Here is a 57,671-nt window from a genome sequence, read left to right as displayed (position 1 = left end):
GCGATTCGCCGCGCATTTTTGCAGCTGTCACAAAGACTTGTAAATTTTCTACAACTTTACTCTGTCCACGAAAACTCTGGAAGGTGAGAGGGCGCAACGCATTCTCAAACTCCTTCTCATTTTCATTTATATTCTCCCTGTGTATATTAAATGTTCCTTCCATAATGTATGGTTGCAAATTTACATCAATATATTCAATTTACAGACAGATACCGATTGATTTGCAATTACTAAAAATATAAAAGATTTAAATATTCTTCATTTTAATCGTAAAATAATATTTCTTTGTGGTTCATTTTCAAGATATACGCCAATGCTTCGCAAAATTATAGAATGGGATAAAGAACTCTTTTTGTATCTGAACAGTAAACATATCGGTTGGCTCGACCCTGTTATGTTATTTTTCAGTTCGTACCATTTCTGGGTGATTATGTGTATTCTGATGGCTGTATTTATCTATTACAGATTAGAGATTTGGAAGAAAACGAGCGTTGTCTTTTTCTTGCTTTCTATCGGTGCAAGTGCATTATTAACCAACATTATTAAGATGATGGTAGAACGTCCACGTCCGATACATAATCAAGATTGGACAGGTGTTATACATGCAATAGAAAGGTACAGTTCGAGTACAAGCTTCTTCTCGTCCCATTCTGCAACAACGTTTACGATGGCTACTTTTTTCCTTTTATTATTCCGTAAGACCGGCTCTAAGTATTACGGTTATCTGGCAATAATTTGGGCTACAGTTGTCGCATATAGCCGCATCTATCTTGCCAAGCATTATCCTATCGATGTTGCTTGCGGTATATTATTTGGAATCACAATTGGTATTATAGGATATAAGCTCCTTGAATATTATAAAAACAAGAAGAAAGGATTAAACCCTTAAAATATCTCTACCGATGGTTGATAAAAATGAATGCGAATGTAACTAAAGAAGAAGCTATCACAACAAACAAAAATGATAAAACCATACTGACTAACGTCTTACATACAGTCTTGATAGGTGAATTCTTCCCAAACAATTGTATATATACCCAGAATTGATATAAATAGCAAAATAAGAAAGTCAGTAATACGCCCCATATGGAGAGGGTGAAATAATAAATAGGATAAGTCAAAATAAGAATTAGGATCTGCATTCCTACTATATATGAGTTTATAACCAGAAACTCCACGAAATTGTAACCTGACTTCTTAAATACTATATAGGATGCTAATGCATAAAATGGAATAAAAGCCAGCATAACAAAAGAATAATGCCCATACATCCAATCGAAAACCAATTGACTGTAATTATTGGCTGCAGCATCTGTCTGGAGATAGGCAAATGAGTTTTCAGGATATACTTTTAGGTAAAAACATATAAATCCGTATATAGTTCCTAAAATAAGAATAAATGAAAACGGTTTGAAATGGGTGATTCTTTTACCCGATAAATATTCGCGAATAGACTCACCAGGTCTCGTAATGAGTTCTTTTATCGTATACAAAATTCCTCTATCTACATGAAAAACACTATGCTGTATTTCGTGTAGAATATAATGAAAATTAATACGCTCAGTAGCTGTTGATTGCCCACAGGCTGAGCAATATTTTCCGGAGACAGGAGTACTACAATTTTTACATATATCTGACATATTATTATTTACTCTATTAGATTTAAATTCTGTAATTACAACCATTTCCCAACCTTCCGCTTTTCCAACCCGGAATATATTTTCAGGAAAAGAGGGAAAGCTCTTCCAATAGGAAAAAAGAAACGAAACAACAAGGATGGGTAAACATTCTCCTTCCCTTTTTCGATCCCTCTGATAATTTTTTTTGCTACAGTTTGCGAGTTTTGTGTAGGAAATGGCAAAGGCGTACTATCTTCTCCGGTTGCTTTATCAAAAAATGCAGTGCGGGTGGCAACAGGGTAAACTGCTGTTATTTGTAAGTTTTCAGACTGCTCGTACCTATAGGTTTGCACAAAATGATGCAATGTGGCTTTTGTAGAACAATACAATGAGTAAGCAGGCAAAGAAACCAAGCCTGCTCCCGATATAGTACAAGCAAATGCAACTCTTTTATTGTTACTGTCAGCTACTAGCTTCTCGAGTGAATAGATCGGGGAAAATACGTTCAGATTGAAAATATTCTCTATATGCTGCCAATCGGGGTTATTTATTTTTTCGAGGTAAGCAAAACCGGCATTAGCGATAAAGACATCAACTCCCCCGTCAAATATTTCTTGAGCATAATTGAATACATTATCAACTCCATCTTTACTGCTTACATCAGCAGCATAAGGGTATACAATTCCTTCTTTTTGAGGGATACGGTCAGCATGACGGGCAACAGCTACAATTCTGACATTCGGATATAAGGCTAAAATATCGAGCATATCTCTCCCTATTCCTGAAGAGGCGCCTGTGAGAATGATATTTTTACCTTTTAAATCCATGATTTTATGTCCTTATCTTATCAAAGCCTTCTCCATAAACACCCCGAACAGTACTTTGTGAGATAAATGCCTTCTCATCAATACTTTTAATCAGGCGGAATATCTCCAGAGCTTCGTTGCGCTTAGCTAAGACAATCAGAACCTTTGTTGGCTTCTTCGTATACCATCCCATACCATCCAAAACAGTACAGCCCCGGTGCAATTCATGGTTTATGGCAGTGGCTATAATTTCATATTTTTCGGAGAAAACAAGTATCTGAACCGACTGACGGAATCCGTTGATAACCATATCTATACTATATGTCATCACACCCATCACAATGAGCCCGTATATAATGGTCTGATAATTCTGGAATACAAAATACGAACAACTTATTATCACAAAGTCGCACAAAAGCATTCCTCGCCCAAAAGCTATATTTTTATACTTATTGATAAGTGCTACAACGATATCCGTACCTCCCGTACTACCATTCGAACTGAATACCAACCCTATCCCAACTCCGCACATCATCCCTCCGATAACACCTGAAAGAAGCGGCTCATTTTTTACGATGGGCTCAGTTATCATAGACTGACAAATAGTAAGCAGAAAAGTGAGTACAACAACTCCATAGATGGTCTTTATCATAAACTTAAGACCGAGAACTTTAAGAGCCACAAACAACAATCCACAGTTTACAAGAAAATACGTATACTGCAAAGGAATCTTCGCATTTGTAGCGTATTCCACAAGCAGGGCTATCCCTGTTAACCCTCCGGTAACGATACCTCCGGGTTTTATAAATCCAATAAGCCCTACGGCATAAAGAGCCAGTCCAACAAATATAGTTGCGTAATCCTTCCAGTAAAACTCCTTTAAATATCTTTTAGGCATGGATTGTTATTGATTACAATACGACATTTATCATTTTCTTGGGAACAAAGACGACCTTCTTCGGAGTTTTTCCGTCAAGCCATTTCTGAGCCAGCTCATGACTTAACACCGCTTTCTCAACATCAGCTTGTACAGCATCTGCCGAAAACTCAAGTTCGAAACGAACCTTACCGTTAAAAGCGACTCCATATTTGAATGAATCTTCTGCAAGATATTCTTCATTAAAAGCAGGCCATTTTGCATCACAAACAGATATTGTATTACCCAATGCAGACCAAAGCTCTTCGGAAACGAATGGAGCAAAAGGAGCAAGCAAGGTAACCAACTCTTGTAAAATCGCTTTTTTACTGCATCTTAAAGAAGTTAATTCATTCACACAAATCATAAACGCTGAAACAGATGTATTGAATGAGAACGACTCGATATCAGCAGACACCTTTTTTATAAGCTTATGCAATGATTTTAGCTCTTCTTTTGTCGGTTCTTCATCGGTAACAACAAACTCTTCACCTTTATAGAACAGACTCCACACTTTACGTAAGAAGCGGTGAACACCATCGATACCATTCATATCCCAAGGTTTGGACTGCTCCAATGGCCCAAGGAACATTTCGTACATACGCAGTGTGTCTGCTCCGTACTTTTCGGCTACATCGTCAGGATTTACGACATTGTGATATCGTTTACCCATTTTTTCGATATTCCATCCGCAAACATACTTACCACCTTCAAGTATAAATTCGGCAGTCTCGTATTCAGGTCTCCATGCTTTGAATCTATCTATATCAAGCACATCATTATGCACAATATTTACATCCACATGGATTTCTGAAGTTTCATATTCATCTTTCAGGTTATAAGATACAAATGTATTTGTTCCATTGATACGATATACTAAGCTGCTTCGCCCTTGTATCATACCCTGATTAATCAGTTTCTTGAATGGCTCATCTTCACACGAAACGCCTATGTCGAATAAAAATTTATCCCAGAAACGGCTGTATATCAAGTGACCGGTAGCATGCTCTGTACCACCGATGTACAAATCAACATTGCGCCAATATTCATTTTTCTCTTTCGAAACCAGTTCCTTATCATTGTACGGATCCATATAATGCAGATAGTACGCCGATGAACCGGCAAATCCCGGCATTGTATTCAGCTCGAGAGGGAATATTGTCTTGTGGTCTACCTTAGCAGTATCTACAACTTTTTCATTGGCTTCATCCCATGCCCATTTAGTAGCACGTCCTAATGGCGGTTCTCCCGATTCAGTAGGCAAGTATTTATCTACTTCGGGCAACTCAAGAGGTAGTTTATCTAATGGCAACATATAAGGAAGACCCTCTTTGTAATACACAGGGAATGGCTCTCCCCAGTAACGTTGGCGGGAGAAGATAGCATCACGAAGACGGTAATTTACTTTTACACGTCCTAGCTTGTTTTCTCTTACATATTCTTTTGTTTTCTCAATCGCTTCCTTAACAGTCATTCCATCTAGGAATCCTGAATTCATCATGATTCCTTCTTTTGCGTCAAAACTTTCTTCCGAAACATCACATCCTTCAATCAAAGGTATAATCGGCAAGTTGAAATGTTTAGCAAAAGCATAGTCACGGCTATCGTGTGCAGGAACAGCCATAATTGCACCTGTACCATAACCGGCAAGCACATAATCAGAAACCCAGATCGGTATTTCTTTGCCGTTAAGAGGATTTATAGCATACGAGCCGGTGAATACTCCTGATATTTTTTTATCCATCAGGCGGTCACGCTCAGTGCGACGTTTTGTAGCATCCAGATATTTTTCTATTTCGGCTTTTTGCTCGGCAGTTGTCACCTGAGGAACGTATTCACTTTCGGGAGCAAGTACCATAAATGTAACACCAAAGATGGTATCGGCACGGGTAGTAAAGATTTCGAATTCAACATCCGAATCTTTTACTTTGAATTTCATTTCTGCACCTTCGCTACGTCCAATCCAGTTGCGTTGTGTTTCTTTGATAGAATCACTCCAGTCTATTTTATCCAGACCTTCGAGCAAACGCTGTGCATACGCCGACACACGCAAGCTCCACTGGCGCATCAAGCGTTGTTCTACAGGATAGCCTCCACGCTCCGACAAGCCATTTATAACCTCATCATTAGCCAACACAGTACCTAAAGCCTGACACCAGTTTACAGTTGTTTCGCTGCGGTAGGCTATACGGTAGTTGAGCAATATTTCTTGCTTTTGTTTTTCGGAATATGACTTCCAGTCGGCAGCACTAAATTGCAATTCTTCGCTGCAAGCTATATTCAGACCTTCTGTGCCAACTTGTTCGAAAGCAGCGATCAGTTCGGTAATCGGACGTGCCTGGTTCTCATCATAGCAATAGTAGCTGTTGAACATTTGAATAAATGCCCATTGCGTCCATTTATAATATCTGGGGTCGCAGGTCTGTATTTCACGACTCCAATCGTATGAGAAGCCAATCTTATCCAACTGCTCACGGTAGCGGTTTATATTCTGCGCTGTAGTAATGGCAGGATGCTGCCCTGTCTGTATAGCATATTGTTCGGCAGGAAGTCCGTAAGCATCATAACCCATTGGATGGAGAACATTGAAACCTTTCAGCCTCTTGTAGCGAGAATATATATCGGATGCGATATATCCGAGCGGATGCCCTACATGCAGCCCTGCTCCTGATGGATAAGGGAACATATCAAGGACATAATATTTAGGTTTGCTTTTATCCTCTTTTACTTTGTAAGTTTTATTATCAATCCAATATTGATGCCAACGTTTTTCTATTTCTTTAAAGTTGTATTCCATAGCCGAATATCTTGCAATTTTTTATTGGCGCAAATATAGTTATTTCTTCAGATTTAAACGAATTAATAACGATGCTTTCAGAGCATAATTTACATGTTCTGTTTTTATATATAAAAGAAATTGAGGGATTTTAGTATAAATTTGAGGATATAGTATAAAAAAAGAGCAGCAGGGAAAACAATGTCTCCTCTGCTGCTCTCTTTCTATAATTTTTAGTTTTCGGGCTCTACCCAATCACCATTCTCTTTTATAAGCTGAACAAGACGCTCTACAGCTTCCGCTGAAGAAATATTTTTCTCTATAAGGTTCTTCTTTTTGTAAAGAGAAATTTTGCCTTTCTCTGCGCCTACATAGCCATAGTCGGCATCAGCCATTTCTCCGGGACCATTGACAATACATCCCATCACACCTATTTTAAGATGTTTGAGGTGCGAAGTTGCCCCTTTCACCAATGCAACAGTTGTCTGTAGATCAAATAAGGTACGTCCACAGCTCGGACAAGAAATATATTCGGTTTTGCTTGTACGCACACGTGATGCCTGCAAAATACCAAACATATATGCATCGATATTTTTTAGAGGAATTACTCCTTCGTTCTGCAACATAATACCATTCCCAAATCCATCGAGATACAATGTCCCGAAGTCTGCTGCGGCTTTTATCTGAATGTCTTCCGACTCATTTTCTGTATAGCGACGATTGAGAACAACAGGCGTATCACAATCGTTATTCATCAATGTGTGAATAAAAGCACGCTGTTCGCCTACTCCGTTGATATGATCGGTAGAAAGAATAACAACGATAGACTTATCATTCTTCAACAACGCTAAAATATCTTTATCCAACTCAGGATAAGACAAGCGGAGGAATTTTATAGCCGAATTTGTTTCGCTGATTTTATTCCAATTCGATTTATCAAACAACGGATAAGTATTTTCCTCACCTTTCCAGCCCTCAAGGTCTATAATAGAAGGAATTGCCCTAGGTGCAGCAATAGGAAGCTCCTTGCCTACATATAAATAGTCGGGCAAGAAATGACTATTTAGCTCAAAATTACCTTGCGAACGATCTGAAATGACAACAGGAACACTATCACCTCCAATATTTCCTACTACATACGTCTCACGTCTGTCGGTAGAAAAAGGCGAGAACTTATCACTTGCTGTGGCTACTATTTCAGGATGATTTTCTTTTTGCTTAATATATGCTATCAGCTTACGGGCAACCGGTACTTCATACTCAGGATCTTCGCTCAACGACACACGAATCGTGTCTCCGATTCCATCCGACAGGAGCGAGCCTATACCAACCGCCGACTTGATGCGCCCATCTTCACCGTCTCCGGCTTCGGTTACACCTAAATGCAAAGGAAAATTAAGACCTTCTTTTTCCATACGAGCAATCAGCAGGCGTACAGCCTTTGACATGACCACCGTGTTTGATGTCTTCATCGAAATGGCAATATCCTTAAATCCTTCTTCGAGGCAGATATGTAAAAATTCCATACAGGATTCTACCATTCCTTCAGGTGTATCACCATAGCGGCTCATAATACGATCGGAGAGAGAACCGTGATTTACCCCGATACGGATAGCCGTCTTATGTTCTTTACAGATATCGAGTAAAGGAACTAGTTTAGCTCGTATTTTTTCTATTTCCTGAGCATATTCTTCGTCAGTATATTCGAAAGTTTCGAAAGTTTTTACCCTATCTACAAAGTTTCCCGGATTGATACGTACTTTTTCTACAACCTTAGCTGCGGCCTCGGCTGCACGAGGGTTGAAGTGTATATCGGCAATGAGCGGAGTATTATATCCTCGCCCACGCACCACTTCTTTTATATTTTTCAGATTATCGGCTTCGCGAACCCCCTGTGCTGTAAGGCGCACATAGTCGGCTCCGGCTTCTACTATTCTTATTACCTGTTCGGCACTTGCTTCTGTATCGTTCGTATTGGTGTTTGTCATCGACTGCACCCTGATAGGGTTATTTCCGCCCAGTGGAGTATTCCCTATTCTGGTTTCGGATGACAGACGTCTTTTATAATTAAAGTAATTCATATGAATTTTATGTTGTTTTTTAGTTGGGATCCGAATATTATAACAAAGATAAACTTTTTTTGTTTCACTGATAAGGAATCCCTGTGAGCGTTAATTAGGCAAGAGAAAAATACTTGTTTCTCATTTGCTTTAAAAATAAATTTTTAATGTTTATTTTTACAGAAAAGATTTAATACCATGACAAAAAGAACATTACTCTTACCCTTTTTCTGCCTTTTGTGCTTTGCTTCAGCACTTCACGCAGAAGTAAAACTAGCTAACATCTTCTCCAACAACATGGTTCTTCAGCGTGACAAACCTATCAAAATATGGGGTTGGGCTGACAAGAATGAAGCTGTTGAAGTACACTTTCTGAATCAAATAAAAAAAGTAAAGGCCGATAAGAATGGCGCTTGGGTTGCAACACTCAATCCTGTATCGTATGGCGGTCCTTACACAATGGAAGTAAAAGGAAAAAAGAATAGCATCACATTGAATGATATCCTTATCGGTGAAGTATGGCTATGTTCGGGACAATCGAACATGGAAATGGCTGTACACGGATGGGGATCAGTCTATAACTATGAGCAGGAAATAAAGGATGCCAATTATCCTCAGATACGTGCATTCAACGTAGTGAAAGATATCAGCATGAAACCCAAAGACAATCTAGGCGGAACATGGCAGGTATGTTCTCCTCAAACCGTATCGGAGTTCTCTGCCGTTGCATACTTTTTTGCTCGCAAATTAAATAAAGAATTGAACATCCCTGTAGGCATTATCAACTCCTCGTGGGGAGGGACAGATATAGAAACATGGACAAGTAGCGATGCTTTTAACAGCCTTCCCGAGAAATTCAGAGAAAGATACAAAGACTTTAAGGTTGACAACTTTGATGAGTTTGCCAAAACCAATGAAGAAAACAAAGCTAAATACCTAAATGCACTGAATAATGATCCGGGCATCAGTGAAAAATGGTACGAACCTTCATTCAACACCTCAGCGTGGAACAAGATGCAATTGCCACAGATGTGGGAAAATGTAATTGGCAATATTGATGGTATCGTATGGTTCAAATATAACATTTCGCTACCAAAAGAAAGTGAAGGAAAAGCTGCGACAATAGATTTAAGCGTAATAGACGATAATGACATTGTATGGATAAACGGTATAAAAATTGGAGAAACAGAAGGTTATGCGGTTAAGAGGAGCTACAAGATACCGGAAAATGTACTGAAAAGTGGAAACAATACCATTGTTGTAAAAATCACCGATAACGGTGGCGGTGGGGGTATATATGGAAAAACAGAACAAATGTATCTGCAAGTGCAAGGGAAGCAATACCCTTTGGCCGGAGAATGGCAATACAAAGAAGCCGTAACCAACAAAATGTATCAGTTTATCGATATTTCTCCTAATATGTATTATTCGCTGCTATACAACGGTATGATAAACCCTATAACCGGATTAGCCATCAAAGGAGCTATCTGGTATCAGGGAGAAAATAATGCATCGCAGGCGTACAACTATCGTACCCTATTCCCTACAATGATAAACAACTGGCGTACAAAATGGGGCTACGAATTCCCATTCTACTGGGTACAGCTGGCTAGTTATACGGCAAAGGACGACAAGCCGGTGAATAGCGAATGGGCAGAATTGCGTGAAGCCCAAACAATGACACTATCTCTTCCTCAAACAGGTGAAGCTGTGATTACAGATATAGGCGATGCAGATGACATTCACCCTCGCAACAAACAGGATGTTGGCCTTCGCCTTGCTCTTATCGCACTCAATAAAGATTATGGCAAGAAGGATATCGTATATTCAGGCCCTACCTTTAAAGAAATGAATATTGAAGGCAATAAAGCAGTCATTTCGTACAACAACACAGGTAAAGGGCTATGCGTAAAGAACAAGTACGGATACGTTGAAGGTTTTACCATTGCAGGAGCAGATCAGAAGTTTGAATGGGCGAAGGCTTATATCGACGGAGATAAAGTAGTGGTTTACTCAGAGAAGATAGCTAACCCTGTGGCTGTACGCTATTCTTGGGCAAATAATCCGGATGTGAATCTGTTTAATCAAGAAGGATTGCCTGCCGCACCTTTCAGAACTGATAATTGGAAAGGAATTACACAGCACGATTAAAAGAATAGAAAGAATAAAACAGGCTGTCCTAAAAGTAGAAATTACGTTTAGGGCAGCCTGTTTTATATAAGTCACTATCGTCTATTACGTGGGTGATGTTCTATGATTTCCTGACGCAGATACTCCCTGTCCATATGCGTGTAGATCTCGGTAGTGGTGATCTTTTCATGTCCGAGCATCAATTGAATAGCTCTGATATTTGCACCACCTTCAAGCAAGTGTGTCGCAAACGAATGGCGGAAGGTATGTGGACTGATCGTTTTCTTTATACCAGCCTGTATAGCGTATTCTTTAATAAAATGAAAGACCATAATACGGGATATCGCAGTGCCTCTGTTACTTAGAAAGAGGGCATCCTCCGAACCTTTCTTTACATTTATTTCCTTGCGGTATATCAAATATTTTTCTATTTCCTTGATTGCCGTGTGCGATATAGGGACAAGACGCTGCTTACTCCCCTTACCTTGTACCTTGATAAAACCTTCATCAAAAAACAGATCGGAGAATTTGAGTGTAGTAAGTTCTGAGATACGCAAGCCACAACTATAAAGGGTTTCTAAGATTGCACGATTGCGTTGCCCTTCTTTCGTTGACAGATCGATCACCGACATTAATTTTTCTATTTCGTCAAGAGCAAGTACGGTTGGTAACTTCAATCCGATCTTCGGACTATCGAGTAATTCGGTCGGGTCGTTTTGCATATAGCCATCCAACACTAAGAAATCATAAAACGACTTTATCCCTGAGATGATCCTTGCTACAGAACGTGCATTTATCCCTATATCATACAATTGGGCTACAAACTGTTGCAGATTATCGAGCGTAACATCTTCTACTTTCAGATTCTCATTTTGCAGAAACCCCGATAGTTTAGCCAAATCAGTCATATATGCATCAATGGAGTTGGGCGATAATGATTTCTCCAACAATAGATAATTCCTGTATTTTCTGACTATATTATCTTCTTTTGCCATCCTGCTATATTGATAAGCCGATATCCATAAAGAATATCTTTTAACCTTATTTCATTTATTTATAACTACAAATATATATCTTTGTAGACGGAGTATAGTACATCCGGATTATCTTAATTGTTTTTAGTTTTTATGAAGATTTTCAAATCTATATTCAACTATCTTATTACCAGATATACAAAAGTACAGTTACTTATTATATTGGTAATCATATTTTTTGCATTCTTCATCAGCGATAGCAATATATTTGCCCGCTTTGGATATGATGCAAAAATAATGGAGTTGAATAGCCAGATAGATTATTACCGTGAGAAAACGGAACAAGATAAGGAAAAATTGAAGTTGCTGGAATCTGATAAAGACCAGATCGAAAAATTTGCACGCGAAAACTACCTGCTTAAAAAAGACGATGAAGATGTCTTTGTGGTAGAATAACATATCTAATTTTGTAATGAAGCAAAACCCTAAGCTTAAAAACATTCTGTTTCAAATATCAGCTATACTAATTCTTTTAGCTGCAATCATTTATTATTTCCAGCCCGAAATAGCCAAATATATACTGATAGCCGGAGCTGTGGGGTATACAGCCATTACCTTTACGACGCCTTATCCGGGAAAGAGCTTCCGAGGAAAGCGACTCTTCAATATAATGGTGTTTGCAGCATTGCTGATGTGTGTATCAGCCTATCTGATGTTTGTAAATATTACAGGATGGGTAGTCACCATACTTATTGCCGCTATACTTACTTTATATGGTACCATTGCCATGTCGATGGAGTATAAAAAAGAGCAAAAAGACGAGGAGTAAAAAATGAAAGGGACTACTATATTTCTATAATGTAATCCCTTTCCCAATCTCTATTTACAATAAATGCTTAATCACTAAGCGAGGAGATTATATTTTCAGACCCAACATCAGGGCTTCATACCCAATGCGGAAATGTATCCTGCGTTCTTCTTGCAATGTTTAAATTTCATATTTTCCAGTAAATCAGTCATCGCTTTTTTCACGACCTCTTGATTTGATCTTGCTGCTCGTATTTTTGCAAAATTTCCCCTGTCTTGCTTGGTATACTCAACTATCAAATCCCAATTTTCGGGTTTAGGTATCGTTACCATACAGCTATTAGGAACCATTTTCTTATACGGCCAGTAATGCCATCCTATATTGTTGCGCTCCATCAGGCGTGTCCATCCGGCAATCCACTGGTCTGTATTTTCGCCCGTTTCGCCCATATAAATTGGTAAATTCACACTATCTCTAAACTGTACAAAATCCTGAATATTAGACTGCAATGTGTCGCACCAATAGCGATGGCAGGTATACATCAGTTTATCATCAAATTTAGAGTCTTTAAACATCTTGAAGTTTCCATTCCACTGTGCTCCGCCAAGCAACACAATATGATTCTTATCTACCATGCGGATCGTGTCTACACATCTTTTGTATAGCGGCTCTAACGAATCATTCAAGTGAGCATACTCTTTGAGAAAATAATGCGCTATGGGCTCATTCAGAAGATCATAACCCAGTACAATTGTGTCATTCGCATAATGCTCCGCTACTTTTTTCCATATATCACAAAACAATTCTTTGCTCGGCTCACTTTCCATCAGCCAAGGATATCCGTAGCTATCATCAATATTATCACCTGTTTGTCCCCCCGGAGCATCATGCATATCCAGTATAACATACAAACCCTCTTGGCGACACCACTCTACGACCTGATCTATCATCCCAAAACCGTTATGATCGGAAGCCTGTCCCATATAATCTTCATTCGTAAAGAGTTTATAATGAAACGGTATCCTCACTGAATTCATTCCGGTTTGTTTGATATATTTTATATCTTCTTCTGTTATATAATTCTTTTTAAACTCATTCCAAAACCAGTTTGTGAAATCAGGCCCAACCATTTCACAAAAAGCCTCATTGATCAGGCGATACGAACTTGCATCCTGAAAGAGAAACATATATCCTTCGGGATTGAGCCAGTTACCCAAATTGATTCCTTGAATAAGAAATTTTTTACCATCGGGCTTTATCAAATTAGGTCCCTCTACACGGATAAAGCGATCGGAAGATTGTTTCTCTTCCTTCTTCGATTGACAGGATAGAAAGATTATAAGCAAGGGCAATAAGTAAAATAATTTTCTCATAGTTTTTATATTATAATTGCGTTTTGACATAAGAAGAGGCTGTCTTAAAAATCAGTAACTATTCTTATATAAGACAGCCTCTTGTTGTACTTTATTCTGTCACAGAGAAAGTACCCTTTAGGGTAGCGTTGCTATGACCGCCTACCCAAACATTAAAATCACCTTTTTCAGCCTTCTTTACTAAATCTCGACCGTAGAATGCTAAATCATCTGTTGTAAGTTTAAATTCAATTGTCTTTGCTTCTCCTGCTTTCAGTGCTACTCGTTGAAAGCCTTTCAATTCTTTCACAGGGCGTACAACCGAGCCTACAACATCCTGTACATAGAGCTGAGCAACTTCTGTTCCATCTACACTTCCTGTATTTTTAAGAGTTGCTTTTACCGTCAGTGTACCATTCATAGGAACAGTTGAAGCGGAGAGCGTTATATTTGAATATTCGAATGTCGTATAAGAAAGTCCATATCCGAAAGGAAATAGCGGATCTTTACCCGAATCTAAGTAAAAGGATGTATTACCAAGAGAGGTCTGCCCTGCTTCGAGTGCAATATCATCGAGTGCCATCACCTTCTCAGGAGCCGGACGCCCCGTATTATTATGGTTGTAATACATCGGTATCTGCCCCACCTCACGTACAAACGTAGCTGGAAGCTTTCCACTTGGATTGGCTTTTCCGAATAATAGATCGAGAATAGCAACCCCCCCCATCGTTCCGGGATGGAAGTTAAATAATACCGCATCAGCATACGGAAGATCCCGCTCTATTGTTAGCGGACGACCTGCCATAATAACTAATACTACAGGTTTACCTGCACTTTTTACCGCCTTCAGCAAGTCTGATTGTAATCCTATCAGATTGATATTGGATAAAGAGTGAGCTTCTCCTGAAAGGATGGCTTCTTCTCCCAAGAAAACTACAGCCACATCAGCCGAGGCTGCAGCTTGTTTGGCCTTTTCAAAATTAGCAGTACTCTTATCACGGGAATATGCTAAGCCTTGCTCGTATACATAATTAACATCTTTATATTCTCCTTTGAGCGCAGCAATAGGAGTTACCGTGTAATTCTTATCGCCGTCAAAAACCCATGTTCCCATCTGATCGTGTGGCGCATCTGCCATCGGCCCTATAATAGCCACCTTTTTGCCTCGTGACAATGGTAATGTATTATTATCATTCTTCAACAAAATAGCAGACTCTATAGCAGCCTGTCTTGCAGCTTTTAGATGTGCATCAGCATATAAGACAGATTCCTTCTTGGTATCTACATAAGGATTTTCGAATAGTCCCATCCGGAATTTGATACGAAGTATATTACGTACCGCATTATCTATTGTTTCTACCGAAACTTTTCCTTCTTTTACCAATTGCGGCAAATACTGAACATATGATCCACTAACCATTTCCATATCCAGACCCGCATTGGCTGATATTTCAGCTACTTGTTTACTATCCTTAGCAAATCCGTGAGCGATCATCTCGGTCATTGAAGCCCAGTCGGAAACCACAAATCCATCAAATTTCCATTCGTCACGCAAAATCTTTTTCAGTATATAACTATTCCCCGAAGCAGGAATACCATCATTATCGTTGAATGAAGTCATAAGTGTTGCAGCACCTGCTTTAATTGCCTGTTGGAATGGAGACAGATATACATTGTGCAATAAAATGGGAGGTATATTTGTACTGTTATAGTCACGTCCGCCTTCGGCTGCGCCATATCCCACAAAATGCTTTACACATGCAGCAATAGAATTAGGATCATTGAGATTTCCATTTCCTTGAAAACCCTTTACCATAGCAGCACCTAGTATACCCGCCAGATATGGGTCTTCACCCAAACTTTCGGCTATACGCCCCCAACGTGCATCACGAGATATATCAAGCATCGGAGCAAATGTCCATGTGACACCTGTAGAACGAGCTTCTACGGCAGCAATACGCGCTCCTTCTTCCACTACTTGTGGGCTGAAAGAAGCTGCTTGTCCTAATGGAATAGGGAATATTGTTTTAAATCCGTGAATTACGTCACGTCCTATAATCAGAGGAATACCCAGCCGGCTGTTTTCCATCGCTTCTTTCTGAAGCTTGTTAACCATTTCCGGATCGGTAACATTCAGCAAAGAACCTATACCACCCGCCTTAACTGGCTGAATGATGCTATTATCTAACATCTGTGCCGAAGCTTGCCGGATGAGAGCAACCTTTTCAGCCTTGGTCATTTGCGAAGGCTTTTTCTGCCCCTGACCACCGGCAATGCCCATCCTTTCGAGGAAGGTATTCATATCATCTTCGCTATATTGAGCGATAGCCTTATCGTCTACAGCGAAGAAGCTAACCTGATTCATTTGCCCTATTTTTTCTTCAAGGGTCATTTTTGAAATGAGGTTTTCAATACGCTTCTCCACATCGTCTTGAGCCAAACATGTTGAATACAAACCAAACAATACGGATATACCTAACAATCCTAATTTTCTAATTATCATATATTTTATTCTTTTTGATATACTCTTACATAATCAATCTCATAAGTAGCCGGCAAAGCTGATTCGTCAACACCCTGAGCTCCTCCCCAGTTGCCTCCCCATGCAAGGTTTAGCTTGAGGTAAAACGGAGCATTAAACGGCCAGGTATCTTTGTTTCCTTTTTTATCATTTTCAAAAGTAAAAACAACTTTACCATCTATATATGTCGTTATTTTATCTGCCGTCCATTCAAGGGCATATACGTGAAACTCAGTCTCAAGATCCGCAACCGCTTTTTCTGCCTCTTTTTGAGTATTTATACTATGATTGTAAGATTTAGTATGAATCGCAGAGTGCGTCACATCTTTTTGATAACCTACATATTCCATAATATCAATTTCGCCATCATCGGGCCAAGCCGTGAAATTTTTTGGCATCATCCAGAAAGCAGGCCAAGTGCCTTTTCCTCCGGGAAGCTTCAGCCGTGCTTCAAAATAGCCGTACTGCCAGCTTTTATTTGTATTCACACGAGCAGATAATATCTCTTTTCCAATCTTTTTAGCAATTATTTTCAGTGAACCATCGTATATCATGGCACAGGTATCTGTTCCTCTATGACCTGCAATATAAGTTTGCAACTCATTGTTTACCCAACCCGGAGCAGCCGTTTCATAAAACCATTCGGTTGAATTGGGTAATACTGCTTTTCCTTCATTTGTTCTTGGGTCATTAAATTCATCTTGCCAAACAAGGGTGTATCCCGAAGGAACATAGTTGACCTCTTTTCCTGCCTCTTGCTTGATGATGTATTCTTTTTTGTCAGCACCTCTACTAAAGGTTAAGGTAGCTGTACGTTCTAATGTCGTGTTATTGGTCGTTACATTTACTTTTATAGTTGTAGTTTCATCGGCATAGCCTACCGTAGGTGTGATTGTACACCACGATTGGTTCGACGAAATTGTATAGTACCTGTTTGATTTTATTATTATTTCTTTCTCTCCAACATCGCTTGTAAAAGTCAATTGAGTCGGCTCAAATGTTATATCAAACACAGTAACTGGTGCGGGATCTTTCTCTGAATCTCCACAAGCAAAAAGAAATATGGGTATTATTGCTAGTAGTGTAATATAATATCTTATCATTATTATTCGCTTTTTCTAAAAAAATAGGAGGATCTTAGAGTTAGAATATATAAAGAATAAGAAGCCTGCTTTCAAGCTATACCCGAAAACAGGCTTCTATCAACTTATTCTCATTCCATTCTTATCTTAAAAGTCTGAGACTTACTTCTTCTCTTGTGGTTTAAATGCCCATATCCAGCCAGTTCCTCCCAAAGCATGTGGTACCCATAATACCAATCTGGTACTAGTTAGCTCGAGGATTTGGAACTCTTTATTATTACGTGAGTTAGTATGATCTGATCCCAAAATATTAGTTTCTCCTTTGATATAAAGTTTCGTAAAATCGGCATTGAAAGTATACGAACCTTTCTTCGGGCTTACGTCGCTTGGTGATAAATAAGTCGTAAAATTCAACCCTCCAGTAACATCAAATGTCATATGTCCTGTATACCCCTCAGGAGTAGCTTGATTTATGCCCCCTGCATTCCACCAGATATCTCCTGAATTTTCAGGATTTGTCATTGCCCACCACACTTTATTATCTCCCAAAGTTCCGTCAAAAACCCATGATTTACCGCTCAGATCTTCTCCAACCAAAGCATAATAGGCTTCAGGAAGAGGAGTATCAAGCTGTGTGATCTTAATATTTATGGTCTTTTTGATATACTCCGGATTATCAATACCTGACGATATATAAGGCGTAGTTACATAATAAGATAGGGTATGTTCTCCAGTAAATGGGAATATAATATCCTTAATCTCATCTGTATACTTTTGATTAAGTATGTAATCCCAATATCCGGTAACTCCCTTGGTTGCCATTTTTATAGAAACTTTGTTGCCTCCGGGAGTAGATTGAGTTGCCTCCAGAACAATATTGTCCGCAGAGAAACTATTACTTAATTCGTCCCTATCTTCAATAGGAGAACAAGCATATATGAAAATCAACAAAAAAAGTATAGAAGCTGATTTTATTCCTTTAAAAATATTTATATTCATATTTTTCTCTTTTTTATTGTATTAAAAATCACCATCCCGGATTTTGTGTATAAACTCCGTTTGACAGACGTACTTCAGATTCAGGTATAGTAACAAGGCCTTTAGTTTCAGTACGGTAAGTTACTTTATATTTCCCTGTACTTCCCGAGTTATTCACATCAATCTCTGTACCGTAATAATTTTTGTCTGCTTTCGCTACATCTCCCCAACGAACGAGGTCGAACCAGCGAAGCCCTTCGAATGCGAACTCATATTTACGTTCATTTTTAAGTGCATCTAGAGAATAAGCAACAGGAGGTAAACTCACGCGAGCACGTACCTTGTTTATACCATCAGCTGTTTCAGTAAGCTCAGAGTGCATTAAATAAATGTCTGAAAATCTTAGATAATAGAAGTCCTGTGCTGCCCACAACTGCATTGGATCTCCATTCACCATATTGTATAAATAGTAGAACATCCCTTTGATACTTTCTTCATCTTTACCTCGCTTTCCATTATGCTGGAGAGTAGTATATTTTCTGTTTACAAGACCTGTTTCTTGATCTCCTTTACTGCTCTGCCAATTTGCTGCTCCATCATCCGAGCTTTTCTTAGACAGGTTTATTACAGAAGCCTCTTTGCGTAAGTCTCCGTCTGCCCATGAATTATAGAAAGCAGTATGAATGGTTCCCCATCCCCATCCTTCACCGAATGGCACCATAGAGTTTCCGCGAATACCGAAGAATAAAGGAATACGGTTGTTGTATTTTTGACCAATACTCCAATTTGCCAAACCATAACGCAAAGCAAACATTACCTCTTTGTTCCCTGTACCTATTGTTGATTTTGGTCCATCTTGTCCAACCCATTTCAGTCCAAGTTTATCAGCCCAAGGTAATGGAGGGTTTTGGGAATCAAATTTTGGATCAAAATTCTTTGCATTTTCATTTACATAAGCATACGGCCATAAGTTTCTAAAATCAGGAGTTAATTCATAGCCACTATTATCTCTTACATCTTCAAGTTCTTTTACCACTTTATCTTTTGTCAGACTTCCTTCGGCAAGAGGGATGTCGTTGGTTGCAGTACCTTCTATATTAGTCATGTAACCTGTATAAAAAAGATATGTGCGTGCCAGATAAGCTTTTGCTACCCAAAGATTAGCATGTCCGTAGTCTTCCAACGGAAGATCAGTGCCTTTAATCCGAGGCAAATGCTCTATAGCTTTAAGAAAATCTTCTGCAATAAACGAGAATGTCTCTTGAAAAGATGCACGAGGTACTTTACGGTCAGCTTTTGTTGTAGGAATTAGAGGCATTCCTCCAAAGAATCTGGCAGCTCTGTACATCAAGAACCCTCTCATGAAATAAGCTTCGCCTAAAGTATTGTTTAAAAATTCGTCTGTCTCTTCTTTAGTCTTAAAATAAGAAGAGAAATCTTTGGATTGAACTGCTTCAATAATGGCATTCGCTCTATAGACTCCATTGTATGTTTCTACCCAAAGTGATTTGTAGGTATCTTCAACCGGATCTTTGAAATCATCAACATTCTTAGCATTTACGTCGTCAGGGCCTCCTCCACCCAACATACAGTCATCTAATAAGTTTGCAGCACAATGCTCTTCACTGAAAACACCATCAACATAAAGTGCACTGTAAACTCCGTTCATTGCCTCATCTATATCTTTAGGTGAACTGTAAAAACTGTCCAAGTCTTTTTGATAGAGATTTTTTGTATCTAGCTGATCTTCGCAGCTAATAAAAAAAGGCAATAAAGCATATATTATATATACTATTTTTTTCATATTCAATAATTATAAAGTTATATTAACACCAAACATTACTGTACGAGGAAGAGGGAATAATCCTAAATCTACGCCTCCAGCCCATCCATAATTATAATATATACCATTATCTTTTGCATCATTTCCAGACCAACCTCTTTCAGGATCCATACCATCATATTTAGTAAAGGTGTATAAGTTGTTAATAGAAACATATACGGAAGCCCTCTTAATAAAATTGGTTTTCTTCAACAGTTTGTCGAAATGATATCCAAGGGTTAGATTACTTACTCTCAAATAGTCCGCATCATGCATATATATATCTGATATTAACATATTATTTGCACTGGTAGTATAAGTCAATCGTGGTATCCTGTTAGAAGTTCCTTCACCATGCCAACGGTCAAAAATTTGAGTTGTATAGTTTTGCCATGGACTATCAGCAAACGAACGATAAGACTGCATTACCTGCATACCAAATTTTCCTACTAATGTAGAGTTTACATAAAAACCTTTATATTCTGCATTCAATTGTATACCTAATTCAAAATCAGGCTGATACTTCCCCAACATCACCTTATCTTTTTCGTCAATTATTCCATCATCATTCTGATCAACAAAACGAACGTCTCCCGGCTTACGAGCAACACTTTCTTCATCTCCACCTATCTTAATTGGTACTCCTTTTGAAGTTACATACGCATCTACTTCTTGTTGGTTTTGGAAGATCCCTGTAGTTTTATAGCCATAGAAAAATCCCATCGGATGACCAACTTCTATACGCGAGATATACGAAGTCCCTTGTGAAAGAACATCAACAGGCCCGGTAATAATTCCTTCTGCATTAGCTATACGAATAACTTCATTTTTATTATGAGCTCCACTTAGAGTAACTCCATATTTGAAGTCATTGTAAGAGTCGTTCCAGTTTAAAGCAATCTCATATCCAGAGTTACGGACATCACCACCATTTACAAATGGAGCATCTGCTCCATTTGTACCTAAAATCGGAGGTTGAACGAGCCAGTCCTTAGTAGTTTTAACATAGTAGTCGAAAGTTAATCCAAGCCTAGAGGCCAAGAATCTAGTATCTAAACCGACATTAACCTGTTCTGAGGTTTCCCACTTAATATCAGGATTAGGAACATTTGCAGGAAGTGCTCCTGCAGATGGCACCTCTTTGTTTGAACCAAAATAATAACCATTATCTACATATCTGATATTCGAAGAATAAACAAAGTTTGGTATACTTTCATTACCATTCTGTCCCCAGCTAGCTCTTAATTTACCGTAATTCAACCATGATGAAGTTGATTGCATAAATTCTTCTTCCGTAAAATTCCATCCTGCCGAAACAGACGGGAAGTATCCCCAGCGATTACCGCGAGCAAAATTGGAAGAACCATCAGCACGGAATGTAAAGTCAACCATGTATCGTTCTTTGAAATTGTAGCTTAAACGGCCAATGTAAGAGAATAGTCCACCTCCTTGAGCCCACCAGTCTGCACCTGTTGTTGATATTTGAGAAACAGTCGTCGGAACTTCCGCATTATTTAAATATGCATGATCGAATGAGCCCGGATATTTTGAATTAGACTTATGACCATTAAGTTCTGTATTGGTCATATTTTTGACCCATTCTGTACCTAATAATCCACTGATTTTATGATCATTTATTTTTGTTTCATAAGATATAGTGTTGGTCCATGTTGTTGCTGCTCCCATATTCATACCTTGGTCAATACCATCCGTTGTATTCTCTTGAAATTTACCTAGCATATAAATTGGAGCGTACGACCTGCTTTTACCAAACCATGAATTAACACCAAATGAAGACCTGAACTTTAATCCATCCATTGGCTCAAATACTGCGAAAACGTTTCCTACAATTGTGTTACCACTTCCTGCATTGTATTGGTGACGGAAATACATTCTTGCTAAAGGATTTATAAGATTAGCAGAAATACCCTCAAGAGCAGGTCCATAACCCCAAGTCTTTGGCAATATATTCTCATTCTCTGTCCAATATGCCGGTATTAATGGTGTAGAAACTAAAGCGTCATGCAAGTCGTTCCAATAGATATTACCATTGGCTACAGATCTGTTTATAGTATTTGTGTAAGTTACATTTTCACCTACTGTCAACATTGGTTTAGTACCTCTTTTCAATAAAGTAAATTCGGTATTCATCCTTCCGGTAATACGCCTATAGCCGGCATCCGTCACATTTCCTCCAACAATACTTTTCTGGTCATAATATGAAAATCCAAGAGCATAAACAACATCTGTACCCGATCCGGTAATATTGATTGTATGGCTCTGAACAGGTGCATCTTTTTGAGTGATTTCATCCACCCAGTCTGTCCCTTTCCATCCCGATTGGAGTCTGTCCCAAATATACTGGCCATACTGCTTACCTACATTTCCGGCAAAAACATTAGTATTGTCCAAATATGTATTATCATTTATCATCTTATTCTTCCAATCGAAAAGAGGAAGCCCTTCATTAGAACGCGCTTCATCAATAATATACATATATTCCTGAGCATTCAGAGCGGGTAATTTTTTATAAATATTTTGGACGCCGAAATACCCATCATAGGTTATTGTTGGAGAAGAGTTCTTCTCCCCTCTTTTTGTAGTTACTAGAATTACACCATTCGCCGCACGCGAACCATAAATAGCTGTAGAAGCTCCATCCTTCAATACATCAATAGACTGAATATCAGACGGGCTAAGATAATCTATCCCCCCTACGGCTACACCATCTACGATGTAAAGAGGATCGGAATTACCAATGGTACCCATACCACGAATCGTAACTTTTGTTCCCGATCCAGGTGCTCCACTATTACGTGTAATGCTAAGTCCCGGTGCTACACCTTGGAGAGCTTCCATAGCTGTAGTCGGCTTGACTTCTGTTATCTTATCTCCTTTTATATTCGTATTAGCTCCCGTTAACAGAGCTTTTTTCTGTACACCATATCCAACAACAACAACTTCATCAAGTTCTTTTGCTGATTCTATCAGAACAACATTTATTTGTTTCTGATTTCCTACTTTTATTTCCTGACGGATATACCCTACATAGGAAAATACAAGTACATCGTTGCTATTGTCAACTTTGATTGAATATTTTCCGTCAATATCGGTCAATGACCCAACCGCTTTACCCTTAAGGGCAACAGTGGCTCCGATGATCGGTTCTCCTGTATTGTCAGAAACTACTCCTGTAATCTCTTGTGAAAACAATTGAATGTAACAGGATAATGTTAATAATAATAACAAAATTTTTCTCATGCTTAATTAATTTTGCTGAATTCAATTTGCTGATTAATGCTACTAAATTCTGTTTTGTTTATAAATTCTTTGACTGAAGTGAGATGATTCGTATTTTTCTAGAGTCTTGTATATAGACTTATGCTATCGGTAAATAAGTTCTCTAGTAAAATGAGGTAAATTGTATTTATCTTATGATATAATGAAATAAGTTTGTTTGTTTTTCTCACTCTTATGCAATCGGTTAATGTTTTTCATACTAGATTTTCGTTAGCCATGTCTATAAGGTTTTTGGTTTAGTTACAATAAGTTAAATATAAAAGAACCATAAACTCTTTATTCTTTCAGTAACAGGGCGGCTTCTTTTCCCTTGAAGACCAAAAGGTTTAAATATTTACGATTCTGTATCATTTGATTATGAAAATTTTAAATTATTTGAAAACGATTCAGGAGAAAACATTCTTCATATTTGCTAGGTCTCTATAAAGTTTTACATATAAAAATATGTATTCTGGGAATTGGTATTTATAAATAAGGTAATTAGATTAATTCGAAAACGGTATAAAGGACAATCTTCTTCTCTCCTTTTACCACATAGATATTCTTAAATTATTCTACCATGATCAGATTTAGGATTAAGTTAACATGTAAGAGAAATAGGTAACTCTTGTTTTTATTCGTTAACACAAAAATAGGGTTGATGTTTTTGTTTTTACATATTTTCACTACAACAAAAACTCAAAAAAGAACTAAATTAAACACTACATCAATACTACACATAAAATTTAATTATCTATATATAAGATATATATAAAATTTAATAAGATTTGTATAATTTCCACATAGATCAAAAAAGTATATCTAAGTCGTCCGAAAATAATATAAAGAATAACTCCTTGCCCAATTTTAAAAATCTAAAATAGTAGTAGTATCAAAATTATATTGGTTATTTTTCCTAATCGATTTAAGCTAAATACATAGCACTTTCACTACTACAAACAGAAGATATATCATCTGTATATCAAACTATTAAAACAAAAACAAACTTTACACCCATTTTTTATAATTATATTTGTATATTTGATACCAATAGGAATATAAATGTAGAGATCCAGAACAAAACATTAACTTCATATGATATCAACTGCCCATTTGAAATTTCGATAGTTAACCATATTTTATAAAAAAATATAACAATAAAAATTAAATTCAAATATATAAGAGGATTTATCCAGTAGTAGCGCAACTCGATGGATCATATGATAAACACATCGTTGGGAAGATGAATAAACACATACTATGTTTTATATTTTCAGTAATAATTGGAATATCACTAGTTGTTCCTGCACATTCCACGTCTATCTGGCAACGTAAAATCACGAATTATGAACGAAGCCAATACAAAGCCGGATTTCAGAACTGGATGATAACACAATCTGACAAAGGATGGATATATTCGGCAAACTCAAATGGCTTGTTAGAGTTCGATGGAGTAAACTGGACATCATATCCAATAAGAAATAATGTGATACGAATTATTAAAATTATTGATAACAATATATATATTGGCGGGAGTTCCGAATTTGGTCTTTTTAAACCAAATGCAATCGGTCAGCTAACATACCGCTCCCTATCAGACAAATCAAAAAATTGGGGAGGAGAAGTTTGGAATATAGAGGATGGGGGAGATGTGATCTACTTTATAAGTGAACGTTATATCCATATATACCACAAGAAGGTAGGAAATGTCAGCATGATAGATTCCGATACAAAAATAGACTGTTCTCTTTTACATGAAGGAACATTGTATCTGGCAACACCGAATGGAATCTTTTATCTAAACTCGAATAACAAACTAACATTTCTGGAAGCATCCGAACCATTGAGTGGGCATAAAATTGTAAGCCTATTATCATACAATAAAGATATATTAGTAACATCGGCGAAGAAAGGTTTATATCTGTTAAATAAAAGCAACATACAACAAGTTAACTCCATAGCTGATAGCTTCATACAGAAGAATCAATTATTTAGCACAGCCATATCAGGATCAAAAATCGCTATTGGATCAGTCCAAAACGGCGTCATCATATTCGACCTAAAAGATCCGTTCTACAAAGAAGAGTTTAATATTAATAGTGGCTTAAAGAATAATACAGTTTTAGGGTGTTTTTTTGATAGTAATCAAAACTTATGGCTCGGACTTGATAAAGGAATAAGCTATATAAGCCTCAATTCTCCAATTAGTCCATTATTTGCAACAGTATCACCGATCGGCACAGGATACAGTAGCGCGATGTACAATAATGAACTATATTTTGGGACTAACCAGGCTCTTTATAAGCTGGATAAAGATAATCGGTATCAATTAATAAAAGGCTCGGAAGGGCAAATCTGGTCTACCAACATAATAGATAATACGCTCTTTAGTTCGGGGGATAATGGTATAATGGTAATAACCCCCACAGAGACGTACAAAATAGACCTTCTAGGAGCTTGGGAAACTCATGCCCTAAGCGAAGACAAGAATAAGCTTATGGTTGCTACCTATTCGGGATTCTGTATTCTGAAGAGGGAAAATGGACGTTGGATGTTTTCACATAAAATCCCTGAATTTAGAGACTCATTCCGAGGATTTATAGAAGATGACGAGCCCTATAATTTTTGGGTAGCAAATGCGAATGGTACCATGCGCCGACTAACCTTCGATAAAAATTTTGAAAAAATAATCCGATACAAGACCTATACGCTAAACAATAATGCTTTCGATTCCAATATTATTATCAGGAAGATAGAGAACAACCTGGTTATATGTACCCGCAACGGAATACTCCAATATAGCCGGATAACCGACTCGTTCGATCATTATACTCAACTCGAGTTGATGCTGGAAGGACCAAAGTATTATGAATTTCTCTATCTAGATAAATACAAAAATATTTGGTTTGTTGCCGATCGCAATCTAAAAGTTTTAGCATATAGCGAAGGTAAATACCAAGAATATATACATAACTGGGGGCTTTCGAACGAACTGATAGACAGCTATGAAAATATAAACATGATCGATCCCGAAACTGCAATTGTAGCCGTCGATAATGCCTTTGCAAGAATAGACATGTCAAGAAAAAATGGTAAATTCTCAACTATAAATACTTACATCCGAGAAATAACTTGTAGTAAAAACGACAGTATCTTAAGCTATGGCAGCAGCGAAAAAAGACTTTCATTGCCATACTCATTAAATTCTATAAAAATAAATTTTGCAGCAACCTTCTACGATCATTCCTCAGATATATTATATAGCTTCAGGCTGAAAGGAATAGATGACGATTGGAGTATCCCCTCGACCAATACTGTTAAAGAATACACCGGTCTCCACGAGGGTAAATATGTTTTCGAGGTAAAAGCATTTATTGATGGCAACCCCGATTCTTCGAGCATTACGTCATTTAGTTTTACAGTCCACCCCCCTTGGTACAGGTCGGTACTAGCTTATTTGCTCTATTCATTAGCTATAGTGATTTTAATACTTATCATCTATAAAAAAACAATCAGTAAACAAAAGAAAATTATACATCAGAAGGGCGAGGAGCTAATTGCTCAAACCAGACGCTATGAAGAAGAAACAAAGCTGAAAGATGAAGCAATATATGAGCTACAAAACGAGAATCTGAAAAATGAATTGAAATATAAAACGCAAGAGCTAAATGGTTATATGCTGAATGTGATCCGTAAAAATGAAATGCTCGAAAATGTGAAACGAAACGCATTAAATATATCCAAAGCCATTGATGAAGAAAAACAAATAAGTACAATCAAACAAAAAGTCATGAGCCTAATCAGTCAGATCAATACCAATATTGAGCATGACACTGACTTCGAAATATTCCAATCAAACTTTGACCTGATACATCAGGATTTCTTCAAACTGCTTGACGAACGGTTCCCTAATCTGACACGCAATGATAAAATATTGTGTGCATACCTCAATATGAACCTTTCCTCGAAGGAAATAGCGCCACTGCTCAACATATCGATACGGGGTGTAGAAGTAAACAGATACAGATTACGAAAGAAAATGGATCTGGATAGAGATGTGAATTTATCAGACTTCCTGCAAAGCTTGAAGCAATACGTCTGACATTTTGACAACAACAGGTAGACCAAAAGACGCTGAGAATATTCAGACCTATTCGATTTTCACTGTTTAACTTACAAACATTGATATTTTGTCGTAAAACATATTGAGAAATATACTCAATATATTTTAGGATAAAAATATAAATCTTATCTTCGAGAGATGTAACCAAGAATCAAACATCATGGACATCAGACTTGATAATAGATTACCCGAATATCCGTCTTTTGTTGAAGGGATACGCCGTGCACCCGATAGGGGCTTTAGGCTCAGTGCTGCTAAGACAATAACAGCACTTAAAAATGCTTTGCGATATATTCCCGTCGAATTACATGAAACCTTAGCTCCTGAGTTTCTCAAAGAGCTCAAAACCCGGGGACGCATCTATGGATACCGTTTCCGTCCACAGGGAGACATCTTCCCGAAGTCTATCGACCAATATAAAGGAAACTGTATTGAAGGAAAAGCCTTTCAAGTAATGATAGATAACAACCTTTGCTTCGATATCGCATTATATCCGTACGAGTTGGTTACGTATGGCGAAACAGGGCAAGTTTGTCAAAACTGGATGCAATATCAATTGATTAAAAAGTATCTTGAAGTACTTACAAGGGATCAGACCTTAGTTATTGAGTCCGGACATCCTCTTGGTCTATTCAAATCGAAGCCTGATGCTCCGCGAGTCATTATCACAAATTCCATGATGGTGGGCATGTTCGACAATCAGGCTGATTGGGAAATTGCCGCACAGATGGGTGTTGCCAACTATGGGCAAATGACAGCCGGAGGATGGATGTACATAGGACCACAAGGTATAGTACATGGCACATTCAATACATTACTAAATGCCGGACGCAAAAAATTAGGCATTCCTCAAGATAAGAACCTGGGAGGCTATCTGTTTGTTTCATCAGGGTTGGGAGGCATGAGTGGAGCACAACCCAAGGCTGCTGATATAGCGGGTGCTGTTTCTATTGTAGCTGAAGTAGATCTCTCTCGTATCGAAACACGTTTCAGACAAGGATGGGTACATCATATAATATCCGAAGCAAAAGAAGCTTTTGATATGGCTAAACAAGCTCAAAAAAATAAAAAGCCTTGTTCCATAGCTTATCATGGCAATATTATTGATTTGCTGGAGTATGCAGAAAAAAATCAAATTCACATAGACCTACTTTCAGATCAGACCTCCTGTCATGCAGTATACGAAGGCGGCTATTGCCCTGTTGGGATATCATTTGAAGAGAGGACAAGATTATTAAAAGAAGATAGGCAAACATTTCACAAGCGAGTAAACGATTCTCTTAAACGTCATTTTGAAGTTATCCGCAAACTAGTTGCTAAAGGTATATATTTCTTCGATTATGGTAATTCTTTCATGAAAGCAATATACGACTCGGGTATAAAAGAAATATCTAAAAATGGCATCGACGAAAAAGATGGCTTTATCTGGCCTTCGTATGTGGAAGACATCATGGGACCCGAATTGTTCGATTATGGATATGGACCTTTCCGTTGGGTTTGCCTCAGCGGAAAGCACGAAGACCTCATCAAAACAGACCATGCAGCAATGGAATGTATCGATCCTACACGAAGAGGACAAGATAAAGACAATTACGAATGGATTCGCGAAGCTGAAAAAAATCAACTGGTAGTTGGTACACAGGCACGTATCTTATATCAAGATGCTCTAGGAAGAATGAATATTGCTTTGCGTTTCAATAAACTGGTTAGAGATGGAGAAGTCGGCCCGATAATGTTAGGACGCGATCATCATGATGTAAGCGGTACAGATTCTCCATTTCGGGAAACAGCAAATATAAAAGATGGCAGCAATGTAATGGCAGACATGGCTGTACAATGTTTTGCCGGAAATGCAGCAAGGGGAATGAGCCTCGTTGCGCTTCACAATGGTGGAGGCGTTGGCATTAGCAAAGCCATTAACGGAGGATTTGGATTAGTTTGCGATGGTAGTGAACGAATTGACGAAATTATACGTTCATCTATGTTGTGGGACGTGATGGGTGGAGTAGCACGCCGTTCGTGGGCACGAAACGAACATGCAATCGAAACTTGCGAGTCTTTTAATGAGACTCACAATGATGGTTATCATATCACAATACCCTATATTGCAGACGAAGAATTAGTAAAGAATATTATAGAAAATAATTAATGAAGAAACTTATCACAATTATACTTCTGCTTTTATCAGCTAATGTTTTTAGTCAGAATATAGACCTAAAAAAGATAGCCGAGCAAATTACAGAAGAAGGAAAATACCTTTACCGGCTCGAAATAACAGCATGGCATGGGACAGATATTTTTACAAAAAGCTTCAAAGAGAAAGAGCGGATCGGTGGATATTTCTCCTATATTGATAATGGAACTGCAAAGTGTTTGTTCTTTTCAAGAAGCGCAAACCCAAAAGTAATCGGAGTCGTTTCGTTCGGAGATATTAAATTAGTAGAAACAGCAACTATAGACTTCAAGGAACGAGACTTCAGGGAAGATGAAAAGCTGCTGTTTACTATACGGCAAAAAGCTTTAGCCGAAATACAGGAAGACAGCGTCCTATTCAAGACATATAGCAATACAAGCTTCAATCTTATCCCCTATATCCGCAACGGAGAAAAGAGAGTATATGTATTAACCGCTCCAAAGGTTACCGGAGTAATGCTCTTCGGAAACGATTATCTGCTAACGTTTGACGAACAAAACAATGTGAAAGAGAAAAAAGAAATTCACAGAAATCTAATTCCTATCGACTTTGACGGAGGAAAAGATGCCGTAGTCTCTGTTCACTCTCATGCTCCTGAAACAGGTGACTTTATTACGCCTACTGATATTTGTACGTTGATGCTTTATGCACAATATGCCGGATGGGACACACATATCGTACTTTCCGACAATTATGTGAGTATATGGGATTGTGATACAGAATCACTTACCTTGGAGACAAGAGCAGATTATGATAAAACGAAATAAGCAGGATATACATGAAAACCATTTTACTTTGCTTGCTTTTCATTTCTATTGGGTGTAAATCTCAAAAGATAGGCTTATCAAAAAGAATTTATGAAGTCCAAAAAGAAATTTGTGGAGATAAAGAGTATTTAAAAGTATTTGAAAAAAATAGAAATGAAGTCTTATGGATACAGAAGATTGAAAGAATGTATAACGATACTGTATATTTAATAGAAGAGCATTACTATAGTGATGAAATTATTCCAATACAACACATGTATCATGCTATGTTTTGGAATAAAAGAGAAGCTAAAATGATATATTCCTATCATAAAAAAGATAAGAAGATAAAAATGTCTATAGAAAAACCTGAAGAAAATGATATTCTATATCATTTAGTAAACAATTGGGATACGATACAAATAAAAAAAAGAGCAATATACGAGAATCCGTTAGGTGGAGATGTCAACACAATTGTTACCCGCATTATAGTTAGTAATAAACAGATAGAAAGTCTTTGCTTTAAAACATTGTTTTAATAAATCGAATATCATGAGTTCAAACAAAATCGTTGAATGCGTACCAAATTTTAGCGAAGGACGCGATCTTGAGAAAGTAGAAAAGATCGTAAATGCTTTCCGTGCCAAGGAAGGAGTTAAGCTGTTAGACTATAGCACCGACAAAGACCACAACCGCATGGTAGTTACTGTAGTAGGCGAACCCAATGCTCTAAAAAAAGCAGTGATAGAAGCTATAGGCATAGCAGTACAAGTAATAGACCTTAACCACCACAAAGGACAACATCCCCGTATGGGAGCTGTCGACGTAGTTCCTTTCATCCCTATCCGCAATGTAAGCATGGAAGAAGCCGTCAACCTCTCGAAAGAAGTAGGACAGGAAGTCGCCGAACGCTATGGATTGCCGGTATTCCTTTACGAAAAAGCAGCATCTGCTCCTCATCGCGAAAATCTGGCTACAATCCGAAAAGGAGAGTTTGAAGGACTGAAAGAAAAGATGACTCTACCCGAATGGAAACCCGATTTTGGTCCCGGTCAGCCACACCCAACAGCCGGAGGTGTTGTTATAGGGGCACGCATGCCGTTGGTAGCATACAATGTAAACCTGAGTACCAACAAGCTCGAGATAGCAGACGCAATAGCAAAGAAAGTACGATTCTTAGGAGGTGGCTTACGCTTCTGTAAGGCTATGGGCGTGGAACTGACAGAAAGAGGAATCGTACAAGTATCGATGAACCTGACAGATTTTACGAAAACAGCGATATACCGTGCTCACGAATTAGTAAGAATAGAAGCAAATCGTTACGGAGTATCTGTAGTAGGAGCGGAAATCATCGGTCTCGTTCCGATGGATGCGCTGATAGATACAGCGGCTTACTATCTGGGGCTTGAAGATTTTTCGACAAAGCAGGTACTGGAAACACATTTGATGGAGTAGACTTTCCTTGTCATTCTGACCAAAGGGAAGAATCTTTTGTCTCAATAGAGTCGAGATGTTTCGTTACACTCAATATGACAATAATGGATAACACATGAAAAAAGGAAACATCATTATAAAAAACGCAGCACAATTAGTTACTTGTTCCGGCTTTTCGGCAAAGAAGGGGAGAGAAATGTCTAACCTGTCGATCATCGAAAACGGATCGGTCATTGTCACAGGGGGTATAATTACATTTGTTGGCAAAAGTGCAAATTGCCCTCCGCTGTCAGATTTTCCCGAACATACAGTCATTGACGCTACAGATAAAGCTGTACTCCCCGGATTTGTGGACTCTCATACACATTTTGTTTTCGGAGGCTATCGTGAAGAAGAATTCTCATGGCGTATGCGTGGCGACAGCTATATGTCTATCATGGAGCGGGGCGGGGGAATACACAATACAATGACAGCAACCCGCAATGCTTCTTTTGAAGAACTGAAAGAGGCCGGACGCAAAAGGCTCGACAAAATGTTCGCTATGGGTGTAACCACTGTAGAAGGTAAGAGCGGTTATGGAATGGATAAGGAGACAGAGCTTAAACAACTGGAAGTGATGAAAGCTCTGGACGAAGAACATCCCGTAGATATCTTAAGCACTTTTATGGGAGCACACGCCACACCACAGGAATATAAAGGCAAAGAAGATGCCTTCTTAGACTACCTGATAAAGGAAGTGATACCTTTAGTAAAGGACAAAAATCTGGCGGAGTGCTGCGACATATTTTGCGAAAAGAATGTATTTGACATACAACAATCACGAAGATACTTAACAGCAGCTAAGAATCTCGGCTTTAAACTAAAAATACATGCAGATGAGATCGTGACACTCGGTGGGGCTGAACTGGCTGTAGAATTAGGTGCATTATCGGCAGACCATCTGCTACAGGCATCAGACAAAGGAATTGCAGATTTAGCAAATAGCAATACTGTTGCGACCTTATTGCCATGCACCGCATTTTCTCTGAAAGAAGATTATGCACGAGGCCGATATATGATAGACTCGGGCTGTGCTGTCGCTTTAGCCACAGACCTCAATCCGGGAAGCAGTTTTACGAATTCCATACCTCTGTTATTTGCTTTGGCATGCATTTATATGCAGCTTTCGCCCGAAGAGGCTGTTACTGCACTCACTATAAACGGGGCGGCAGCTTTGGGAATAGCGGACAAGATTGGTAGTATTGATGTGGGCAAGCAGGGCGATTTAGTGATATTAGAATATCCTTCTTACAAGTTTCTACCTTACCATATAGGAATGAATATTGTAGAAAAAACAATTAAAAATGGAGTTATTTTCAATTAAAAATTAATTTTCAGGTTTAAATTTATCTATTATAGAGTATTTTATATTAAGTTAGAGGGATAAAAAAGTAACAACCTAAAACATCAAGAAACTGTTACTTTTGTTACTTTTTAACAATTAAGCGTTTTACTATGCAGAAACAATAAAATCTATTATAAAACTATCTTGGTTGTTGTTTTAATATATTTTATCATGCTGCCGGTAAGAGACATTCCATATACTAATGGAAAAGGAAATGACAAAAAGAAAGAAAAACATATTGCTAATAATTTTTATCTTTCCGATAACTATCATTATTGGTATGTTATATTTTGTCAAACTGGGTGGATACTTTATTCTAAATAAAGCGGAGACAGGTGTATATATAAATGATATTAAGAATAGTCCCGAGCTGCCAAATAGATTCTATGAGATATACAATATAATCTATCCGGATGCTTTGGATAATAACGCTTGGGAACATCTCTTAAATAAAACGTTAGAGAAAAATGATTCCCCGTGTGCATGTGAGAAAGTGATCTCCATAAGCTGGTATCCCCTACACACAAAGACATCTGAAATAATATTACTCACATCTTTGACAGAAGATTACGCATCACAAAAAGAGTGCTTGAGATACTATGCCTCAAAATTTGTATTCCCTAATAAAATAATAGGAGTGCGGAATGCTGCTGTACAATATTTTCATAAACAAATTTATTTCTTGAGTGATTCAGAGTTTACAGAACTCATATTAATAATGAAAAATCCATTCATTTATAATAAAAAACGCTATCCGAATAGAGTGCGAGCAGACATAAATAATATTCTTAAGAAATTACATAATTCTTAACCTTTTAAATTGTAGTACCATGCTAGTAAACCTATCAGTTAAAGATTTTTTAGCAAAGACAGCAGGAAATGACCCTGTACCCGGAGGAGGTAGCATTGCAGCATTAAATGCAGCAATAGCATCAGCATTGACAGAAATGGTAGCCAATCTTACCATTGGTAAAAAAAAGTATGAAGACAAAGAAGGATTGATGAAAAAAATTGTCGCTATAACAGAAAACTATAGGGCAAGCTTTATGAAAGATATAGATGCCGATTCGGAAGCATATAATAATGTTTTCGCCGCATTCAAACTCCCCAAAGAAACAGACGAAGAAAAAACAGAACGCAACAACCAGATACAGGAAGCAACCAAAATTGCAGCAGAAATACCAATGGAAGTAGCCCGCAAAGCCGTGGACATAATGGATGTTATAGCTCAGGTAGCTGATCAAGGTAATCAGAATGCTATAACGGATGCCTGTGTAGCTATAATGACAGCCCGCACTGCTGCGATAAGTGCTATACTGAATGTAAAAATAAATCTTTCCTCGATCAAAGACATAGAATATGTAGCGCTAATGACACAGGAGGCAAACTACCTGGAGAGCGAAGCCATCATGAAAGAACAGGAGTTATTGAGTAGAGTAAGCAAAATACTATAAGTTTATGAAGAATGTCTATTATATCGGTTCCGGAGAATTGGACTTCGAGATCATTGAACAAATAATCAACAAGAACCTTAAACTAGAATTAGCCGCTGAGGCTAAAGATCGTATACAAAAGTGCAGGGATTATCTGGATCAAAAAATAAAGTCGCAAAAAACACCGATGTATGGCATTACCACAGGTTTCGGTTCGCTCTGCAACAAGAACATATCTCCGGATGAGCTTACACGTTTGCAGGAGAACCTTGTTAAATCGCATGCTTGCAGCGTAGGTGAAGAAATATCTCCTGTTATTGTCAAGCTGATGATGCTTCTCAAAGCTCACGCCTTATCATTGGGGTATAGCGGAGTACAGGTTATTACCGTTCAGCGAATAATCGACTTTTTCAACAACGATATTATCCCGATCGTTTGCGATCGTGGTTCGTTGGGAGCATCAGGCGATTTAGCTCCACTGGCAAATCTATTCTTACCCCTTATTGGTGTCGGTGATGTTTATTATCAGGGACGGAAACGTGAAGCAATGAGCGTTCTCGATGAGTTTGGCTGGAAACCAATCCGCCTGATGAGCAAAGAAGGGCTGGCTCTACTAAATGGAACGCAGTTTATGAGTGCCAATGGTGTCTTCGCCATGTTGAGAGCATTCAAACTATCTAAAAAAGCGGACTTAATAGCTGCCCTTTCACTCGAAGCTTTTGATGGCTGCATCGATCCGTTTTTGGATTGTCTCCACCAGATGCGTCCGCATAAAGGACAAATAGAAACCGCCGATAATTTCAGAAAACTACTTGAGGGAAGTGAGCTTGTCGCCAGGGAAAAAGATCATGTACAAGACCCTTACTCTTTCAGATGTATCCCTCAGGTACATGGAGCAACAAAAGACGCTATAAGATATGTAGCCTCGGTGTTGTTGACAGAGATAAACTCAGTAACGGATAACCCGACCATCTTCCCCGATGAGGATAAAATTATATCGGGAGGAAACTTCCACGGACAACCCCTCGCTATTTCGTACGATTTTTTGGCAATTGCCTTAGCGGAATTAGGAAACATTTCGGAGAGACGTGTGGCTCAGCTGATTATGGGATTGCGCGGACTGCCTGAATTTCTCGTGGCTAATCCGGGTGTAAATTCAGGGTTTATGATACCTCAGTATGCTTCGGCTTCGATGGTTAGCCAGAATAAGATGTATTGTTATGCTGCATCGAGCGACTCTATTGTTTCATCCAATGGGCAAGAAGACCACGTGAGTATGGGTGCCAATGCTGCGATTAAGATATTCAAAGTAATGGATAACTTAAATCATATACTCGCCATCGAATTGATGAATGCGGCTCAGGGAATAGATTTTCGCCGTCCCGCAAAAACATCACCTATACTCGAAAACTTCCTCAAAGAGTATCGCAAAGAAGTAGCCTTCGTAAACGACGATATCGTTATGTATAAGGAAATACACAAGACTGTAGCTTTTCTGAATAGGATATCATTTGAGTTTATGGACTGAGAATTTGTCGTTTAATATAAAACCGATAAAAAATATAGTAAAGTAAATATTTGCATTACAGTACTGTCAAGATCAATAAGTTAAAATAACTTCATTAAAATCTCTTTAGTATGTGATTTTTAATCGGAAAGATTGTCTTATTAAATATAACATATTACAATCTAATATTTGATACTTAATCTTCTCATACTATGCGCAGATATGACATTGACAGTTTACGTGTAATTGCCTTTGCTCTATTGATTTTCTATCATGTGGGAATGTTTTTCGTTCCGTGGAGTTTTCACATAAAAAACTCGGTGATATATGAAGGAACTGTTTTCCCGATGCTTTTTCTCAACCAATGGCGGTTGGCTTTACTCTTTGTAATATCAGGAATGGGAACCTACTATGCTCTGACAAAACGAAGTGCTATCCAGTTTGCGATAGAGCGTCACAAAAGACTCCTAATTCCACTTATCGTAGGTATGATCTTTGTCGTTCCACCGCAAGTTTATTTCGAGCGATTAGACAAAGAGCAGTTTAGCGGCAGCTACTTCGATTTTTGGCCTAAGGAAGCCTTCATCGGATCATATCCCGAAGGAAATATATCGTGGCACCACCTATGGTTTATACTTTACCTACTGATATTCTCTATGGTAATGCTTCCGGCTTTTCTTTATCTGCGTAAGCATCCCGAAGCATGGCTGATAAGAAAACTAAAAACCGTCGTATCAAAAACTTTTGGACTCTATATATTCATCATACCGCTCTTCTTATGGCAGTTATTTTTAGCTCCTTACTTTCCGCAGACAAATGGGCTAATAAATGACTGGTACAATCTTGTTAATTATTGCACATTCTTCTTCTTTGGTTATCTGTTGATTTCATTGAAGGATTCCTTTTGGGATGCAGTAACTAAAAACAGGCTGAAATTTCTGATCAGTGGTGTTATTGGGTTTCCTCTGCTGATGTGTCTTTGGTATGTGATCGGTGATTTTCCCCTCAAGGGTGAGGTGCAAGCTTTGGTCAAGGTTTTTAATGCCTGGTCGTGGATTTTAACGTTGATTGGTTATGCTGCTGTATACCTCAACAAACCAAGTAAAATAGTGACATACGGAAACGAAGCTGTATATCCATTTTATATCCTGCATCAAACAATTATTATTGCTCTGGGATATTATCTGAAGTATGTCGATATAGGTTTCTTTCCTAAATTCTCGATTATGGTGATAGGTACATTTACTATCACATGGGTGATATACGAATTTGGGATAAGACGCTATTCTATCATAAGGCCTTTGTTTGGGATGAAGCCTAAAAATAAGAATAAGGCTGATATATAAAAAAACGGCTAAAGGAGTTCAGATTATCTTCCTTTAGCCGATCTTTTATAGTTTTTTTATTTCTCTGCCAGCAAATCGTCTACTACTTTATTGAAGTCTTGTTTAAACTCCTCATAAAACAGTCCGGTAGCAGGACCATTAAATCCGGTGTGTATCTTTCTTACAATACCTTTCTTATCGATAAAGATAGTAGTAGGATAACCCATTATTTTACTCACCTGTGGAAGAGCCTTAGCGGTAGCATCATCACCCAGCTTGCCTGCAAACAGGATTTCATAATCTACATTATATCGTTTCACCAAGCGCGAGAGCACAGTCTTTACATATTCCGGATCATCTTTACGTTCAAATGCCAACCCGATGATTTCAACGCCTCTCTTACTGTTTTCTTTATACCATGGAGATAGATATTCCATTTCGTCCAAGCAGTTCGGACACCAACTACCAAGGATAGATACAATTACCACCTTGTCTTTGTAACGAGGATCGGATAAAGAGACTTTCTGTCCTTCTACATTAGGGAATGTAAAATTGAGGCGATCCTCTCCTTTCTTCATATAAGCCAAACTATATGGATCCGCAAGAGCAGCTTCGGCATTGCGTTTACCAACAAGTTTTGTTACACCTCGTGTGGTATAGAATTCTCCTGTGAAACTATCATTTCCTTCAAACTTTCCTTTTATCAGATATGGGCTAAGACCCGCAAATGCAGAAAACTGAAAGCCATCGTTTGTCAAAGCTCCTTCGAGATAACGAAGGTCTCCTGCATTGGTCAGAATAGAGCCGGTAAGAATATTTTTATCCTGACTGAAAATTCCTACATTGTGAGCAGTATCTCCTTTTTGTCCTATAAACTGGATATCCCATTTACCGGCAAGGGAAATCTCTGTAGCTTTGTCCGCAGCTTCAAAGCGCGGAGCATCACTTTTTTCTGCCGAGAAAGATACACCCTCATCGTTATCTATAAATAGCTTTTTGAATTTCCCTTCAAATTTACCATTGGCTATTTTACCTGTTAATACAGCATCATAAGCCAATATCGGAATAGTTACGGTATCGTTTGAGTAAACCACACCTTTGAGTGGAACACGCTCTGCCCCGTTTATCAGATACACGGTTGTTGAGTCTGTTGCAGAACCTTCGACGTCAAACAAGAATGGAAATTTCTGATCTGAAATAGAGAATTCACCTCTCCATTTTCCATCTGTCAGCTTATGTTCCGACGCCTTATTACAAGACATTAGTACAAATGCAGCAGCCATCATTATTAAATATTTCTTCATATCTTTATTATGCTTTTGTTTGATGTAAAGCTACAAACTACTTTTTAAACACCCACAATTTTGTTTCTATTTTATCATTACCCTGTGCAGAGAGAGCTTCTTGATAGTTGGCTTTATTCACATTCTGTTCCTTAGTAGGATAGTATAAACGTCCCGGAACACCCCCATCTCCAAACAACGGATCGAAACGATATGTTACTCCTGCGCCATCTATCGTCCCTTGAAATACAACATCTCCTTCTTTTACCAAGAATGAAGGATAGCCTGTACGGCGATATTCACTCCATGACTCAAGACCTTGCATATAAAGAGCGATATACTTTTGTGTCAAAACATTCTCTTTACTAGCAGCAGGAAGAGACTCCAAATAAGTATTCACATTGTCGGCTGAGACTCCCCACTTTTCGAGAGAAGCCCGAACACCTGATGAATAATCAGCCTGAGACCAAGAATTATATTCTGAGACTAGGAACTTTACTTCGGCATATTCCATCAATACCTCAGCATAGTTTGCCGCATTGATAACCGCTCCCGGCAAACTCACTCCTGTTGCTGCGAATTTACCCGCCTGATCGTTTGCTAAGCCATAAGGAAGTCCTACATAAGTATTAGTAGCTGTTGCCGGTAAGGCATATATCGGTAAACGAGGATCTGAAACGGGCAAAATTGCATTCTTCCCTTGAAGCAGATCCACAAAGATATTAGATATCGCAAAGTCTTTCCGGTTGGCTGTAACCGTAGCTCTATATAAAGGAGCTTCGTTAGGAGAAGTAGTAGAATACTTGAATGCTGCATTATCAGCATTACTTGTAAACACACCTTTACTCAATGCATCCTGAAAGTGCTCTTGATACAAAGCCTGATTCTTATCTTTTATACGTGTAGAAAAGCGTAGGCGCAGCGAGTTTGCAAACTTTGCCCACTTCTGATTGCTACCTGCATAAATAATATCGGCCTTGCCAAAAGTTGTTTCCGATTGATATTTGATCAATGTATCTCCGGCTGCTTTCAACTCGCTCAATATGTCCGCATAGATTTTCTCCTGCGATGCATACTTAGGGGTTATATTCTCAGGATTTTGTTGTAGTGCCTGAAAATCTTCATCTTTATTACCGTAAGATTGATAAGGGATATTCCCAAACACATCGGTAAGAGCATAGAATGCGTACGATTTCAATACACGGCTTATCGCTATCTGAGTAGCATTGCGTCCTGCACCATTAGCGGTTGCCACATCTTTTGTTAAAGGATCAGTATTCAACTTTACTACCTCTTCCAGATTATTTAATGTTTTATATAACCCTTTCCAGTAATCATCAGAATAACTGAAAGGAATATCATATCGCGATTGGGTAGTATATGTATTCTGAGAAAAATACTGAACAAACAACATAGAACCTCTCAACGATGCCTGTTCGCTACGGAGATTATCAACCAGCAATTTCTCCGCAGAAGTGATTAAAGAGGTGGTTGGCACTGATGTTGGGCGGTTGGGATCTTCATTTATATCATCAACACAAGAGGACAATAAAATTGAAGCGAATAAGCCTAATATATATAGTTTATTAATTTTCATACAGATAGTTTATTTTAAAATTTGAAACCAAGATTTATACCGTAGGTCACAGGAGTAGGTAGGTTACCGCCTTCTATACCTTGTACATTACCACTACTATTGGTCAGTTCGGGATCGATATCCTTGCTCTTGGTATAAATATTCCATAAGTTGCGGGCATAAGCCGTTACGTTTATAGTCTTAACTTTCCATTTTGGAAGATTGAATGTATATCCAAGAGTTAACTCACGAAGTTTAATAAATGTAGCATCAAAAACGGTATATGCTGTTGGTCCGTTATACTGATTCTGTGCCCATGCCTGAGCAGTTACACGCTTGTCGTTTGTAGCCGTATTAGAAACAGTATATGTTCCGTCGGCATTAAATACAACATTACCGGTAACGCCATCAAGTACAATACCATCTTCACGAATATTATTTGCTGCTGTAGATTCTAAGATACCTGAGTACATACCCACTTTGTAAGTCTGAGAGAAGAATTTACCTCCAACCCTCGAATCAATCAGGAATCCGAATGTAAAATCTTTGTATCTCAGCTGGTTCTGGAAACTCCACAAGAAATCAGGCAATACGCTCCCAAGCGAAGCAAACTGATCGGTACGCATATATACGCCATCACTGTTTACTACTTTCTTTCCATCAGGCGCATATACAAAATCATAGCCTTTTATCTGTCCGTAACTCTCGCCTTCTTGTGCGACAAGCGAAACCAAAGTATTACTCAATTGTAATGTATTGACTGCATCAGACAATTTGATAATTTTATTACTGTTTTTTGAGAAGTTTGCAATTGCTGTCCAGTCCCAATCTTTTTGACGGATCGGATTCACGGTCAACGTAGCCTCAATACCCTTGTTGTTTATCTTCCCTGCATTGATCAATTTATAACTATATCCGAAAGCATCTGATGTAGGTAATTGTATGATCTGATTACGGCTATTATTATTGTAATAAGTAACATCCAATCCGATCAGATTATTAAATAATTGCAATTGCAATCCTGCCTCCCAAGATGATGTAATCTCAGGCTTTAGATTAGGATTATTTAATTTATCTGATAAAGTATAAGATATATTTCCGTCAAATGCATTCAAAGCCTCATAAGTTTTATACAACTGATAAGGATCAGTATCGTTACCAACTTCTGCCCAGCCTAAGCGGACTTTACCGAATGACAGCCAGTTCTGATCTTTAAATGCCGGAAGCTCTGTGAATACAAAAGATGATGTAAGGGATGGGTACAAGAACGAATTATTATCTGTAGGTAAGGTCGATGACCAGTCGTTACGGATAGTTCCATCTAGGTACAAAATACTTTTCCAGCCATACGAAACACTTCCGTATACTGATGATATTGCTTTCTTATAAAGACCTGTAGACGGGTTTATAATGACAGAGGAAGCATTATTCAAGCTATAATATGCCGGAATCATAAGTCCGCCGGATGTTTGTATATCGCTTACACGTCTGTTACGTCTCATATAATTGGCCCCAAGGTTAGCGATTAAAGAGTGATCACCCCAACGGTTATTTGATGTTGCCAAGAATTCATAATTAAACTCATCAAACTTTTGGGAATATTCCTGATACATCGACTGCGAACGAGAGTAATATGCAATACGATCTTGCGAATTGTATTGATACACATCACCATTTATACGTCCTGTCAGACTCAACCATTTAGTCGGGGTAATCACTAAACCTATATTACCATACAACCTGTCTCTGTTCTCTTTCAGATAACTTTCGTAGGCTGACCAATAAGGATTATCTATATATTTTGTTTTCTCGGCAGCTGTTGTATTTTCCCAGCTTGTACGATTCCATGCACGAGGTGTACCATCGGCACGTTTATATTCACTTAATCTTTTATAATCTACCTGTACTTGTCCCCATTGATATGCTTCGAGGATAATATTACGGTTCGAAGCTCCTGTCCACGGACGACCTGTAGATTTATTATTTATATAGTTTACATTTCCGAAAAATGAAACCAGATCTCCTTTTGTACTACCCGATATATTCACTGCATTTCTGCTCAAGGAAGAATTGGGTACTGTACCTTTTACATTCTTATTGGTAAATGATACACGAAATGCACTACTTGATGAATTCTTTGAGAACGCTATATTATTTGTATTGGATACTCCTGTACGAAAAAAATCGTTAATATCATTCTTTGGATAAACCCAAGGCTCAGGATTCAAATAATCATTGGCATACTCAGGATCGAGATTATACCAGTGTAATACAGGTGTCCCGTCGAGCTTTGGACCCCAGCTCTCATCAGCCGCGTAATCTACCACATTGTATTCTTTTCCGTCTATGGTTACCTTTTGGAACGAAGTACTATATCCACCACCATATAATTTCTGACGTTTGGGCAGCCTTACTACATTTTCAAGCTCGATACCCGTATTTACCTGAATATCTAAACGATCAGTATTACTACTGCCTTTCTTTGTTGTGATGAGTATCACACCATTTGCTGCACGTGTTCCATAAAGAGCTGCAGCCGAAGGGCCTTTCAAAACATTTATATCTGCTATGTCGTCCGGATTTATATCCTGTATTGTACTTCCAACATCTTTTCCTGCACTACCATTAATTGTAGAAGAGGTATTCATGTCGGTATTATCGAGAGGTACTCCGTCGATAATATACAATGGCTGATTATTTCCTGTAATCGAATTTATACCACGCAGCGTTACACGAGAAGATCCTCCCATATTTCCTCCACTAGATATAACTTGCAAGCCTGATATTTTTCCAGAAAGAGCACTCAACACATTGGTTGGTCTTGTCTCGAGAGCTTTCCCGGATACGGCTTGTACGGCATAACCCAAAGCCTTTTTTTCGCGAGGGATATTTAATGAAGTCACTACAACTTCATCCAATTCGGTACTATTTTCTTTCAAAACCACATCTATCGGTTTGTTCGATAATACTTCAACCTGATGTGTTTCAAATCCTAAATATGAGAATATCAGAATTTCGTTTTTTTTCACTGATATGGAGTAATGACCATCTATATCCGTCAGGGTTCCCGACTGAGCATTACCCTTCACTTGTATTGTCACCCCGGGCAGGTCTGTACCTCCAGCATCTGTTACATGTCCTTTTATAGTGTATATGTCGCCTGTTTGTGCGGAAACAAATAAAGTAAGAACAGTAAATAATAACAGTAACTTTAATTTTCTAAAATTTAGCATAACCTTTTTATAATTTAACTCAAACAATCTTTATAGATATATTAGATATTTATTTGTTAAAAACAGATAATATCTATCACAAAAGTATAATGAGCAAATTAGGTATGAAATCCCCTTGATGTGGTATATTTATACCTCAAACATGGTATGCTTTTTATGAGTTTGATAAAATGGCCATCCGTATGAAAAAATCGACATTTTCATAAAACACTAACGAGCAACAATATAAAATCGCCCAGAGATTTTAGTTTGTCTGCTTAATCTACATCTACTATTTCAGGCAATTTAACATTTAATGCCTGACCTATCTTATACAATGTTATTATTGTTGGATTTGTACGCCCTTTTTCTATTCGTATCAGATTATTATATTCTATATCCAGCATATCTGCCAAATCCATTATGGATAAGTTTTTACCCTCCCTTATATTCCTGATTTTCAAACCAATTTTCCTTTTGAGGATCTCCTTATCCATATTTAAACTATCATTAATGATTGTTGTTAAAGAAAATTGTTTAGATTTGCATTTCAACAATCTTTAATGATTGTTTTGTTAAAAGGAGTATGTTGAAAATCCTATTTAACAGAGTAAGCCCAAATATTAAACATTTTTAAGGAGATGCCCGCCATGAAAACATAGTATTCAAAAGCCTAAAACTAAAATCACACCACACCTTAATCAAAATCCCAAAATTTAAAGTCGATTATTAACAATTTTACTTAAAATTGATGAAGACACAACAAAAATTTAATACCCGGCCTATCAGATCATTCAAAATGTTTTCCTTATTAACTTTTACAATAGCAGGAATCACATTATGCCCATACAACCTTCAGGCCTCCGACCGAAACGATACGAATAAAGCCATAGTGCATGAAACAACACCTTTGCAAAAAGGTAAAACAGTAACAGTAACAGTAAGCGACAATGTTGGCCCTGTAGTTGGCGCCAATGTAGCGGTAAAAGGAACTACAAATGGAAATATCACAGATATCGATGGAATAGCTAGATTGGACAACGTGCCCGAAAATGCTACCTTGCTTATTTCATTTGTAGGATATATATCGAAAGAAATATCCGTAGCCGGACAAACATCTTTTAACGTACAGCTACAAGAAGACACCAAAACACTGGATGAGGTAGTCGTAATTGGATATGGTACATTAGAGAAGAAGCAAGTGACCAGTTCTGTAACATCCATATCAGCAAAAGACCTGATGACAGGAGTAGGCGGATCGGACGTATCCTCCGCTTTGCAAGGTAGAGTTAGCGGACTTATTATGAACAATATCGGTAGTGCAAATGCAGGAACTACATTCCAGCTGCGAGGGATGACTTCTATAAACTCAGGGAAGTCGCCTCTTATCGTTATTGATGGGTTTCCGGGAGGGGACATACGCTCACTCTCGCAAGACGATATCTTGACTATCGACGTCCTTAAAGATGCCTCTGCCGGAGCTATCTATGGAACACGTGCTGCATCGGGTGTAATACTCATTACCACCAAAAGCGGATCGAATACAAGCGGTAAGGTGAAAATGACCTACTCGACCGAAATGACAAAGAAACAAAATTACGGAGCTCCAGAGATGCTAACAGGAAGAGAATATGCAGAGCATAAGATCGGTACAGATTATGGTACAGATACAAATTGGTGGAAAGAGCTTATCAACGATGATAACTTTTCACAAAAACACCATCTTTCTCTCGAAGCCGGAACAGAGAATGCCCAAATATATTCTTCCTTTTTTTATGAAAAAAATCAGGGAATTTCAATCAAAGATGAGCGTCAGGATTATGGAGGAAGATTTAACGCCAACTTTAAAGTTCTTGATGGATGGCTCGAAATCAGACCGAGCGTAGATTATCGTCAGGCGATGCGCAATAACAACTATCCAAACTTCCAGCAGGCGATGCGCAACAACCCAACCAGATCTCCTTACGACCCTGATAGCGAAACAGGCTACAATGTATGGACCAACGAAACACTGGACTATAACGTTTTAGCTGATGCCAACCTGAGTACTTACGAAGGACTGGACAAATGGTTCAAGCCTGAAGCTACTTTCAAATTGAATATAAAACCTATACCCGGCCTGTCATTTCAGCAAGTAATAGGATATGAAAACCGCCAGTGGGAATATCATTTCTACAAATCGCGCTATCACCGAGAAGAGATAGAAGACAGACGAAGAGGAGCCGCAACCCTCACTTTCGACAAAACAGAAAATCTTACTTCCGAAGGTTTCGCAACTTACATCAAAGAATTTGATGGCGGACATGTACTAAATGCTGTAGCAGGGTATTCTTATTTTGAGAAAAACGGTGAAGGATTTAGTGTTTCCAATTACGATTTCGATGTAGATGGAATAAAATTTTGGAACATCGGTGCCGGATCCTACCTGAGTGATGGTAAAGCCGGAATGAGTTCAGGCAAAAGTATTACAGAACGCTTATTTTCTGTATTTGCACGTGCCAACTACTCGTATCAAAACAAGTATCTATTACAGGCTTCACTCAGACACGAAGGTTCATCGAAGTTTGCAGCAGACAACCGCTGGGCCGATTTCTGGTCTTTGTCGGGTGGATGGCGCATCTCTGGTGAAAAGTTTATGAAGAATATAAGCTGGATAGATGACCTCAAAGTTAGGGTTGGCTATGGAGTAACAGGTAATAACGACTTTAGCTCCTCTTATATGGCGGATATGCTGGGCTCCGATGCGTACTGGATGCTTCCTGACGGAACATGGGCATACTCATTTGGTAAAACTCAAAATATAAATCCAAACCTAGGATGGGAAGAAAAGAAAGAATGGAACTTCGGTTTGGATTATTCGCTTTTCGATGGTCGCCTATATGGTAAATTCGATTATTACAGACGTAAGATCGACAACCTTATCTACAGTGTTAAAGTTCCTCAACCACCATTCACACAAGGTTCTCAGTACCAAAACATAGGTAGTATGGAGAGTAAAGGATGGGAGTTTGAAATTGGCGGAGACATCATCCGTACTAAAGATTTCACATGGAACAGTAACCTCAACCTAGGTCACAACTCGGGTAAGATTCTTACTCTTTGGGGGAATAATACATATTACAACGGAAATGGGTTTCCTGCCCCGGGTAGCCCGGGAGATGCAGCACGCATAGAAGAAGGTTCTACAATAGGCGCATTCTATCTTTGGAAGTTTGCGGGATTCGACGATGATGGAAAATTCTTACTCTACAACAAAGAAGGAAAAATAATACCGGCATCGGAAAAAACCGAAAACGATAAACAATACATCGGAAATTATACACCTAAGCTCATCCTCGGATGGAGACATACCTTGCAGTATAAAAATCTCGATATGGGAATCAGTTTGCGAAGCTGGATCGACTTTGATGTATACAATGCCCTAAACATGTACTTCGGAATTCAGGGGCAGGGAAATACGAATGTATTAAAATCAGCATATGGCGAATTCAACCATATTAAAGGGGAAAAACAAATCTGTGATTATTATCTCGAAGACGGTACATTCTTAAAGATAGATGCGATCACACTCGGGTACACCCTTTCTATGAAGAAATATACGAAACTGATAGACCGCCTACGCATATACGGAACCGTAGGTAATGTATGCACCATTACCGGCTATAGCGGCATGAACCCCCAAGTGAATATCACAGGATGGGAAGGTGGTACGGAAAAATTCTGGTCAAGAGATGATTTTTATCCTACAACCCGCACTTATACATTAGGTCTTCAGTTAAATTTCTAAACATACACAAAAGATGAAAAAGTTTAAAATATATAATTCCGTCTTAATCGGAATTACGATTTGTCTATTCGCAATTACTTCGTGTAGCGTAGAACCTACATTTTATTCACAGGTAGTTCCTGAGACATTCTACACCTCTCAGGAAGCTGTTTGGGAACGTTTCAACCGTCCGTTTACACATTGGCGCTGGTATATTGCCAATAACGAACCTCGCTGGATGTTGCAAGAATTGGGTACCGATGAATTTTGCTTGCCTACACGTGGTAGCGACTGGTATAATGGAGCCTTGTATCAAAAATTCCATCACCATGAATACACTGAGGACATGGCTTTTATAGAAACAGGATGGACTAACTTTGCTATGGGAGTGGCTCTTGCATGGGATGCTCTCGAAGATTTAGAAAAAGTAAACTTCGATGCTTTGGGATTTGCTGAAGGTACACGAGAATCGATGCTAAATCAGCAAAAAGCACTTGTAGCCTCTTTCTATCTGGATGGTCTGGATTTCTTTGGAGGAGTACCTCTATATACTACTACACAGAGTGAAGTAAAAGGACGTTCTACAGATAAAGAGACTTTCGATTTTATAGAGAAATTACTCAAAGAAGCTATTCCTAATCTTCCTGTAAAAGAAGAGCTTGGCGGATTGGAAAACGGAAGTATCAATCGGGCTGCCGGAGCGGCTTTACTGGCTCGCCTTTATTTTAACGCCAAATCATATATCGGCGAAGAAAAGTATTCAGAAGCAGCAACAATCTGCCAGGATATCATTGACGGAAAATACGGCAAATACAAATTGGATACAGACTGGACAAATATATTCGGATTCGATAACGAAACTAGTCCCGAAATTATTTGGTCTGTACCAAGCGAGAATGCCAAGCTCGAAACTGACGGTATGTACTGGAGCTATATGGTACCTTACAACTACAAGAATTATTTGGGAGGACTAGAAGGCTCAGGTTCTAATAACGGTATTGGACTAATACCAAGCCTCGATCCGACAGGTAAAAAATATTCTCACAAATTGGGTGGTGCTTATGCCAAGTTCAACGATAACGACATTCGCAAACAACTATATGTATACGAAGGAGCCGGCAAGTATCGTGGAATGTTTATTGTAGGAGAACTTGTAAATCCTACAAATCCAAGCTGGACATGTACAGGGAGCCGCGAATACAGCGGAAAAACACTTGTAGTAAGAGATCAGGTTGCTTATTTTGCAAAAGTTGGATCGGCGGAATATCCGACATTGGAGTCACTTCCATCTACAATTGCCACAGCAGAAGAAGCTTCTTGTGTGCGTGTTACTAAACGTAGCCCACGTCCTAATCAGAGTGAGAAAAACCGCAAATTCGATCCGGACGTTCCTGTTATTCGTCTTGCAGAAATTTATTATACATTGGCAGAATGCAAAATGCGGGCTGGAGACAAAGATGGCGCAGCCGAATTGATCAATACTGTACGTAAACGCTATTTTGCAAATGGCAACGACCCTGATCCTGTAACGGGCTCTAAGCTGGATAAATATCGCATGCTGGATGAATGGCAATTAGAATTTTTGGCAGAAGGCAGAAGACGCACCGATTTAGTACGTTGGGATGCCTATGTAACAGAAAATTGGTGGGATCATAAAGCAACTAACAATACAGACCTGAATAGATTCCCTATTCACTATAGTCTGATAGGAGCAAACAATTTATTGAAGCAAAATCCCGGATATTAAAAATTAAAAATCTCTGTAGTGCATTCCTCTCTGTTTGCACTACAGAGATTTTAATCGATAAAATGACAACTAAATGCCCTCAAAGTCTCTAAAAATCTTTAATTAAGCAACAGTTTAAGAACAAATGAAATATTTTTATCTAGTTCCTTAAATAATAAATATTTACCTTTGTCTTTCTATAAATACATTATATATGGAATCGTTGGAAAATGGCTCATTTAAAGTCCGCTTCGGAGTTATAGGCACAAATTTTATAGTAGACAAAGTTCTGGAAGCGGCGAGACTTGACCATCGTTTCGAACTTGCAGCAATCTATTCCCGTACACAAGAACGTGCAGATGAATTTGCGAAGAAGCACAACGTTCCCCATACGTTCACTTCTCTTGAGGATATGGTTTCGAGCAATTTGATAGATGCGGTATATATTGCATCGCCGAATTCGCTACATGCTTCACAAAGCATTTTGTGTATGCAACATGGCAAACACGTATTTTGTGAAAAACCATTTGCATCGAATGCGAATGAAGTAAAAGCCATGATAGCGGCAGCCGAGAAGTATAATGTAAGGCTAATGGAAGCAATGAAGCCGACAATGACCCCAAACTTCTCTACAATAAAAGACAATCTAAAAGAAATAGGAACAATACGTAAATATTTCTCTTGTTATTGCCAATACTCCTCTCGGTACGACAAACTAAAAGAAGGCGTTATATTAAATGCTTTCGACCCGTCGTTATCTAACGGAGCAGTAATGGATTTGGGCGTATATACCATATATCCGATGGTGGTCTTATTCGGGCGACCTAAAAAAATTAGCGCTACAGGCCTTAAACTGTTTACAGGAGCCGATGGACAAGGAAGTGTTAATTTTGAATATGAAGACATGGATGCAACAGTCATGTATTCCAAAATAGCAGACTCGAGCCTACCAACAGAGATACAGGGAGAAGAGGGTACAATAACTGCCGACCGGATAAATATCATAAACAAAGTAACACTAAAAAAACGAGGAGGAGAGGAAACTATAATAAGTATTCCCAATCCTACACATGAGTATTATTTTGAAGTTGCAGAATTCATTGATCTAATTCAAAAAAATAGAAGAGAATCTACAATTAATAGCCTTGAGAATTCATTAATTACAATAGAAATTATTGATGAAATAAGGAAACAATTGGGGATAATTTATCCTGCAGATAGCATATAATATTAAATTGTCACAAATACGCGTTTGTTTTATTACATTATTTTGAATAAAAAAAGATTTTTGCTCTAAGAGATTTACTATTGTTATACAATTTATTATAAATACCAACTTTTTTTAACAGTAATGAGAGATTTACTTATTTAAAATATTCCTAGCTTTATTCCGCATTTTCATTTACTTTTTAGGATTGAATAAATGCTACCGTGATTGCACATTATAGCACTCATTAACAAAAACTTAAAGCCGTCTTGTTTGTCATTGACAAAATAGGCTCAAGACAACAAGAAAAATGCTCAGCTTTTTATAAATTATATGAACAATTAAACAATCTATATTTTAACTTTCTTGAAAAAGACAGAACTTATTATTTACTAACCCATGAATAAACTAACATCTTATTCGCGCCCTCAGACCCTCTGGCTGGTAATACTCAGATTACTGATTGGCTGGCATTTTTTATACGAAGGTCTTGTAAAACTCTTTAGTTCAAGTTGGACTGCTTATCCTTACCTTATGGATTCACGAGGATTTATGGCAGACTTCTTCCACAGTATTGCCGAAAACGCAGAATTTCTAGCCTTTTCGAATTATGTTAATATCTACGGATTAACACTTGTCGGACTCGGACTTATACTTGGTTGCTTTTCGCGTTATGCATCTATCGGAGGTATCGTTTTTCTTAGCCTATACTATTTGTCTCACATACCTTATATAGGCGCAAATTCTATGATGCCAACCGAAGGCTCTTATCTATGGATAGACAAGAACCTGATAGAGATAGGAGCATTGATGGTATTAATATATTTCCCTACCTCGCACATTATCGGATTTGACCGATACATTTCAAGATTATTAAAACGCAAAACAGCTTAACAAACATGACATCCGAAGATAAGATAGTTCCAGAGCCAAATAAAGACAACAACGCTCAGTCTAACGACAGTCAACTGCCCGAATCACAAGGCAGACGAGAAGCATTGAAGGCATTAGCTACAGTTCCTGTATTGGGAGCTTTAGCCTATGGTGTTTATAAGAAGCAAAAATATGATAAGACGATGCACGATGTGAGCGACGTCTTTAAATTAAGTAAAGAAACAGCAACTATCCCCGAACTACAGCCAAACGGAAAACAGATTCGATTAGGGATTATTGGTTGCGGCATCAGAGGAAAACAATTGTTAAGAGCTGCTGGATTTGCAACCCCAGAATCTCTCCAAAAGCTGATTGACTCTTCAAAAAAAGACAAAAAAGATAGTAGATATCAACTATTTAGAGAACAAGAAAACCTCAATATCGTCTTAACAGGCGTGTGCGACATATTCGATACATTTGCCGAAGAAGGTATTGCAGCCGGATCAAATATAAACAGGGAAGGTGTAGGCGGTAAACTGGGACCTGCTCCAAAACGATATCGTCACTATCAGGAAATGCTTGCAGCTGACGACATCGACGCCGTTATCATTGCTACACCCGATCACTGGCATAGCACAATGGCTATGGATGCAGCAAAAGCAGGAAAACATGTGTATGTAGAAAAACCGCTTTCGTGGACTGTACCCGAAACGTACATGATAAGAGAGGTTATTAAACAGACCGGCGTAGTTTTTCAGCTAGGACATCAAGGCAGACAGGTAGACAGCTACCATAAAGCTAAAGAGATATTAGACAAAGGATTACTTGGCCCTGTTACGCTTATAGAAGTTTGTACAAACCGTAATGATCCTAACGGAGCTTGGGTTTATGATATCCATCCTACAGCGAACCCACAGACAGTGGACTGGAAACAATTTGAGGGTGATCCTGAAAGAGTGAAAGAATATATGGACTATATGACAGCGCATAATCTTGCCAAATATGTAGGTCCGGATGCTAGAGACAAGTTTAGCCTCGAACGTTTCTTCCGTTGGCGTTGCTGGTGGGATTACAGTACAGGACTAAGTGGAGACTTGCTTACACACGAGTACGATGCTGTAAACCAATTGATGGGCGTCGGCATTCCTCATTCTGCAACTTCTTCCGGTGGTGTTTATTTCTTCAAGGATGGAAGAACCGTTCCGGATGTGCTGCAAACAACATTCGAATTCCCTGATAAAAATATGACAATGCTATATAGTGCAACATTAGCCAGCAACCGCAATAGGGGAAAAGTAATCATGGGGCACGATGCATCGATGGAAGTCGGAGATACGCTAACCGTTAAAGTAGATAGCGGATCGACAAGATACAAGGAGAAAATCGAGAAAGGAATCATCAAACCCGATGTACCTTTCTATACATACGTTCCGGGTAAAAGCAATGTAGACGCAGTAACTTCTGCCACCGAGCTGTATTTTGCTCAACGTGGTCTGCTATATTCGTATCTGGGAGGAAAGCGGTATGATACAACATTCCTTCATATCAGAGAATGGCTGGAGTGTATCCGCGACAACAGTAAGAAAACTTCTTGTGGTATCGATGCTGCTTTCGACGAAGCCATTACAGCACACATGGGAACTCGTGCATATCTGGAAGGTCGTACAATGTATTGGGATAAAGACAAAGAGGAAATAGTAAGAGGCGAAATAAATTAATATATTTACAATTTAGCAGTGAAAAGTGAAAACTAAAATATACCATTAAATCTAAAAACAATATTAACCAAAAAACAAAAAAAATTATGGCATCAGACATTTCGAGAAGAAAGTTCCTCTCAACAGGAGCAAAAGCCGCTATTGGACTGACGATCATCCCAAGCTCTGTATTGGGGAAAAACTTTGGGCATATAGCTCCGAGTGACAAATTGAATATTGCAGCTGTAGGTATTGGCGGCATGGGACATGCTAATATCAAAGCTGTGGAAGCTACAGAAAACATAGTCGGACTATGTGACGTAGACTGGAAATATGCTAAAGGCGTATTTGAAAGATTCCCAAATGCAAAAAAATATTGGGACTTCCGTAAGATGTACGACGAAATGGGCAAATCCATTGATGCGGTAATAGTAGCAACAGCAGACCATACACATGCCATCGTTTCTGCCGATGCAATGACAATGGGCAAACATGTGTACTGTCAAAAACCGCTTACTCATACAGTTTATGAATCACGCTTGCTAACTAAGTTGGCTAAAAAACATAAAGTCGCTACTCAAATGGGTAACCAAGGCTCATCGGGAGAAGGCGTTAACCTCGTTTGCGAATGGATTGCCAATGGCGAGATAGGTGAAGTAACAAAAGTTGAATGTGCTACCGACCGCCCTATTTGGCCACAGGGACTAAATGCTCCTGAAAAAGTAGATAAAATACCAAGCACCCTAAATTGGGACTTATTTTCAGGCCCTGCAAAGGTACGCCCTTACAATGCATTATATACTCCTTGGAACTGGCGTGGCTGGTGGGATTATGGTACAGGTGCATTAGGCGACATGGCTTGTCACATCATGCACCCGGTATTCAAAGGCTTGAATTTGGGCTACCCTACTAAAGTACAAGGTTCATCCACCTTGTTGTTGCAGGATTGCGCACCACAAGCACAACACGTTAAATTAACATTCCCTGCTCGCGATAATATGCCGAAAGTGGGTATGCCTGAAGTTGAAGTACATTGGTATGATGGCGGTATGATGCCAGATCGTCCGAAAGGTTTCCCTCAAGGAAAACAATTAATGGGCGAAGGTGGTGGATTGGTTATCTTCCATGGAACAAAAGATACGCTGATTTGCGGATGCTATGGAGTGAACCCTTGGTTGTTGTCTGGTCGCGTTCCGAAAGCACCTAAAACACAACGCCGTGTAGAAACATCTCACGAAATGGATTGGGTACGCGCTTGTAAGGAAGATGCCTCTAGTCGTGTAATGACTAAATCCGATTTCAGCGAAGCAGGTCCATTCAACGAAATGGTAGTAATGGGAGTATTGGCGATTCGTTTGCAGACCTTGAATAAGGAATTGTATTGGGATGGAGATAACATGAAGTTCACAAATATCGACCCTAACGAACAGATTAAGATATTAATCAAGGATGACTTCAAGATTGTTGACGGCGACCCTAAATTCAATAAGATCTGGACTGATCCTATCAATGCTCAGGAGTTTGCAAATGAACTGATCAAGCATACATATCGTCAGGGATGGAAATTACCTGATATGCCATAACTAAGTAATATTGTTTTAATTTAAAAATCAAAATAAAGATGAAAAAAATTATCTATTCATTAAGCTGTTGCATGATTGCCGGAGCATTTATTGCTTGTGGCGGTGGGGCTAAGAATGCTGAGAAAAAAGGGACTGATACTGATTCAACAAAAACAACTGAAGCAATGAAACCTGAATATACTGTATTAGACAAACCTCAAGTAGACCTGTCTAAATTCAAAAAAGATAAAGATGGTTATATCGTTATCTTCGATGGCAAAACATTCGACGGATGGCGTGGTTATGGAAAAGATGCTGTTCCGGGAAAGTGGGTTATCGACCAAGGAGCTATCAAATTTAATGGTAGCGGCGGCGGAGAAGCTCAAGAAAAAGACGGTGGCGACATTATCTTTGCTCACAAGTTCAAAAATTTCGAATTGGAACTAGAATGGAAAGTGGCTAAAGGAAGTAACTCCGGTATTTTCTATCTGGCACAAGAAGTTCAGACAAAAGATCCGAAAACCGGAGAGATGAAAATGGAACCTATCTATATTTCAGCTCCTGAAGCTCAAGTGTTAGACAATGCCAATCACCCTGATGCAAAAATGGGTAAAGACAACAACCGTCAATCAATGTCATTATATGATATGATTCCTGCTAAACCACAAAACGCTAAACCATTCGGTGAATGGAACAAAGCGAAAGTTATGGTTTACAAAGGAACTGTAGTTCATGGACAAAATGGCGAAAACGTAGTTGAGTATCATCTATGGACTCCACAATGGACAGAAATGCTTCAAGCAAGCAAATTTAGCGAAGAAAAATGGCCTTTGGCTTACGAATTGCTAAACAACTGCGGTGGACCTAACAGAGAAGGTTATATTGGTCTTCAAGATCATGGTGATGATGTTTGGTTCCGTAATATCAGAATCAAAATCCTTGACTAATAACTAGTTTTTTCTATTAAAATATCTTCCAAATCCTTGAAGGGCTTGCCCCTTCTTGGATTTGGCTTTTAAATAATCTTACATTATCATGAAAGTATCAATTATTATAGCTACTACTCTCCTTATGTTAGCTTCTTGCAATCCAAAAGCAGATGCAACTCAGCAACAAGCTGCACCTGTAAAGAAAGATATTTCTCTACAATTGTACTCGTTGAGAGACGACATTGCTAAAGACTATGATGCAACAATCAAGAAAGCCGGAGAAATGGGATTCACATCGGTAGAGGCTGCGAATTATGCAGACGGAAAATTCTATGGAAAAACACCTGAAGAATTTAAGGCAAGCATAGAAAAAGCCGGAATGAAAGTGCTTTCTTCTCATACAGGAAAAGGCCTTACAGAAAAAGAACTGGCTTCTAAAGATTTTACAGAAGCACTTAAATGGTGGGATCAAACTATTGCAGCGCACAAAGCAGCAGGAATGAAATACATTGTAACTCCATGGATGGATACACCTAAAACATTGAAAGACTTACAAACTTATTGTGAGTACTATAACGAAATAGGAAAGAGATGTAAAGAAAACGGTATGCTCTTTGGCTATCACAATCACGACTTCGAACTGAAAAATAAGATCGAAGATAAGGTTATGTACGACTACATGCTAGAAAACACAAACCCTGAATATGTATTCTTCGAAATGGATGTATACTGGGTAGTAAGAGGTGGAAAAAGCCCTGTAGATTATTTCAATAAATATAAAAACCGTTTCACTTTGCTGCATATCAAAGACAACAGAGAACTTGGACAAAGTGGTATGGTAGGCTTTGACGCCATCTTCAACAACACTGATGCTGCAGGAGTTAAACATCTTGTGGTAGAAGTAGAGCAATACAGCTTTACTCCTGAGGAAAGTGTAAAGAAAAGCCTTGACTATTTATTAAATTGTCCTTTAGTAAAAGAAAGCTACGACAAATAAGAAAAATTAGATATGCTTTTGTCAGATTGGACGGAGTAGTTTGAAGATCTATTTAGCAAATGTATATTTCTTTAAAGAAATTCTTCTCTCCGTTCATTATGACAAGCCGCATAGCTAAAAAAGTATATAAGCGAATAGATGAACGCAATAATGGCCGACAACGGCTCCTTCTACTACAATATACAAGGTAGAGCCGAAGGAACCAGTTATAATATTATATATCAAGATAGTGAAGATAGAGATTTTCAACCCGAAATAGAAGAGCTGCTTGCCAACTTTGAGAAATCATTATCGGTATATGACAATGAATCCATTATTTCGCGAGTCAACAGAAATGAAGACGTAGAAATAGATGATTATTTTTATACAGTCTTCAACAAAGCAAAAGAAATAAGTGCCCACACAGAAAATACTTTCGATATCTCGGCAGAGCCGCTATTCAGGGCCTGGGGATTTAGCTCTCAAGAAAAATGTCCGCCCAATAGGAAGCAGATAGAAGAGATGAGAAAGTATATAGGAATGGACAAAATAAGCATCAAGGACAGACGCATTGTAAAAGATCATCCCAATATTGTATTGAATGTAAATGCTATTGCAAAAGGATATTCTGCTGATATTGTAGCTTTATTCTTGGAACAGCATAAATGCCTTAATTATCTTGTAGAGATCGGAGGAGAAATTCGAGTAAGAGGAGAAAACCTTCATGGCGAAGACTGGAGAATAGGTATTGACCGCCCATCCGAAAGCAACCTCATTCCCGGACAAGACATGCAAGCTATTTTACAAATTACAAATAAAGGAATAGCGACTTCCGGAAATTACAGACAATTTTATATCGAAAATGGAGAAAAAATAACGCATACAATCAATCCGGCTACAGGCTATCCGGCACGGCATAATCTACTATCCACAACAGTGATAGCAAACGATTGCCTCACAGCAGATGCTTATGCCACAGCATTTCTGGTTGCGGGAGTAGACAAGTCGTTGGAATGGATAAATAACAACGCTGAGATTGAGGCTATATTTATCTGTGACGAGGATGGAGAGTATAAAATGTACTGCACTCCGGCATTAGAAGACAAGATCATTCAAGGAGACGAATAAGATGCCTTTCTTACTGTGTTAAAAAGAAATAAATATTAAAACATATCCGCTTTGTTAGATATTATTTGTATTATTTTGTCAACTGAAAACAATCTAATAGAAATAATATCATAAAGCACTAAAAAAACAAAAATCATGAATACCTTATTATTTTTAGGAAATCTGGGAACAGGTGAAATCATCATCATAGCCATAGTTGTACTTTTACTTTTCGGGGGACGCAAAATACCTGAACTAATGAAAGGACTAGGGAAAGGTATCAAAAACTTCAAAGAGGGAGTTAAAGGTATAGAAGATGATATAACCGGGGATAACGATACAACAACTAAAAAAGATTGATGTAGTATACTTCTATGGAAGAGAACAGTGAAGGAATGTCCTTTTGGGATCATTTAGAAGAACTACGGTGGACTCTTGTCAGGTCTATCATTGCCTTATTTGTTTTTGCGATACTTGGTTTTGCAATC

Annotated in this window: 42 protein-coding genes (2 of these 42 cut by a window edge); 25 read left to right on the top strand and 17 right to left on the bottom strand. The window is 38.4% G+C overall.

Translation table 11 applies throughout. The features are described 5' to 3' along the window. A protein-coding gene (gene ruvB, locus LDB17_RS11165; RefSeq protein ID WP_135106689.1) for a Holliday junction branch migration DNA helicase RuvB crosses the window boundary here: on the bottom strand, positions 1-163 show its start. 860 nt of this gene lie to the left of the window's left edge; only the first 163 of its 1,023 coding nucleotides appear in the window; the start codon lies at positions 161-163; its stop codon lies beyond the left edge, outside the window. A 150-nt stretch (positions 164-313) separates the two neighbouring features. Here ruvB and LDB17_RS11160 point away from each other — a divergent pair, with 150 nt between their 5' ends. After that, on the top strand, positions 314-889 hold the full coding sequence (locus LDB17_RS11160) for a phosphatase PAP2 family protein (RefSeq protein WP_252637122.1): 576 nt from the start codon (positions 314-316) through the stop codon (positions 887-889). Positions 890-896: 7 nt separating this feature from the next. Here LDB17_RS11160 and LDB17_RS11155 read toward each other — a convergent pair whose 3' ends face one another. The 5 genes from LDB17_RS11155 to LDB17_RS11135 all read right to left on the bottom strand — a co-directional run bounded on the left by LDB17_RS11155 (position 897) and on the right by LDB17_RS11135 (position 8,198). Next, positions 897-1,640, bottom strand: a complete 744-nt coding sequence (locus LDB17_RS11155; RefSeq protein ID WP_252637120.1) for a DUF3667 domain-containing protein — start codon at positions 1,638-1,640, stop codon at positions 897-899. A gap of 35 nt (positions 1,641-1,675) precedes the next feature. Then, on the bottom strand, positions 1,676-2,446 hold the full coding sequence (locus tag LDB17_RS11150) for an SDR family oxidoreductase (RefSeq protein WP_252637118.1): 771 nt from the start codon (positions 2,444-2,446) through the stop codon (positions 1,676-1,678). A gap of 4 nt (positions 2,447-2,450) precedes the next feature. Next, entirely contained in the window at positions 2,451-3,323 is an 873-nt protein-coding gene (locus LDB17_RS11145; protein WP_135106681.1) for a YitT family protein, read from the bottom strand. Positions 3,324-3,336: 13 nt separating this feature from the next. Then, positions 3,337-6,138, bottom strand: coding sequence for a leucine--tRNA ligase (leuS, locus tag LDB17_RS11140; protein WP_252637116.1), 2,802 nt, complete (start codon positions 6,136-6,138; stop codon positions 3,337-3,339). Positions 6,139-6,350: 212 nt separating this feature from the next. Continuing rightward, on the bottom strand, positions 6,351-8,198 hold the full coding sequence (locus LDB17_RS11135) for a 4-hydroxy-3-methylbut-2-en-1-yl diphosphate synthase (RefSeq protein ID WP_252637115.1): 1,848 nt from the start codon (positions 8,196-8,198) through the stop codon (positions 6,351-6,353). A 177-nt stretch (positions 8,199-8,375) separates the two neighbouring features. Here LDB17_RS11135 and LDB17_RS11130 point away from each other — a divergent pair, with 177 nt between their 5' ends. Beyond that, positions 8,376-10,328 carry a sialate O-acetylesterase gene (locus LDB17_RS11130; protein WP_252637113.1) on the top strand — a complete coding sequence of 651 codons (1,953 nt, stop codon included), beginning with the start codon at positions 8,376-8,378 and terminating at the stop codon, positions 10,326-10,328. 74 nt (positions 10,329-10,402) lie between these two features. Here LDB17_RS11130 and xerD read toward each other — a convergent pair whose 3' ends face one another. Beyond that, positions 10,403-11,302, bottom strand: a complete 900-nt coding sequence (gene xerD, locus LDB17_RS11125; protein ID WP_006841501.1) for a site-specific tyrosine recombinase XerD — start codon at positions 11,300-11,302, stop codon at positions 10,403-10,405. A gap of 132 nt (positions 11,303-11,434) precedes the next feature. Here xerD and LDB17_RS11120 point away from each other — a divergent pair, with 132 nt between their 5' ends. Together LDB17_RS11120 and LDB17_RS11115 are read left to right on the top strand one after the other, a co-directional pair. Further along, positions 11,435-11,737 carry a septum formation initiator family protein gene (locus tag LDB17_RS11120; protein ID WP_006841502.1) on the top strand — a complete coding sequence of 101 codons (303 nt, stop codon included), beginning with the start codon at positions 11,435-11,437 and terminating at the stop codon, positions 11,735-11,737. 16 nt (positions 11,738-11,753) lie between these two features. Continuing rightward, positions 11,754-12,110 carry a hypothetical protein gene (locus LDB17_RS11115; RefSeq protein ID WP_006841503.1) on the top strand — a complete coding sequence of 119 codons (357 nt, stop codon included), beginning with the start codon at positions 11,754-11,756 and terminating at the stop codon, positions 12,108-12,110. 107 nt (positions 12,111-12,217) lie between these two features. On the opposite strand, the gene LDB17_RS11110 is transcribed toward LDB17_RS11115, so the two are convergent. The 6 genes from LDB17_RS11110 to LDB17_RS11085 all read right to left on the bottom strand — a co-directional run bounded on the left by LDB17_RS11110 (position 12,218) and on the right by LDB17_RS11085 (position 23,105). Then, positions 12,218-13,462, bottom strand: coding sequence for a glycoside hydrolase family 5 protein (locus LDB17_RS11110; RefSeq protein WP_252637112.1), 1,245 nt, complete (start codon positions 13,460-13,462; stop codon positions 12,218-12,220). Between the two features lie 91 nt (positions 13,463-13,553). After that, positions 13,554-15,944: a beta-glucosidase BglX gene (gene bglX / locus LDB17_RS11105; RefSeq protein WP_252637111.1), complete on the bottom strand. Its 2,391-nt coding sequence runs from the start codon at positions 15,942-15,944 to the stop codon at positions 13,554-13,556. Positions 15,945-15,949: 5 nt separating this feature from the next. After that, on the bottom strand, positions 15,950-17,065 hold the full coding sequence (locus LDB17_RS11100) for a family 16 glycosylhydrolase (protein ID WP_252637110.1): 1,116 nt from the start codon (positions 17,063-17,065) through the stop codon (positions 15,950-15,952). Between the two features lie 141 nt (positions 17,066-17,206). Beyond that, positions 17,207-18,043, bottom strand: coding sequence for a hypothetical protein (locus LDB17_RS11095; protein WP_252637108.1), 837 nt, complete (start codon positions 18,041-18,043; stop codon positions 17,207-17,209). Positions 18,044-18,071: 28 nt separating this feature from the next. Continuing rightward, positions 18,072-19,826 (bottom strand): RagB/SusD family nutrient uptake outer membrane protein, encoded by a 1,755-nt coding sequence (locus LDB17_RS11090; RefSeq protein WP_006841508.1) that lies wholly within the window; start codon positions 19,824-19,826, stop codon positions 18,072-18,074. Between the two features lie 9 nt (positions 19,827-19,835). Further along, positions 19,836-23,105: a TonB-dependent receptor gene (locus tag LDB17_RS11085; protein ID WP_252637106.1), complete on the bottom strand. Its 3,270-nt coding sequence runs from the start codon at positions 23,103-23,105 to the stop codon at positions 19,836-19,838. 1,261 nt (positions 23,106-24,366) lie between these two features. Here LDB17_RS11085 and LDB17_RS11080 point away from each other — a divergent pair. The 10 genes from LDB17_RS11080 (at position 24,367) to LDB17_RS11035 (ending at position 37,290) form a co-directional block, all read left to right on the top strand. Then, positions 24,367-27,225 carry a triple tyrosine motif-containing protein gene (locus tag LDB17_RS11080; protein ID WP_252637104.1) on the top strand — a complete coding sequence of 953 codons (2,859 nt, stop codon included), beginning with the start codon at positions 24,367-24,369 and terminating at the stop codon, positions 27,223-27,225. 181 nt (positions 27,226-27,406) lie between these two features. Continuing rightward, positions 27,407-29,395 carry a urocanate hydratase gene (locus LDB17_RS11075; protein WP_006841512.1) on the top strand — a complete coding sequence of 663 codons (1,989 nt, stop codon included), beginning with the start codon at positions 27,407-27,409 and terminating at the stop codon, positions 29,393-29,395. After that, positions 29,395-30,207 carry a hypothetical protein gene (locus tag LDB17_RS11070; RefSeq protein WP_252637102.1) on the top strand — a complete coding sequence of 271 codons (813 nt, stop codon included), beginning with the start codon at positions 29,395-29,397 and terminating at the stop codon, positions 30,205-30,207. Before LDB17_RS11075 ends, LDB17_RS11070 begins: the two co-directional genes overlap by 1 nt. A gap of 11 nt (positions 30,208-30,218) precedes the next feature. Next, positions 30,219-30,725 carry a hypothetical protein gene (locus tag LDB17_RS11065; RefSeq protein ID WP_135106648.1) on the top strand — a complete coding sequence of 169 codons (507 nt, stop codon included), beginning with the start codon at positions 30,219-30,221 and terminating at the stop codon, positions 30,723-30,725. A 13-nt stretch (positions 30,726-30,738) separates the two neighbouring features. Further along, entirely contained in the window at positions 30,739-31,641 is a 903-nt protein-coding gene (ftcD, locus tag LDB17_RS11060; RefSeq protein WP_252637100.1) for a glutamate formimidoyltransferase, read from the top strand. Positions 31,642-31,735: 94 nt separating this feature from the next. Next, positions 31,736-32,983, top strand: coding sequence for an imidazolonepropionase (gene hutI / locus LDB17_RS11055; protein WP_252637098.1), 1,248 nt, complete (start codon positions 31,736-31,738; stop codon positions 32,981-32,983). 301 nt (positions 32,984-33,284) lie between these two features. Then, the gene (locus LDB17_RS11050) at positions 33,285-33,815 is read left to right on the top strand and encodes a transglycosylase domain-containing protein (RefSeq protein ID WP_252637096.1); all 531 of its coding nucleotides are present in this window, start codon (positions 33,285-33,287) and stop codon (positions 33,813-33,815) included. 19 nt (positions 33,816-33,834) lie between these two features. After that, entirely contained in the window at positions 33,835-34,458 is a 624-nt protein-coding gene (locus LDB17_RS11045; RefSeq protein ID WP_252637094.1) for a cyclodeaminase/cyclohydrolase family protein, read from the top strand. Between the two features lie 4 nt (positions 34,459-34,462). Continuing rightward, complete coding sequence (gene hutH, locus LDB17_RS11040) at positions 34,463-35,965, top strand: histidine ammonia-lyase (RefSeq protein ID WP_252637092.1); 1,503 nt, start codon at positions 34,463-34,465, stop codon at positions 35,963-35,965. Between the two features lie 191 nt (positions 35,966-36,156). Next, the gene (locus LDB17_RS11035) at positions 36,157-37,290 is read left to right on the top strand and encodes an acyltransferase family protein (RefSeq protein ID WP_252637090.1); all 1,134 of its coding nucleotides are present in this window, start codon (positions 36,157-36,159) and stop codon (positions 37,288-37,290) included. 56 nt (positions 37,291-37,346) lie between these two features. Here LDB17_RS11035 and LDB17_RS11030 read toward each other — a convergent pair whose 3' ends face one another. From LDB17_RS11030 to LDB17_RS11015, 4 genes are all read right to left on the bottom strand, one after another. Further along, entirely contained in the window at positions 37,347-38,573 is a 1,227-nt protein-coding gene (locus LDB17_RS11030; RefSeq protein ID WP_252637088.1) for a TlpA disulfide reductase family protein, read from the bottom strand. Between the two features lie 37 nt (positions 38,574-38,610). Further along, positions 38,611-40,149 carry a SusD/RagB family nutrient-binding outer membrane lipoprotein gene (locus LDB17_RS11025; RefSeq protein ID WP_252637086.1) on the bottom strand — a complete coding sequence of 513 codons (1,539 nt, stop codon included), beginning with the start codon at positions 40,147-40,149 and terminating at the stop codon, positions 38,611-38,613. Between the two features lie 14 nt (positions 40,150-40,163). Beyond that, positions 40,164-43,361: a SusC/RagA family TonB-linked outer membrane protein gene (locus tag LDB17_RS11020; RefSeq protein WP_252637084.1), complete on the bottom strand. Its 3,198-nt coding sequence runs from the start codon at positions 43,359-43,361 to the stop codon at positions 40,164-40,166. Between the two features lie 257 nt (positions 43,362-43,618). After that, a complete protein-coding gene (locus LDB17_RS11015) occupies positions 43,619-43,837 on the bottom strand; it encodes a helix-turn-helix domain-containing protein (protein WP_006841523.1) in 219 nt (72 codons plus the stop codon). Between the two features lie 254 nt (positions 43,838-44,091). Between LDB17_RS11015 and LDB17_RS11010 the strand changes: the two genes are divergently transcribed. The 11 genes from LDB17_RS11010 to tatC form a co-directional block, all read left to right on the top strand. Continuing rightward, positions 44,092-47,127: a SusC/RagA family TonB-linked outer membrane protein gene (locus LDB17_RS11010; RefSeq protein WP_252637082.1), complete on the top strand. Its 3,036-nt coding sequence runs from the start codon at positions 44,092-44,094 to the stop codon at positions 47,125-47,127. 13 nt (positions 47,128-47,140) lie between these two features. Beyond that, a complete protein-coding gene (locus LDB17_RS11005; protein ID WP_252637081.1) occupies positions 47,141-48,853 on the top strand; it encodes a RagB/SusD family nutrient uptake outer membrane protein in 1,713 nt (570 codons plus the stop codon). Between the two features lie 193 nt (positions 48,854-49,046). Further along, positions 49,047-50,060, top strand: coding sequence for a Gfo/Idh/MocA family protein (locus tag LDB17_RS11000; RefSeq protein WP_252637080.1), 1,014 nt, complete (start codon positions 49,047-49,049; stop codon positions 50,058-50,060). A 378-nt stretch (positions 50,061-50,438) separates the two neighbouring features. Then, complete coding sequence (locus tag LDB17_RS10995) at positions 50,439-50,933, top strand: DoxX family protein (protein ID WP_135106623.1); 495 nt, start codon at positions 50,439-50,441, stop codon at positions 50,931-50,933. A 5-nt stretch (positions 50,934-50,938) separates the two neighbouring features. Then, the gene (locus LDB17_RS10990) at positions 50,939-52,630 is read left to right on the top strand and encodes a Gfo/Idh/MocA family protein (RefSeq protein ID WP_252637078.1); all 1,692 of its coding nucleotides are present in this window, start codon (positions 50,939-50,941) and stop codon (positions 52,628-52,630) included. Between the two features lie 86 nt (positions 52,631-52,716). Further along, positions 52,717-54,192 carry a Gfo/Idh/MocA family protein gene (locus LDB17_RS10985; RefSeq protein ID WP_252637076.1) on the top strand — a complete coding sequence of 492 codons (1,476 nt, stop codon included), beginning with the start codon at positions 52,717-52,719 and terminating at the stop codon, positions 54,190-54,192. A gap of 38 nt (positions 54,193-54,230) precedes the next feature. After that, entirely contained in the window at positions 54,231-55,118 is an 888-nt protein-coding gene (locus LDB17_RS10980) for a DUF1080 domain-containing protein (protein ID WP_006841530.1), read from the top strand. A gap of 88 nt (positions 55,119-55,206) precedes the next feature. Next, complete coding sequence (locus tag LDB17_RS10975; RefSeq protein ID WP_252637074.1) at positions 55,207-56,097, top strand: sugar phosphate isomerase/epimerase; 891 nt, start codon at positions 55,207-55,209, stop codon at positions 56,095-56,097. Between the two features lie 138 nt (positions 56,098-56,235). Further along, positions 56,236-57,204 (top strand): FAD:protein FMN transferase, encoded by a 969-nt coding sequence (locus LDB17_RS10970; RefSeq protein ID WP_252637072.1) that lies wholly within the window; start codon positions 56,236-56,238, stop codon positions 57,202-57,204. A 135-nt stretch (positions 57,205-57,339) separates the two neighbouring features. Next, the gene (gene tatA / locus LDB17_RS10965) at positions 57,340-57,543 is read left to right on the top strand and encodes a twin-arginine translocase TatA/TatE family subunit (protein WP_006841533.1); all 204 of its coding nucleotides are present in this window, start codon (positions 57,340-57,342) and stop codon (positions 57,541-57,543) included. Positions 57,544-57,557: 14 nt separating this feature from the next. Continuing rightward, on the top strand, positions 57,558-57,671 hold the start of the coding sequence (gene tatC, locus LDB17_RS10960) for a twin-arginine translocase subunit TatC (RefSeq protein WP_252637071.1). The gene runs 738 nt beyond the window's last position; only the first 114 of its 852 coding nucleotides appear in the window; it begins with the start codon at positions 57,558-57,560; the stop codon falls past the right edge of the window.

Origin of the sequence: Dysgonomonas sp. Shenzhen-Wh21, assembly GCF_043392705.1 — a bacterium.
Lineage (GTDB): Bacteria > Bacteroidota > Bacteroidia > Bacteroidales > Dysgonomonadaceae > Dysgonomonas.
Note: the sequence above shows the minus strand (reverse complement) of the source record. Positions and strands in the feature narration are given on the sequence as shown.

Coding starts and splice junctions, on each gene's coding strand:
- LDB17_RS11030 (WP_252637088.1), bottom strand. CDS start 38,573: ATGAAGAAATATTTAATAATGATGGCTGCTGCATTTGTACTAATGTCT.
- LDB17_RS11025 (WP_252637086.1), bottom strand. CDS start 40,149: ATGAAAATTAATAAACTATATATATTAGGCTTATTCGCTTCAATTTTA.
- LDB17_RS10990 (WP_252637078.1), top strand. CDS start 50,939: ATGACATCCGAAGATAAGATAGTTCCAGAGCCAAATAAAGACAACAAC.
- LDB17_RS10995 (WP_135106623.1), top strand. CDS start 50,439: ATGAATAAACTAACATCTTATTCGCGCCCTCAGACCCTCTGGCTGGTA.
- hutH (WP_252637092.1), top strand. CDS start 34,463: ATGAAGAATGTCTATTATATCGGTTCCGGAGAATTGGACTTCGAGATC.
- LDB17_RS11075 (WP_006841512.1), top strand. CDS start 27,407: ATGGACATCAGACTTGATAATAGATTACCCGAATATCCGTCTTTTGTT.
- LDB17_RS11005 (WP_252637081.1), top strand. CDS start 47,141: ATGAAAAAGTTTAAAATATATAATTCCGTCTTAATCGGAATTACGATT.
- LDB17_RS11150 (WP_252637118.1), bottom strand. CDS start 2,446: ATGGATTTAAAAGGTAAAAATATCATTCTCACAGGCGCCTCTTCAGGA.
- hutI (WP_252637098.1), top strand. CDS start 31,736: ATGAAAAAAGGAAACATCATTATAAAAAACGCAGCACAATTAGTTACT.
- LDB17_RS11035 (WP_252637090.1), top strand. CDS start 36,157: ATGCGCAGATATGACATTGACAGTTTACGTGTAATTGCCTTTGCTCTA.
- LDB17_RS11045 (WP_252637094.1), top strand. CDS start 33,835: ATGCTAGTAAACCTATCAGTTAAAGATTTTTTAGCAAAGACAGCAGGA.
- LDB17_RS11115 (WP_006841503.1), top strand. CDS start 11,754: ATGAAGCAAAACCCTAAGCTTAAAAACATTCTGTTTCAAATATCAGCT.
- LDB17_RS11120 (WP_006841502.1), top strand. CDS start 11,435: ATGAAGATTTTCAAATCTATATTCAACTATCTTATTACCAGATATACA.
- LDB17_RS11145 (WP_135106681.1), bottom strand. CDS start 3,323: ATGCCTAAAAGATATTTAAAGGAGTTTTACTGGAAGGATTACGCAACT.
- LDB17_RS11070 (WP_252637102.1), top strand. CDS start 29,395: ATGAAGAAACTTATCACAATTATACTTCTGCTTTTATCAGCTAATGTT.
- LDB17_RS10985 (WP_252637076.1), top strand. CDS start 52,717: ATGGCATCAGACATTTCGAGAAGAAAGTTCCTCTCAACAGGAGCAAAA.
- LDB17_RS11130 (WP_252637113.1), top strand. CDS start 8,376: ATGACAAAAAGAACATTACTCTTACCCTTTTTCTGCCTTTTGTGCTTT.
- bglX (WP_252637111.1), bottom strand. CDS start 15,944: ATGATAATTAGAAAATTAGGATTGTTAGGTATATCCGTATTGTTTGGT.
- LDB17_RS11050 (WP_252637096.1), top strand. CDS start 33,285: ATGTTATATTTTGTCAAACTGGGTGGATACTTTATTCTAAATAAAGCG.
- ftcD (WP_252637100.1), top strand. CDS start 30,739: ATGAGTTCAAACAAAATCGTTGAATGCGTACCAAATTTTAGCGAAGGA.
- LDB17_RS10980 (WP_006841530.1), top strand. CDS start 54,231: ATGAAAAAAATTATCTATTCATTAAGCTGTTGCATGATTGCCGGAGCA.
- LDB17_RS11010 (WP_252637082.1), top strand. CDS start 44,092: ATGAAGACACAACAAAAATTTAATACCCGGCCTATCAGATCATTCAAA.
- leuS (WP_252637116.1), bottom strand. CDS start 6,138: ATGGAATACAACTTTAAAGAAATAGAAAAACGTTGGCATCAATATTGG.
- xerD (WP_006841501.1), bottom strand. CDS start 11,302: ATGGCAAAAGAAGATAATATAGTCAGAAAATACAGGAATTATCTATTG.
- LDB17_RS11110 (WP_252637112.1), bottom strand. CDS start 13,462: ATGAGAAAATTATTTTACTTATTGCCCTTGCTTATAATCTTTCTATCC.
- LDB17_RS10975 (WP_252637074.1), top strand. CDS start 55,207: ATGAAAGTATCAATTATTATAGCTACTACTCTCCTTATGTTAGCTTCT.
- tatA (WP_006841533.1), top strand. CDS start 57,340: ATGAATACCTTATTATTTTTAGGAAATCTGGGAACAGGTGAAATCATC.
- LDB17_RS11015 (WP_006841523.1), bottom strand. CDS start 43,837: ATGGATAAGGAGATCCTCAAAAGGAAAATTGGTTTGAAAATCAGGAAT.
- LDB17_RS11080 (WP_252637104.1), top strand. CDS start 24,367: ATGAATAAACACATACTATGTTTTATATTTTCAGTAATAATTGGAATA.
- LDB17_RS11095 (WP_252637108.1), bottom strand. CDS start 18,043: ATGAATATAAATATTTTTAAAGGAATAAAATCAGCTTCTATACTTTTT.
- LDB17_RS11065 (WP_135106648.1), top strand. CDS start 30,219: ATGAAAACCATTTTACTTTGCTTGCTTTTCATTTCTATTGGGTGTAAA.
- LDB17_RS11085 (WP_252637106.1), bottom strand. CDS start 23,105: ATGAGAAAAATTTTGTTATTATTATTAACATTATCCTGTTACATTCAA.
- LDB17_RS11000 (WP_252637080.1), top strand. CDS start 49,047: ATGGAATCGTTGGAAAATGGCTCATTTAAAGTCCGCTTCGGAGTTATA.
- LDB17_RS11020 (WP_252637084.1), bottom strand. CDS start 43,361: ATGCTAAATTTTAGAAAATTAAAGTTACTGTTATTATTTACTGTTCTT.
- LDB17_RS11135 (WP_252637115.1), bottom strand. CDS start 8,198: ATGAATTACTTTAATTATAAAAGACGTCTGTCATCCGAAACCAGAATA.
- LDB17_RS10970 (WP_252637072.1), top strand. CDS start 56,236: ATGAACGCAATAATGGCCGACAACGGCTCCTTCTACTACAATATACAA.
- LDB17_RS11100 (WP_252637110.1), bottom strand. CDS start 17,065: ATGATAAGATATTATATTACACTACTAGCAATAATACCCATATTTCTT.
- LDB17_RS11155 (WP_252637120.1), bottom strand. CDS start 1,640: ATGTCAGATATATGTAAAAATTGTAGTACTCCTGTCTCCGGAAAATAT.
- LDB17_RS11090 (WP_006841508.1), bottom strand. CDS start 19,826: ATGAAAAAAATAGTATATATAATATATGCTTTATTGCCTTTTTTTATT.
- LDB17_RS11160 (WP_252637122.1), top strand. CDS start 314: ATGCTTCGCAAAATTATAGAATGGGATAAAGAACTCTTTTTGTATCTG.